General features: G+C 55.1%; 61 protein-coding genes, 6 tRNA genes and 3 rRNA genes (2 of these 70 only partly in view). 61 read left to right on the top strand and 9 right to left on the bottom strand.

The window, feature by feature from the left end; translation table 11 throughout:
• Together trpC and AO353_RS31185 are read left to right on the top strand one after the other, a co-directional pair.
• Window positions 1-828, top strand: partial view of an indole-3-glycerol phosphate synthase TrpC gene (gene trpC / locus AO353_RS07210; RefSeq protein ID WP_054594294.1) — the 3' portion only. The gene continues 9 nt to the left of window position 1, outside the view; only the last 828 of its 837 coding nucleotides appear in the window; the start codon falls outside the window, past its left edge; its stop codon occupies window positions 826-828.
• A gap of 67 nt (window positions 829-895) precedes the next feature.
• Window positions 896-1,597: a lipoate--protein ligase family protein gene (locus AO353_RS31185; protein WP_054598190.1), complete on the top strand. Its 702-nt coding sequence runs from the start codon at window positions 896-898 to the stop codon at window positions 1,595-1,597.
• On the opposite strand, the gene crp is transcribed toward AO353_RS31185, so the two are convergent.
• The gene (gene crp, locus AO353_RS07200; protein WP_054594293.1) at window positions 1,594-2,238 is read right to left on the bottom strand and encodes a cAMP-activated global transcriptional regulator CRP; all 645 of its coding nucleotides are present in this window, start codon (window positions 2,236-2,238) and stop codon (window positions 1,594-1,596) included. The genes AO353_RS31185 and crp overlap by 4 nt on opposite strands.
• A gap of 235 nt (window positions 2,239-2,473) precedes the next feature.
• Between crp and AO353_RS07195 the strand changes: the two genes are divergently transcribed.
• Together AO353_RS07195 and speD are read left to right on the top strand one after the other, a co-directional pair.
• The gene (locus AO353_RS07195; RefSeq protein ID WP_017138086.1) at window positions 2,474-2,896 is read left to right on the top strand and encodes an OsmC family protein; all 423 of its coding nucleotides are present in this window, start codon (window positions 2,474-2,476) and stop codon (window positions 2,894-2,896) included.
• Between the two features lie 238 nt (window positions 2,897-3,134).
• Entirely contained in the window at window positions 3,135-3,929 is a 795-nt protein-coding gene (gene speD / locus AO353_RS07190; protein WP_054594292.1) for an adenosylmethionine decarboxylase, read from the top strand.
• A gap of 73 nt (window positions 3,930-4,002) precedes the next feature.
• On the opposite strand, the gene coq7 is transcribed toward speD, so the two are convergent.
• The 6 genes from coq7 to hemJ all read right to left on the bottom strand — a co-directional run bounded on the left by coq7 (window position 4,003) and on the right by hemJ (window position 8,616).
• Window positions 4,003-4,650, bottom strand: a complete 648-nt coding sequence (gene coq7, locus AO353_RS07185; protein ID WP_054594291.1) for a 2-polyprenyl-3-methyl-6-methoxy-1,4-benzoquinone monooxygenase — start codon at window positions 4,648-4,650, stop codon at window positions 4,003-4,005.
• Window positions 4,651-4,902: 252 nt separating this feature from the next.
• On the bottom strand, window positions 4,903-5,241 hold the full coding sequence (locus AO353_RS07180) for a histidine triad nucleotide-binding protein (RefSeq protein ID WP_007906873.1): 339 nt from the start codon (window positions 5,239-5,241) through the stop codon (window positions 4,903-4,905).
• 87 nt (window positions 5,242-5,328) lie between these two features.
• The gene (locus AO353_RS07175; RefSeq protein ID WP_054594290.1) at window positions 5,329-6,117 is read right to left on the bottom strand and encodes an SDR family NAD(P)-dependent oxidoreductase; all 789 of its coding nucleotides are present in this window, start codon (window positions 6,115-6,117) and stop codon (window positions 5,329-5,331) included.
• Between the two features lie 62 nt (window positions 6,118-6,179).
• Complete coding sequence (locus tag AO353_RS07170) at window positions 6,180-7,100, bottom strand: DUF805 domain-containing protein (protein ID WP_054594289.1); 921 nt, start codon at window positions 7,098-7,100, stop codon at window positions 6,180-6,182.
• An 81-nt stretch (window positions 7,101-7,181) separates the two neighbouring features.
• Window positions 7,182-8,150, bottom strand: a complete 969-nt coding sequence (locus tag AO353_RS07165) for an NAD(P)H-dependent flavin oxidoreductase (protein WP_054594288.1) — start codon at window positions 8,148-8,150, stop codon at window positions 7,182-7,184.
• Window positions 8,151-8,184: 34 nt separating this feature from the next.
• Window positions 8,185-8,616: a protoporphyrinogen oxidase HemJ gene (gene hemJ / locus AO353_RS07160; protein ID WP_019693893.1), complete on the bottom strand. Its 432-nt coding sequence runs from the start codon at window positions 8,614-8,616 to the stop codon at window positions 8,185-8,187.
• Between the two features lie 135 nt (window positions 8,617-8,751).
• On the opposite strand from hemJ, the gene argC reads away from it, so the two are divergent.
• Together argC and erpA are read left to right on the top strand one after the other, a co-directional pair.
• Window positions 8,752-9,786: an N-acetyl-gamma-glutamyl-phosphate reductase gene (argC, locus tag AO353_RS07155; RefSeq protein WP_054594287.1), complete on the top strand. Its 1,035-nt coding sequence runs from the start codon at window positions 8,752-8,754 to the stop codon at window positions 9,784-9,786.
• Window positions 9,787-9,953: 167 nt separating this feature from the next.
• Window positions 9,954-10,304: an iron-sulfur cluster insertion protein ErpA gene (gene erpA / locus AO353_RS07150; protein WP_007906865.1), complete on the top strand. Its 351-nt coding sequence runs from the start codon at window positions 9,954-9,956 to the stop codon at window positions 10,302-10,304.
• A gap of 67 nt (window positions 10,305-10,371) precedes the next feature.
• On the opposite strand, the gene AO353_RS07145 is transcribed toward erpA, so the two are convergent.
• Complete coding sequence (locus tag AO353_RS07145) at window positions 10,372-11,463, bottom strand: anhydro-N-acetylmuramic acid kinase (protein ID WP_054594286.1); 1,092 nt, start codon at window positions 11,461-11,463, stop codon at window positions 10,372-10,374.
• Between the two features lie 3 nt (window positions 11,464-11,466).
• Window positions 11,467-12,885 (bottom strand): peptidoglycan DD-metalloendopeptidase family protein, encoded by a 1,419-nt coding sequence (locus tag AO353_RS07140; RefSeq protein ID WP_054594285.1) that lies wholly within the window; start codon window positions 12,883-12,885, stop codon window positions 11,467-11,469.
• Between the two features lie 209 nt (window positions 12,886-13,094).
• Here AO353_RS07140 and tyrS point away from each other — a divergent pair, with 209 nt between their 5' ends.
• The 55 genes from tyrS to AO353_RS06865 form a co-directional block, all read left to right on the top strand.
• The gene (tyrS, locus tag AO353_RS07135) at window positions 13,095-14,294 is read left to right on the top strand and encodes a tyrosine--tRNA ligase (protein ID WP_054594284.1); all 1,200 of its coding nucleotides are present in this window, start codon (window positions 13,095-13,097) and stop codon (window positions 14,292-14,294) included.
• A 552-nt stretch (window positions 14,295-14,846) separates the two neighbouring features.
• Window positions 14,847-16,383: ribosomal RNA gene (locus AO353_RS07130) — 16S ribosomal RNA — on the top strand.
• A gap of 82 nt (window positions 16,384-16,465) precedes the next feature.
• A tRNA-Ile gene (locus AO353_RS07125) sits at window positions 16,466-16,542 on the top strand.
• Window positions 16,543-16,576: 34 nt separating this feature from the next.
• A tRNA-Ala gene (locus AO353_RS07120) sits at window positions 16,577-16,652 on the top strand.
• A 234-nt stretch (window positions 16,653-16,886) separates the two neighbouring features.
• Window positions 16,887-19,778 (top strand): 23S ribosomal RNA (locus AO353_RS07115).
• Window positions 19,779-19,935: 157 nt separating this feature from the next.
• Window positions 19,936-20,051 (top strand): 5S ribosomal RNA (gene rrf, locus AO353_RS07110).
• Together the 16S, 23S and 5S rRNA genes with 2 tRNA genes alongside form the textbook arrangement of a ribosomal RNA operon.
• A gap of 140 nt (window positions 20,052-20,191) precedes the next feature.
• Complete coding sequence (birA, locus tag AO353_RS07105) at window positions 20,192-21,151, top strand: bifunctional biotin--[acetyl-CoA-carboxylase] ligase/biotin operon repressor BirA (RefSeq protein WP_054594283.1); 960 nt, start codon at window positions 20,192-20,194, stop codon at window positions 21,149-21,151.
• Window positions 21,141-21,890 (top strand): pantothenate kinase, encoded by a 750-nt coding sequence (locus AO353_RS07100; protein ID WP_054594282.1) that lies wholly within the window; start codon window positions 21,141-21,143, stop codon window positions 21,888-21,890. The genes birA and AO353_RS07100 overlap by 11 nt, the downstream gene beginning before the upstream one ends.
• 7 nt (window positions 21,891-21,897) lie before the next feature.
• Window positions 21,898-22,344, top strand: a complete 447-nt coding sequence (locus AO353_RS07095) for a hypothetical protein (RefSeq protein WP_054594281.1) — start codon at window positions 21,898-21,900, stop codon at window positions 22,342-22,344.
• A 142-nt stretch (window positions 22,345-22,486) separates the two neighbouring features.
• Window positions 22,487-22,571: transfer RNA gene (locus AO353_RS07090), tRNA-Tyr, on the top strand.
• 25 nt (window positions 22,572-22,596) lie between these two features.
• A tRNA-Gly gene (locus tag AO353_RS07085) sits at window positions 22,597-22,670 on the top strand.
• 26 nt (window positions 22,671-22,696) lie between these two features.
• Window positions 22,697-22,772: transfer RNA gene (locus tag AO353_RS07080), tRNA-Thr, on the top strand.
• 84 nt (window positions 22,773-22,856) lie between these two features.
• A complete protein-coding gene (gene tuf / locus AO353_RS07075; protein WP_054594280.1) occupies window positions 22,857-24,050 on the top strand; it encodes an elongation factor Tu in 1,194 nt (397 codons plus the stop codon).
• 53 nt (window positions 24,051-24,103) lie between these two features.
• Window positions 24,104-24,179, top strand: a tRNA-Trp gene (locus tag AO353_RS07070).
• 45 nt (window positions 24,180-24,224) lie between these two features.
• Window positions 24,225-24,593: a preprotein translocase subunit SecE gene (gene secE, locus AO353_RS07065; protein WP_019693884.1), complete on the top strand. Its 369-nt coding sequence runs from the start codon at window positions 24,225-24,227 to the stop codon at window positions 24,591-24,593.
• Between the two features lie 9 nt (window positions 24,594-24,602).
• Window positions 24,603-25,136 (top strand): transcription termination/antitermination protein NusG, encoded by a 534-nt coding sequence (gene nusG, locus AO353_RS07060; RefSeq protein ID WP_010443972.1) that lies wholly within the window; start codon window positions 24,603-24,605, stop codon window positions 25,134-25,136.
• Between the two features lie 117 nt (window positions 25,137-25,253).
• Window positions 25,254-25,685 carry a 50S ribosomal protein L11 gene (gene rplK / locus AO353_RS07055; RefSeq protein ID WP_008008888.1) on the top strand — a complete coding sequence of 144 codons (432 nt, stop codon included), beginning with the start codon at window positions 25,254-25,256 and terminating at the stop codon, window positions 25,683-25,685.
• Window positions 25,685-26,380 carry a 50S ribosomal protein L1 gene (gene rplA / locus AO353_RS07050; RefSeq protein WP_019693883.1) on the top strand — a complete coding sequence of 232 codons (696 nt, stop codon included), beginning with the start codon at window positions 25,685-25,687 and terminating at the stop codon, window positions 26,378-26,380. The genes rplK and rplA overlap by 1 nt, the downstream gene beginning before the upstream one ends.
• 198 nt (window positions 26,381-26,578) lie before the next feature.
• Complete coding sequence (gene rplJ, locus AO353_RS07045; protein WP_019693882.1) at window positions 26,579-27,079, top strand: 50S ribosomal protein L10; 501 nt, start codon at window positions 26,579-26,581, stop codon at window positions 27,077-27,079.
• Between the two features lie 75 nt (window positions 27,080-27,154).
• Window positions 27,155-27,520: a 50S ribosomal protein L7/L12 gene (gene rplL / locus AO353_RS07040; RefSeq protein WP_003206098.1), complete on the top strand. Its 366-nt coding sequence runs from the start codon at window positions 27,155-27,157 to the stop codon at window positions 27,518-27,520.
• Window positions 27,521-27,740: 220 nt separating this feature from the next.
• The gene (gene rpoB, locus AO353_RS07035) at window positions 27,741-31,814 is read left to right on the top strand and encodes a DNA-directed RNA polymerase subunit beta (RefSeq protein ID WP_054594279.1); all 4,074 of its coding nucleotides are present in this window, start codon (window positions 27,741-27,743) and stop codon (window positions 31,812-31,814) included.
• 63 nt (window positions 31,815-31,877) lie between these two features.
• Window positions 31,878-36,077, top strand: a complete 4,200-nt coding sequence (gene rpoC, locus AO353_RS07030; RefSeq protein WP_054594278.1) for a DNA-directed RNA polymerase subunit beta' — start codon at window positions 31,878-31,880, stop codon at window positions 36,075-36,077.
• 216 nt (window positions 36,078-36,293) lie between these two features.
• On the top strand, window positions 36,294-36,665 hold the full coding sequence (gene rpsL / locus AO353_RS07025) for a 30S ribosomal protein S12 (RefSeq protein WP_002555494.1): 372 nt from the start codon (window positions 36,294-36,296) through the stop codon (window positions 36,663-36,665).
• Between the two features lie 118 nt (window positions 36,666-36,783).
• A complete protein-coding gene (gene rpsG, locus AO353_RS07020) occupies window positions 36,784-37,254 on the top strand; it encodes a 30S ribosomal protein S7 (protein ID WP_002555493.1) in 471 nt (156 codons plus the stop codon).
• Window positions 37,255-37,284: 30 nt separating this feature from the next.
• Window positions 37,285-39,390 (top strand): elongation factor G, encoded by a 2,106-nt coding sequence (gene fusA, locus AO353_RS07015; protein WP_019693879.1) that lies wholly within the window; start codon window positions 37,285-37,287, stop codon window positions 39,388-39,390.
• 31 nt (window positions 39,391-39,421) lie between these two features.
• A complete protein-coding gene (gene tuf / locus AO353_RS07010; RefSeq protein ID WP_054594277.1) occupies window positions 39,422-40,615 on the top strand; it encodes an elongation factor Tu in 1,194 nt (397 codons plus the stop codon).
• Between the two features lie 157 nt (window positions 40,616-40,772).
• Complete coding sequence (gene rpsJ, locus AO353_RS07005; RefSeq protein WP_003186070.1) at window positions 40,773-41,084, top strand: 30S ribosomal protein S10; 312 nt, start codon at window positions 40,773-40,775, stop codon at window positions 41,082-41,084.
• Between the two features lie 80 nt (window positions 41,085-41,164).
• The gene (gene rplC, locus AO353_RS07000) at window positions 41,165-41,800 is read left to right on the top strand and encodes a 50S ribosomal protein L3 (RefSeq protein ID WP_003186059.1); all 636 of its coding nucleotides are present in this window, start codon (window positions 41,165-41,167) and stop codon (window positions 41,798-41,800) included.
• 12 nt (window positions 41,801-41,812) lie between these two features.
• Window positions 41,813-42,415, top strand: a complete 603-nt coding sequence (gene rplD, locus AO353_RS06995) for a 50S ribosomal protein L4 (protein WP_003186057.1) — start codon at window positions 41,813-41,815, stop codon at window positions 42,413-42,415.
• Complete coding sequence (gene rplW, locus AO353_RS06990) at window positions 42,412-42,711, top strand: 50S ribosomal protein L23 (protein ID WP_002555488.1); 300 nt, start codon at window positions 42,412-42,414, stop codon at window positions 42,709-42,711. The genes rplD and rplW overlap by 4 nt, the downstream gene beginning before the upstream one ends.
• A gap of 14 nt (window positions 42,712-42,725) precedes the next feature.
• Window positions 42,726-43,550, top strand: coding sequence for a 50S ribosomal protein L2 (gene rplB, locus AO353_RS06985; RefSeq protein WP_003186055.1), 825 nt, complete (start codon window positions 42,726-42,728; stop codon window positions 43,548-43,550).
• A 16-nt stretch (window positions 43,551-43,566) separates the two neighbouring features.
• Entirely contained in the window at window positions 43,567-43,842 is a 276-nt protein-coding gene (gene rpsS, locus AO353_RS06980; protein WP_002555486.1) for a 30S ribosomal protein S19, read from the top strand.
• An 11-nt stretch (window positions 43,843-43,853) separates the two neighbouring features.
• On the top strand, window positions 43,854-44,186 hold the full coding sequence (rplV, locus tag AO353_RS06975; protein ID WP_003103908.1) for a 50S ribosomal protein L22: 333 nt from the start codon (window positions 43,854-43,856) through the stop codon (window positions 44,184-44,186).
• A gap of 13 nt (window positions 44,187-44,199) precedes the next feature.
• On the top strand, window positions 44,200-44,886 hold the full coding sequence (gene rpsC / locus AO353_RS06970) for a 30S ribosomal protein S3 (RefSeq protein WP_003176422.1): 687 nt from the start codon (window positions 44,200-44,202) through the stop codon (window positions 44,884-44,886).
• Window positions 44,887-44,898: 12 nt separating this feature from the next.
• Window positions 44,899-45,312 carry a 50S ribosomal protein L16 gene (rplP, locus tag AO353_RS06965; RefSeq protein ID WP_003186052.1) on the top strand — a complete coding sequence of 138 codons (414 nt, stop codon included), beginning with the start codon at window positions 44,899-44,901 and terminating at the stop codon, window positions 45,310-45,312.
• The gene (gene rpmC, locus AO353_RS06960) at window positions 45,312-45,503 is read left to right on the top strand and encodes a 50S ribosomal protein L29 (protein WP_008030901.1); all 192 of its coding nucleotides are present in this window, start codon (window positions 45,312-45,314) and stop codon (window positions 45,501-45,503) included. Before rplP ends, rpmC begins: the two co-directional genes overlap by 1 nt.
• Before the next feature lie 2 nt (window positions 45,504-45,505).
• Window positions 45,506-45,772, top strand: coding sequence for a 30S ribosomal protein S17 (gene rpsQ / locus AO353_RS06955; RefSeq protein WP_003176419.1), 267 nt, complete (start codon window positions 45,506-45,508; stop codon window positions 45,770-45,772).
• Between the two features lie 23 nt (window positions 45,773-45,795).
• Window positions 45,796-46,164 carry a 50S ribosomal protein L14 gene (gene rplN, locus AO353_RS06950; RefSeq protein WP_002555479.1) on the top strand — a complete coding sequence of 123 codons (369 nt, stop codon included), beginning with the start codon at window positions 45,796-45,798 and terminating at the stop codon, window positions 46,162-46,164.
• Between the two features lie 11 nt (window positions 46,165-46,175).
• Entirely contained in the window at window positions 46,176-46,490 is a 315-nt protein-coding gene (gene rplX / locus AO353_RS06945) for a 50S ribosomal protein L24 (RefSeq protein WP_007896770.1), read from the top strand.
• 20 nt (window positions 46,491-46,510) lie between these two features.
• A complete protein-coding gene (gene rplE / locus AO353_RS06940; protein ID WP_003210069.1) occupies window positions 46,511-47,050 on the top strand; it encodes a 50S ribosomal protein L5 in 540 nt (179 codons plus the stop codon).
• A 13-nt stretch (window positions 47,051-47,063) separates the two neighbouring features.
• Complete coding sequence (gene rpsN, locus AO353_RS06935) at window positions 47,064-47,369, top strand: 30S ribosomal protein S14 (RefSeq protein ID WP_003176414.1); 306 nt, start codon at window positions 47,064-47,066, stop codon at window positions 47,367-47,369.
• A gap of 208 nt (window positions 47,370-47,577) precedes the next feature.
• A complete protein-coding gene (gene rpsH / locus AO353_RS06930) occupies window positions 47,578-47,970 on the top strand; it encodes a 30S ribosomal protein S8 (protein ID WP_003186040.1) in 393 nt (130 codons plus the stop codon).
• Window positions 47,971-47,982: 12 nt separating this feature from the next.
• Window positions 47,983-48,516, top strand: coding sequence for a 50S ribosomal protein L6 (gene rplF, locus AO353_RS06925; protein ID WP_007896774.1), 534 nt, complete (start codon window positions 47,983-47,985; stop codon window positions 48,514-48,516).
• Between the two features lie 10 nt (window positions 48,517-48,526).
• Entirely contained in the window at window positions 48,527-48,877 is a 351-nt protein-coding gene (gene rplR, locus AO353_RS06920) for a 50S ribosomal protein L18 (RefSeq protein ID WP_003186037.1), read from the top strand.
• Window positions 48,878-48,880: 3 nt separating this feature from the next.
• The gene (rpsE, locus tag AO353_RS06915; protein ID WP_003186035.1) at window positions 48,881-49,381 is read left to right on the top strand and encodes a 30S ribosomal protein S5; all 501 of its coding nucleotides are present in this window, start codon (window positions 48,881-48,883) and stop codon (window positions 49,379-49,381) included.
• 2 nt (window positions 49,382-49,383) lie between these two features.
• A complete protein-coding gene (rpmD, locus tag AO353_RS06910) occupies window positions 49,384-49,560 on the top strand; it encodes a 50S ribosomal protein L30 (protein ID WP_003186033.1) in 177 nt (58 codons plus the stop codon).
• Between the two features lie 3 nt (window positions 49,561-49,563).
• Window positions 49,564-50,001, top strand: a complete 438-nt coding sequence (gene rplO, locus AO353_RS06905; RefSeq protein ID WP_003228720.1) for a 50S ribosomal protein L15 — start codon at window positions 49,564-49,566, stop codon at window positions 49,999-50,001.
• Window positions 50,002-51,330, top strand: coding sequence for a preprotein translocase subunit SecY (gene secY, locus AO353_RS06900; protein ID WP_003228718.1), 1,329 nt, complete (start codon window positions 50,002-50,004; stop codon window positions 51,328-51,330). It begins immediately after the preceding gene.
• A gap of 24 nt (window positions 51,331-51,354) precedes the next feature.
• Window positions 51,355-51,471, top strand: coding sequence for a 50S ribosomal protein L36 (rpmJ, locus tag AO353_RS30470; RefSeq protein ID WP_002555468.1), 117 nt, complete (start codon window positions 51,355-51,357; stop codon window positions 51,469-51,471).
• Window positions 51,472-51,601: 130 nt separating this feature from the next.
• Complete coding sequence (rpsM, locus tag AO353_RS06890; protein WP_003186020.1) at window positions 51,602-51,958, top strand: 30S ribosomal protein S13; 357 nt, start codon at window positions 51,602-51,604, stop codon at window positions 51,956-51,958.
• 30 nt (window positions 51,959-51,988) lie between these two features.
• Window positions 51,989-52,378 (top strand): 30S ribosomal protein S11, encoded by a 390-nt coding sequence (gene rpsK / locus AO353_RS06885; RefSeq protein WP_002555466.1) that lies wholly within the window; start codon window positions 51,989-51,991, stop codon window positions 52,376-52,378.
• A gap of 18 nt (window positions 52,379-52,396) precedes the next feature.
• On the top strand, window positions 52,397-53,017 hold the full coding sequence (gene rpsD / locus AO353_RS06880; RefSeq protein ID WP_003210056.1) for a 30S ribosomal protein S4: 621 nt from the start codon (window positions 52,397-52,399) through the stop codon (window positions 53,015-53,017).
• Between the two features lie 22 nt (window positions 53,018-53,039).
• Entirely contained in the window at window positions 53,040-54,041 is a 1,002-nt protein-coding gene (locus tag AO353_RS06875; RefSeq protein WP_007924176.1) for a DNA-directed RNA polymerase subunit alpha, read from the top strand.
• A 42-nt stretch (window positions 54,042-54,083) separates the two neighbouring features.
• Entirely contained in the window at window positions 54,084-54,470 is a 387-nt protein-coding gene (gene rplQ / locus AO353_RS06870; protein ID WP_007924175.1) for a 50S ribosomal protein L17, read from the top strand.
• 238 nt (window positions 54,471-54,708) lie between these two features.
• Window positions 54,709-55,095 carry the 5' portion of a catalase gene (locus tag AO353_RS06865; RefSeq protein WP_054594276.1) on the top strand. It continues 1,062 nt past the right edge of the window, so 387 of the gene's 1,449 nt are visible here — the first part of the coding sequence; its start codon is at window positions 54,709-54,711; its stop codon lies beyond the right edge, outside the window.

Genomic DNA, 55,095 nt, shown 5'->3' with positions numbered 1-55,095 from the left:
CCGACGGTTCTAGAGAAAATTCTCGCCCGCAAAGTCGAGGAAGTGGCTGAGCGCAGCGCTCGCGTAACGCTCGCCGAGCTGGAAGCATTGGCGAGGGTGGCCGATGCTCCGCGTGGTTTTGCCAAGGCGCTGATCGCCCAGGCCAAGCTCAAACAACCGGCGGTGATTGCTGAAATCAAGAAGGCTTCGCCGAGCAAGGGCGTGATTCGCGAGAACTTCGTGCCGGCCGAAATCGCCAGGGACTACGAGAAGGGCGGGGCAACCTGCCTCTCGGTGCTGACCGATGTCGATTTCTTCCAGGGCGCCGACATTTATCTGCAGCAGGCGCGTGCGGCGTGCAAGCTGCCGGTGATCCGCAAGGACTTCATGATCGATCCTTATCAGATCGTCGAAGCCCGTGCGCTGGGCGCTGATTGCGTGCTGTTGATCGTTTCCGCGCTGGATGACGTGAAAATGGCCGAACTGGCAGCCGTCGCTAAAGGTGTTGGCCTCGACGTGCTGGTCGAAGTCCATGACGGTGATGAGCTGGAGCGGGCCTTGAAGGTTCTCGATACTCCGCTGGTCGGCGTGAACAATCGCAATCTGCACACCTTTGATGTCAGCCTGGAAACCACGCTCGATCTGCTGCCGCGCATCCCGCGCGATCGCCTGGTCATTACTGAAAGTGGCATCCTCAATCGCGCCGATGTCGAGCTGATGGAAATCAGCGAGGTGTATTCGTTCCTGGTCGGTGAAGCATTCATGCGCGCCGAGAACCCGGGCACTGAACTGCAACGCTTGTTCTTTCCAGAGCGTGGCGTGGCGGTCAGCAGTTCTACACTCGACTGAACCTGATTCAATGAAGAAGCCGGCGTTGCCGGCTTTTTTGTATCCACCGCAAAGGATTCGCACTGCCATGACTCACCCTATTGCCTTGACTGTCGAAGCCGGTCTGCGTGCCGAGCAGGATTTGTTGGCGACGGTCTGTGCCGGCGACCAGGAGTTTGGATTGCTGTTCTGGCAGCCGAGCGATCGAGCGCTGGTCATGCCCCGTCGCTTGAGCCGTCTGCCGGGGTTTGAGGCCGCTTGCCAAGCGTCGGCGGCACACGGTTGGCCGGTTTTGTTGCGTGAAACCGGCGGTGAACCGGTGCCACAGTCGGTTGCGACGGTCAATATCGCGCTGGTGTATGCACCGCCGCGCAGCGAAGGTGACCACGGTAGGATCGAAACCGCTTATCGGCGTCTGTGTGATCCGATTTGTGCGCTGCTGACGGAACTCGGTGGCAAGCCTTCATTGGGTGAAGTCGAGGGCGCTTTCTGTGATGGGCGTTTCAACGTCAATCTCGATGGCCGCAAAATGGTCGGCACCGCTCAGCGCTGGCGCCAGAGCAAGGGTGGTCAGCGTCCGGTGGGTTTGGTGCATGGTGCGCTGTTGCTGGACGACGAGCGGGAGTCGATGGTTGAGGCGGTGAACCGTTTTAACGAGGCGTGCAGTCTGGAGCAGCGGGTTCGCGCGCAGAGCCATATCGCCCTGCATGAACAATTCGCCGCCCCGGATGCCATCGCGCGGCTGGACACCTTGTATCGGCAAATGCTCGCCGAGGTGATGTCGGCTTAGCGGGTACCGAAGACCACCATGGTCTTGCCTTTGACGTTGACCAGATTGCGCTCTTCCAGATCCTTGAGCACGCGCCCGACCATTTCCCGCGAGCAACCGACGATCCGGCCGATTTCCTGACGGGTAACCTTGATCTGCATGCCGTCCGGGTGCGTCATGGCGTCAGGCTGTTTGCACAGCTCCAGCAAGCAGCGCGCAACCCGCCCGGTGACGTCGAAGAACGCCAGGTCGCCGACCTTGCGTGTGGTATTGCGCAGGCGCTGGGCAATCTGGCCACTGAGCACATAGAGAATGTCCGGGTCTTGCTGGGACAGCTCGCGGAACTTGCAGTAGCTGATCTCGGCCACTTCGCATTCGACCTTGGCGCGAACCCAGGCGCTGCGCTCCTGTTCCTGCCCGGCTTGTTCGAACAGACCCAGCTCGCCGAAGAAGTCCCCGGCATTGAGGTAGGCGATGATCATTTCCCGACCATCGTCGTCCTCGATGAGAATGGTGACCGAGCCCTTGATGATGAAAAACAGCGTATCCGAACGATCGCCCGCGCAAATGATATTGCTCTTGGCCTGATAGCGACGGCGCTGGCAATGCATCAATAACTTGTCGAGGTTCTTGATTTTGGGTGTTGGGGTAATAGCAACCATGGTTGTATCCCGAAAAGACTGCACGGTGTGTTGTGGTTTTTTATGAATTGCTGATGACGGCCGAAAAACAGCAGGCTAAGTGCCATGAAATTGGCGCCAGCTTAACAGACACATTCCGTCGTTATTCGATAATTTATCAATACTGTAAGTGTGTTGCTTGCGCTGATGCCAGTCGCTGTCAACCGAAGGCCCTGTGCTAAGCTGGCAACCCTTTTTTAACAGTGGAGTCTTGGCGATGAAGGCACGCATCCAATGGGCTGGCGAAGCCATGTTCCTCGGTGAGTCCGGTAGCGGTCACGTGGTGGTCATGGACGGTCCGCCTGATGCTGGCGGTCGGAACCTGGGTGTCCGTCCGATGGAAATGCTCCTGCTCGGTGTGGGCGGTTGCAGCAATTTCGACGTGGTCAGCATCCTGAAGAAGTCCCGCCAGGCCGTGGAGAGCTGCGAAGCCTTCCTCGAAGCCGAGCGTGCGACTGAAGATCCCAAGGTCTTTACCAAAATTCACATGCACTTCGTGGTCAAGGGCCGGGCACTGAAAGAAGCCCAGGTCAAACGCGCCATCGAACTGTCGGCGGAGAAGTATTGCTCGGCGTCGATCATGCTCGGTGCGGCCGGTGTCGCCATCACCCACGACTACGAAATCATCGAACTCGGTTGATTCGACATTCAACTATCATAAATGCAGTGCAGACTCTGGCGATCATTGGCCCAGGTCTGCATAATGCGCCACTTTTTTCAGGGCCGTGATCGGTCAGCCGACAGATCACACACCCGAACAGACAACCAAAATCGCCATCGCGAAGAGGTGTTAACCGTCCTACGCTGGTGCGTCGTTCGCATCTGACGGGCATGCTTGATCACGCGGCCGGGCCGCATACATAGAGAGTTTTTAAACGGTGAAAAGCAAACTCAAGCTCCATGGGTTCAATAACCTGACAAAGACCTTGAGCTTCAACATCTATGACATCTGCTATGCGGAAACTCCGCAAGACCAGCAGGCTTACGTTGAGTACATCAATAAAGAGTACAACGCCAAGCGCCTGACGCAGATCCTCACAGAAGTTGTCGATATCATTGGTGCCAATATCCTGAACATCGCCAGTCAGGACTATGAACCCCAGGGCGCCAGCGTCACGATTCTGATCTCTGAAGAGCCGGTGACCCCGACCGACAGTCAGATTGAAGAGTCGCCGGGCCCGTTGCCCGAAATCATCCTGGCCCACCTCGACAAGAGCCACATCACGGTGCACACCTACCCGGAAATCCATCCGGTGGACGGTATTGCAACTTTCCGTGTGGATATTGATGTGTCGACTTGTGGCGTCATTTCACCGCTTAAGGCGCTCAACTTCCTGATTCACCAGTTCGATTCGGATATCGTGACCGTGGATTACCGCGTGCGCGGCTTCACCCGTGACATCGAAGGCAAGAAGCACTTTATCGATCACGAGATCAACTCGATTCAGAACTACCTCTCCGAAGACACTCGCGACGCGTATCAGATGACCGACGTGAACGTGTACCAGGAAAACCTGTTTCACACCAAAATGCTGCTGAAAAACTTCGAACTGGATAACTACCTGTTCGGCGACGCCACCAGCAACCTGTCCTCTGAGCAACGTGCTCAGGTGACTGAGCGGGTGAAACACGAAATGCTCGAGATTTTCTACGCACGCAACATGTCGAGCTGATCTTTGAAATAAAGATCGGCAAAAGAAAGGGCGCTGAGATAGCGCCCTTTTTTGTGCTCGAAGGTTTTACGGGTCAGATCCGGTAGGTACTTTTGGTCATGACCTTGGCCATCAGGCTCATGCCGAATTTTATCGGTGCCGGGAAGCGGAAGCCTCCAGCGTCCAGCGCGCTTTCGGCGTGCTGCTCTTCATCGATGCGCATCTGCTCAAGAATGGCCCGGGACTTCTCGTCCTCGACTGGCAGTTGCTCAAGGTGCTCGTTCAAGTGTTTGCACACCTGATCTTCAGTCGCTGCGACGAACCCCAGGCTGACTTTGTCGCTGATCAGTCCGGCGACGGCGCCGATACCGAACGACATACCGTAGAACAGCGGATTGAGGATGCTGGTGTGGCTGCCCAGTTGGCGGATGCGCTGTTCGCACCAGACCAGATGATCGATTTCTTCTTCGGCTGCGTGTTCCATCGCCTCACGCACTTGCGGCAGCTTGGCAGTCAGGGCCTGGCCCTGATACAGCGCCTGGGCACAGACTTCACCGGTATGGTTGATGCGCATCAGGCCGGCGACGTGCCGGGTGTCTTCGTCGCTCATTTTCGCCTCTGGCTGCACGATGGCCGGCGACGGGCGGCAAGGCTGGCCACTGAAGGGCAGCAACGTGCGCATGGCGGTGTCGGCTTGCAACAGAAGACGGTCAATCGGCGAGTAGTGACGTTGGGTAGTCATGCTGACCTCCGGGAAGAATCTCGGCGGCCAGTTTACCGCAATCGGCCGGGTTAGGTTTGCGCTGGGTCATTGCAGAAGACCGCCTGGCATTTGCAGATACTGGCTTTATGGCGAGGGAGCTTGCTCCCGCTCGGCCGCGAAGCGGTCGTTAAGTCAGTCCGCGAGTTTCATTGGGGAGCAGCAGAAAGACGGGGGCTGCTGTGCAGCCCAGCGGGAGCAATCTCCCTCGCCACAACAAGCTCGGGAGACGGATCAGCCCGGTGGCCAGTGCATCTGGCGCTGACCCAGCACGTGCATATGAATGTGATAAACGGTCTGGCCGCCCAGTTCATTGCAGTTCATGACCACGCGAAAGCCTTCTTCGCAGCCCAGCTCCAGTGCCAGGCGCTGGGCGGTGAACAGAATGTGCCCGGCCAGCGCTTTATCGTCCTCGGTGAGGTCGTTGAGCGTGCGCACCGGCTTTTTCGGGACTACCAGGAAATGCACGGGTGCCTGCGGGGCGATGTCGTGGAAGGCCAGGACCTGGTCATCCTCGTAAATGATCTTGGCGGGTATTTCTCTGTTGATGATTTTGGTGAACAGAGTATCCACAGCTGTTTCTCCATTGTGTTGGTCCGGGCTGAGTGTACTCACGGGAGATGCCCGAGCCCAGCCTGTTAGCTTTACTTTTAGTGATGCTCAGCGCGGACAGTGCGTCTTGTTGATCATGCCTACGATGGTTCGGGTCAGCCAGCGCGAGCCGAAGCGCGGCAACAGCGCGAACCAGCGATTGAGGCGTCCGGGAATGATGATTGCGCGGTTCTTCTCCAGCGCACGCACTGTGTAGAGGGCCACTTCCTCGGGGCTCATCAGCATTTTGCTGTTGGCCAGTTTGTCGGTGTCCAGTTGCGCGGTGCGGAAAAACGCCGTGCGCGTCGGGCCGGGGCAGAGGACCGAGACCTTGACCGCGCACTTCTTCAGCTCGACCCGCAAGCCTTCGGAGAAGTGCAGTACATACGCCTTGCTGGCGTAATAGGTGCTCATCCATGGGCCGGGGTAGAAGGCGGCCATCGAGGCGACGTTCAGAATCTGCCCGCCGCCCTGCAAGGCCATGCTGTTACCAATGGCGTGGCACAGGCGGGTCAGGGCGAGGATATTCACTTCGATCAAGTCTTGTTCGGTCATCCAGTCCTGAGCGAGAAACGGGCCGCAGGTACCGATGCCGGCGCAATTGACCAGCAGGTCGATCTGTCGGTCACCCTCTTCGAGTTCCAGCAGAAAACCGGACAAGCGCAGCGGTTCACCCAGGTCGCAGGCGCGGAACAGCACCTCGACGCCAAAGCGCTGGGTCAGTTCGATGGCAATACTTTCCAGCTGATCACGTTGACGGGCCACCAGAATCAGGCTGCGGCCGCGTCGCGCCAACGCTTCGGCCATGGCCATGCCGATACCGCTGGAGGCGCCAGTGATCAGAGCGTAACGGGTCATGCAATTCTCCATCGCAACGGCTCGCGGCCTGTGGACAGAGATGTCACAGGAACCGAGCGCGTTTATTCTTTCTCATAGTCTACAGGGGGCTGAGCTGCTTTCGCCGCATCGTCTGCCTCAACCGCATCGGCCGGCTCACTGCTTCCATAACTGCTGGTCGAGGTGCTTTCGTACTCTTCGGTCAGGGTGCTGAGGCCACCGGCAAGCGCGCCGACAAAAAACACTGCGATCACCACCAGCCACAGCCCGCACAGCACTTTGACAGCCGTGCTGTTGGGGGGCTGCGGCGCGCCATAGCGATTCGCCCCGACGTTTCCTGGTAGCGCCGCGAGTGCAAATGGAAACAGGCTGCCGATAAAGGGCACCAGATTCAGAAACCACAACCAGCCGGACCAACCAAGATCGTGCAGGCGTTGCACGCTGATGGTGATGTTTATGTAGAGGTACGCCACGAACGCAACGACACAAACAATTGTGCTCAGCACTATTTGATTGCCGCTCAGCAGGCTGAGTCCAAAAACGCCAGCGATAGCGCCCATGATCAGTAGCGCCACCAATGACCACGCGAGATAACGCAGGCGCCCGATTCGACCCTGCACGCTAAACACCTTGAGTTCCGAAAACTCTGGCAACGCTTCACCAACGGGCGCGCGAGGAGGGCTATAGGGAGATTCGTTGTTACCGAGTGTGGGCGCCGTGTAAGCGGCGGACGACGAATCGTGAACGTCGGTCAGATTGAGCTTGATCGACGGCTCGGTTTCAATGCGTGCATCTATGCCGGTTTTCGACAGGGCATTCAGATAGGTTTGTGCGTCTGCGTGGGACAGGTCGTGCTTGAGCGCGACAGGCTTTCCGCTGAACAGGCGTTCGATGGCCGCGACGTCGCTTTTGAACAGTTGGGCGAGATTGAGTTTCGCGGTGGTGATGTCGACGCCCGGAAGCAGGGCTCCGTCAAAGACGATCTTGAAACGGTGTTCGCTCATGTCGGGGCATCCTTGTCGCGAGTCAGGGGGCTGTGCTCGGCAGTTTAGGCCAGTCAGAATCGGCTGGCCAAACCTTGTGCGTTAGCGCGGCCAGCGTTTGGGTAGTTGAGCTGCGAATTCCTGCGCCTTTCGGTACTCGGCGTCCAGTCTTGCGACCAGTTGATCGACGCTTGGCAGGTCGTCGATTTCACCCACGCCCTGGCCAGCTGACCAGACGGTTTTCCAGGCTTTGGCTTCATCGCTCAAGGGTTTGAGTTTGGCGCCGAAGTTGACTTCACCCTTGCCTTGCAGTGCATCTATGTCAAAACCGGCGTTTATCAGGCTTTGGCGCATGAAGCTTGCCGGCACCCCGGACACCGCTGGCGTATGGACAATGTCGGCGGCCCTGGAAGTCAGCAGCATCTCTTTATAGGCTTCCGGGGCATGGCTTTCGGTTGTGCCGATAAAGCGAGTGCCGAAGTACGCCAGATCCGCACCGAGCAGTTGCGCGGCGAGAATCTCGTGGCCATGGTTCAGGCAGCCGGCCAGCAGCAGGGTTTTGTCGAAGAACTGGCGAATCTCGGCAATCAGCGAAAACGGGCTCCAGGTCCCGGCATGGCCACCGGCGCCTGCCGCTACGGCGATCAAGCCATCGACGCCGGCCTCGGCAGCTTTTTCCGCATGGCGTCGAGTCGTCACGTCGTGGAAAACCAGGCCACCATAGCCGTGCACCGCATCGACCAGCTCTTTCACTGCGCCAAGACTGGTGATGACGATCGGAACCTTGTGTTCGATGCAGATTGCCAGGTCCGCTTGCAGGCGCGGATTGCTGTTGTGAACGATCAGATTCACCGCATACGGCGCAGGATTTTCCAATAGCGCCAGACCCGCTTCAATTTCCTCCAGCCAGGCTTTGAAGCCGCTGCTTTCACGCTGGTTCAGCGCTGGAAAGCTGCCGACCACACCATTGCGGCAGCAGGCGAGTACCAGCTGTGGATTGGAAATCAGGAACATCGGTGCTGCCACGACAGGCAGACGCAAACGTTGTTCGAGCAAAGCGGGCAGCGACATTGGAAGTACCCCGATAAGTTGCGGCTAATTATGATTAGAACGGCCGTACGACGACCAGAATTACAATAGCCAGCAATATCAGAACTGGCACTTCATTGAACCAGCGATAAAAGACATGGCTGCGGGTGTTTTCGCCACGGGCAAAACGTTTTACCTGTGCACCGCACATGTGGTGATAGCCGATCAGGATCACTACCAGGGTCAATTTGGCATGCATCCAGGCACCTTGTCCGAAGTAGGCGCTGGGGTTGAGACTGATCAGCCAGATCCCGAAAGCCAGTGTGGCGATCATCGCCGGGCCCATGATCCCGCGGTACAGTTTGCGCTCCATGATGCTGAAGCGCTCCTTGCTGATGCTGTCTTCACTTTGAGCGTGGTAGACAAACAGGCGTGGCAGGTAAAACAGGCCGGCAAACCAGCAGACCATGCTGACGATATGAAGCGCTTTGAGCCACAGATAAAGCATTTTTAGTTATTCCCAGGTTCACGGTAGCCCGAATAGTAGAGGCTTGGGCCTCCGTACGTCACCTTGACGGTTGTCGCAGGGCGGTGCGCGCCCTATTATCGACGGCTTTCCAGTGGGTTCGTTGAGGGCAGGTTTATGGTCAAGGTCGGTATCGTCGGCGGCACGGGTTACACCGGTGTCGAATTGCTGCGTCTGTTGGCGCAACATCCGCAAGCTGAAGTGGTAGTGATCACTTCCCGATCCGAGGCAGGCCTGGCCGTTGCCGACATGTACCCGAACCTGCGAGGCCACTACGACGGCCTGGCGTTCAGCGTTCCGGACATCAAAACCCTCGGTGCCTGCGATGTGGTGTTCTTCGCCACTCCACACGGTGTAGCGCATGCGCTGGCCGGTGAATTACTGGCGGCCGGGACCAAGGTCATCGACCTGTCGGCAGACTTCCGTCTGCAGGACGCGGACGAATGGGCCAAGTGGTATGGCCAGCCGCACGGTGCGCCAGAGTTGCTGGAAGAAGCGGTCTACGGCTTGCCGGAAGTCAATCGCGAGCAGATCAGGCAAGCTCGTCTGATCGCGGTGCCGGGTTGCTATCCAACCGCCACGCAACTGGGCTTCCTGCCGTTGCTCGAAGCAGGTCTTGCCGATACTTCGCGCCTAATTGCTGACTGCAAGTCGGGTGTCAGCGGTGCAGGTCGTGGTGCAAGCGTTGGTTCGCTGTACTCCGAAACCTCCGAGAGCATGAAAGCCTACGCCGTTAAAGGGCATCGTCACTTGCCGGAGATTCGCCAGGGGCTGCGTCGCGCAGCGGGCAAGGACGTCGGCCTGACTTTCGTGCCGCACCTGACGCCGATGATTCGCGGTATTCACTCCACGCTCTATGCAACCGTGGTCGACCGCTCCATAGACTTGCAGGCGTTGTTTGAAAAACGCTATGCGAACGAACCGTTCGTCGATGTCATGCCGGCTGGCAGTCATCCGGAAACCCGTAGCGTGCGGGGTGCCAACGTTTGCCGTATTGCGGTTCATCGTCCGCAGGATGGCGATCTGGTGGTGGTGCTGTCGGTGATCGACAATTTGGTCAAGGGCGCGTCGGGTCAGGCGGTGCAGAACCTGAACATCCTGTTTGGTCTGGACGAGCGCTTGGGTCTGTCCCATGCAGGCATGCTGCCCTAAGCTTTTCCCCGCTCAACAAAAAGGCCCGTTTAACGGGCCTTTTTGTATTCCGGGCTGACCATTGTGTTGATTGATATACCGTAACAATAGTTGACCGATTTTCTGGGAGAAGCGGATAATGCGCGTCATCACGCATTATGGCGGTGTAACACCGGGAGATAGTCAGCATGAGCGTCGAATCCTTCACCCCCACGGCTTTGCAATTCACCCACGGTGCCGCGCACAAGGTGAAGAGCCTGGTCGATGAAGAGGGTAATGATCGCTTGAAGCTGCGCGTATTCGTTACGGGCGGCGGTTGTTCAGGGTTTCAGTACGGCTTCACATTCGATGAAGAAGTGGCCGATGACGACACCATCGTCGAGCGCGAAGGCGTTAGCCTGGTCGTCGATCCGATGAGCTTCCAATACCTGGCAGGTGCCGAGGTGGATTATCAGGAAGGTCTGGAAGGTTCGCGTTTCGTGATCAAGAACCCGAATGCCACCACGACCTGTGGTTGCGGCTCTTCGTTTTCGATCTGATCGCACCTCAGCGCATCACCAAACGCCGCATGGCCTCACGGCCTTGCGGCGTTTTGCTGTCTGGTGCTCAGACGGGGTAGATGGCGCCGAGGACGCGTAATCCGCGAGCGCCAGTGACGCTTGGACGATTGGCCGGGATACTTTCGAGGCAGCAATGGGCCAACCAGGCAAAGGCCATGGCTTCGACCCAGTCCGGGTCTACGCCGTAGTTTGCAGTGCTGCTGACCTTGGCGCCTGGCAGCAGGCTGGCGAGCCGTGCCATCAATGTTGCGTTATGGGCGCCGCCACCACAGACCAGCAGCTCTTGCGTATCGGCTTGTGCGGCTTGTAGCGATTCGACGATGGTCAGCGCCGTCAGCTCAAGCAGCGTGGCTTGCACGTCTTGTGCAGCAAATGCGGGCAGGCGCGCCAGGTGTTGTGTCAGCCATTGCAGGTTGAATACTTCGCGGCCGGTGCTTTTGGGGCCCTTGGTCAGGAAGAACGGATCACCGAGCAGGGCCTTCAGCAGCACGGGCTCTACGCTGCCGCTTGCAGCCCACTGGCCGTCACGGTCGAAGGTCTCGCCGCGTTGTTGGTGAATCCAGGCGTCCAGCAGGACATTGCCTGGGCCGCAGTCAAAGCCCGAGACGGGTTTGCCGGTCTCGATCAGGCTGAGATTGCTGAAACCGCCAACATTCAAGACTGCACGGTTGCCGCTACGCTGTTCAAACAAGGCTTCATGGAAGGCTGGAACCAGCGGCGCGCCTTGCCCGCCTGCAGCCACGTCGCGGCTACGAAAGTCGCTGACGACAGTGATTCCGGTCAGTTCAGTCAACAGGGCAGGGTTGCCGATCTGCACGGTGAAGCCGCGTGCGGGCTCGTGGCGAATAGTCTGGCCGTGGCTGCCAATCGCTCGGATGTCATCAGGTTTCAGGTGTTGATCTGCAAGCAGGGTATTGATGCCCTGAGCGGCCAGTTTTACCCAGTTTTGCTGGGCAATGGCGCTGCGGGCTATCTCGTCAGGTCCGCTGGCGCACAAGCCAAGCAGCTCGGTGCGCAGGGATTCGGGCATGGGAATGTAGTGCGTGGCGATCAGTTTGATCGCCGGTGCTTGCTCGATCAGCGCAATGTCCAGGCCATCAAGGCTGGTACCGGACATCACACCTATATAGAGCGCCATGGCTTAGCGTTTGCTCGAAGCTAGCAGGGTGGCTTTTTCTTGCTCCATGCGCGCCATCAGCGGCTGGCTTTGTTGCAGGAAGCGTGCGCGCTCGGACTTGGCGATCGGATCGGCCATTGGCAGTTTCTGACCCAGCGGGTCGACGTGAACGCCGTTGACCTGGAACTCGTAGTGCAAGTGCGGGCCGGTCGAGAGTCCGGTAGTGCCGATATAGCCAATCACTTGGCCTTGCTTGACGTTGCCGCCAGTCTTGACGCCTTTGGCGAAGCCTTGCATGTGTCCGTACAGCGTGCGGTAGGTGTTGCCGTGCTGAATGATAACGGTGTTGCCGTAACCACCGCGGCGACCGGCCAGCAGCACTTTGCCGTCACCGGCAGCCTTGATCGGCGTGCCACGAGGCGCTGCGTAGTCGACGCCTTTGTGCGCGCGAATTTTGTTCAGAATTGGATGCTTGCGACCCATGGAGAAACGCGAGCTAATACGGGCGAAGTCCACCGGCGTACGAATGAACGCCTTGCGCATGCTATTGCCTTCGGCCGTGTAGTAGCTGCTGTTGCCTTGCTTGTTGGTGTAACGCACGGCGGTGTACGTCTTGCCACGGTTGGTGAAACGGGCGGAAAGAATAGGGCCATTGCCGACAGCTTTGCCGTTGACGACTTTCTGTTCGTAGATCACGTCGAACTCGTCACCCTGGCGAATATCCTGGGCGAAGTCGACGTCGTAGCCAAACACGCTGGCCATGTCCATGGTGAGGCTGTGGGACAGCCCGGCACGCGCCGCGGATTGCGAAAGCGAGCTGTTGATCACGCCGTGAACATAGGCGGAGCGCACGGTTGGCTTGGCTGTAATGCGGTTAAAGGTATAGCCCCTGGCGTTTTTGCTCAGGCTGATGCTTTCAGCGTCATTGATCTTGCTGTGCAGATTGGTCAACTGGCCGTCGCGACCCAGTTCGAATTCGAGTTTCTGGCCGTGTTTGAGCTGGGTGAACTGCTTGGCTTGCTTGTCGCTGGCCAATACGTCGTGCACCGAAGCGGCTGGAAGCCCGACTTTCTCGAACAATGTGGAGAGCGTGTCGCCTTTGGCAACGATCACTTCCCGGTGGCCTGGCGCTTTCTTCTCTTCAACGGCTGGTGCAGGGGCTGCTTTAGCCGTTTCCTTGCTATCGTCGGTACTGTCTTCGATCTGGGCGAATGGAGATTCGACCGGCTCGTTTGTGGCTTGGACTGCGTCAGCAGCGTCTTGATCTTGTGTCAGTTGTTCTGCGGGACGTTCCAGTTCAAGACTCAGGGTTGTCTTTTTGGCTTCAACGTCACTGGAAGGGAATACCAGGAGCGCCAGGCTGAGGAGGGCAGCAATGCCACTTGCCGCGAGCAGGTGGGTCTTCGGATAAAGCGGCGGCGCTTTAGACGGTTCTGTGGTCATAGGTAATTTGACTTTGGAAAAGATGAATTGGAAAAGATGAATGACATGATGAAGATGAAATAACTGTATAAAATATAACCAAATCATCTCTTAAGCAAGTCGCGAATGCTCTGTTCGCGGATTGGCGTCCGTGCGCCGGGCAAAACTTGTATTTGGTGCGCGATCTTGTATGGTTGGTTCCCTTTGAATCTGAGCCTTGCGGGTCTGTTATGAAGTCGGTTGAAGAGCAGCTAGCGCTGATCAAACGTGGTGCGGAAGAACTGTTGGTCGAGTCCGAGCTGATCGAGAAGCTCAAGCGCGGCCAGCCGCTGCGTATTAAGGCTGGCTTCGATCCGACTGCGCCGGATTTGCACCTGGGGCACACAGTGCTCATTAATAAGCTGCGCCAGTTCCAGGATCTGGGTCACCAGGTGATCTTCCTTATAGGTGACTTCACCGGGATGATCGGTGATCCGAGTGGCAAGAGTGCTACCCGTCCTCCGTTGACGCGTGAGCAGGTTCTCGAAAATGCCGAGACCTATAAGACTCAGGTGTTCAAGATTCTTGATCCGGCGAAAACCGAGGTGGCTTTCAACTCCACCTGGATGGATCAGATGGGGCCCGCGGATTTCATTCGTCTGACCTCGCAATACACTGTGGCGCGGATGCTTGAGCGCGACGACTTCGACAAGCGCTATTCGACCAATCAACCAATCGCTATCCACGAGTTCCTGTATCCGCTGGTTCAGGGGTATGACTCGGTCGCGTTGCGCGCGGACGTCGAGCTGGGCGGCACCGATCAGAAGTTCAACCTGCTGATGGGGCGTGAGCTGCAGCGCAGTTATGGTCAGGAGGCTCAATGCATTCTGACCATGCCATTGCTCGAAGGGTTGGATGGCGTGAAAAAGATGTCCAAGTCATTGGGCAACTACGTCGGTATCCAGGAAGCGCCAGGTGTCATGTACGGCAAGCTGGTTTCGATTCCGGACGTGCTGATGTGGCGTTACTTCGAGCTGCTCAGCTTTCGCTCCATGGAGGAGATTGATGCGTTGCGTGCAGATGTTGAAGCTGGCGCCAATCCGCGGGATATCAAGATCAAGCTGGCCGAAGAGATTGTTGCGCGCTTCCATGGTGAAGAGGCGGCGGCGAACGCTCACCGTGGCGCGGGTAACCGTATGAAGGAAGGTGAGTTGCCGGATGACTTGCCAGAGATTGAGCTGACTGCGACTGAGGATATGCCGATTGCGGCTGTGCTTAATAAAGCAGGGCTGGTGAAGAACTCGGCAGTCGCACGTGATCTGCTCGGTTCGGGCGGTGTGCGTATAGATGGCGAAGTGGTTGATCGCACCTTTATATATGCACTGGGCGCTACCCATGTTTGCCAGGCCGGAAAGAAGGCATTTGCGCGTATTACGCTTAAATCCGAGTAAGACTGAAATTAGGGGTTGACGGCGAATTATATCTGTCTATAATTCGCCCCACTTCCGGCGCAGTCGAAACGGAAAACTCTTTGGTAAACAAAGAGTTACGCAGTTTTCGACAGCGGTTACGCTTCAGTTCATCGAAGCCTGAAGGAGTTGAAAGAGCGGTGTTGTTTGGCTCTTTTAACGGTTCGATCATCTCGGTCGAAAGCGGAGAAAAAGAGGTGTTGACAGCAGCGAGTAACGCTGTAGAATTCGCCTCCCGCTAACGAGAGATCGGAAGCGCAAGTGGTTGAAGTTGCAAAGGAAACTTTGAAAACTTCTGAAAATAACCGCTTGACAGCAACAGAGGCTGCTGTAGAATGCGCGCCTCGGTTGAGACGAAAGATCTTAACCAACCGCTCTTTAACAACTGAATCAAGCAATTCGTGTGGGTGCTTGTGCAGTCAGACTGATAGTCAACAAGATTATCAGCATCACAAGTTACTCCGCGAGAAATCAAAGATGTAACCAACGATTGCTGAGCCAAGTTTAGGGTTTCTTAAAAACCCAAAGATGTTTGAACTGAAGAGTTTGATCATGGCTCAGATTGAACGCTGGCGGCAGGCCTAACACATGCAAGTCGAGCGGTAGAGAGAAGCTTGCTTCTCTTGAGAGCGGCGGACGGGTGAGTAATGCCTAGGAATCTGCCTGGTAGTGGGGGATAACGTTCGGAAACGAACGCTAATACCGCATACGTCCTACGGGAGAAAGCAGGGGACCTTCGGGCCTTGCGCTATCAGATGAGCCTAGGTCGGATTAGCTAGTTGGTGGGGTAATGGCTCACCAAGGCGACGATCCGTAACTGGTCTGAGAGGATGATCAGTCACACTGGAACTGAGACACGGTCCAGACTCCTACGGGAGGCAGCAGTGGGGAATATTGGACAATGGGCGAAAGCCTGATCCAGCCATGCCGCGTGTGTGAAGAAGGTCTTCGGATTGTAAAGCACTTTAAGTTGGGAGGAAGGGCCATTACCTAATACGTGATGGTTTTGACGTTACCGACAGAATAAGCACCGGCTAACTCTGTGCCAGCAGCCGCGGTAATACAGAGGGTGCAAGCGTTAATCGGAATTACTGGGCGTAAAGCGCGCGTAGGTGGTTCGTTAAGTTGGATGTGAAATCCCCGGGCTCAACCTGGGAACTGCATTCAAAACTGTCGAGCTAGAGTATGGTAGAGGGTGGTGGAATTTCCTGTGTAGCGGTGAAATGCGTAGATATAGGAAGGAACACCAGTGGCGAAGGCGACCACCTGGACTGATACTGACACTGAGGTGCGAAAGCGTGGGGAGCAAACAGGATTAGATACCCTGGTAGTCCACGCCGTAAACGATGTCAACTAGCCGTTGGGAGCCTTGAGCTCTTAGTGGCGCAGCTAACGCATTAAGTTGACCGCCTGGGGAGTACGGCCGCAAGGTTAAAACTCAAATGAATTGACGGGGGCCCGCACAAGCGGTGGAGCATGTGGTTTAATTCGAAGCAACGCGAAGAACCTTACCAGGCCTTGACATCCAATGAACTTTCCAGAGATGGATTGGTGCCTTCGGGAACATTGAGACAGGTGCTGCATGGCTGTCGTCAGCTCGTGTCGTGAGATGTTGGGTTAAGTCCCGTAACGAGCGCAACCCTTGTCCTTAGTTACCAGCACGTTATGGTGGGCACTCTAAGGAGACTGCCGGTGACAAACCGGAGGAAGGTGGGGATGACGTCAAGTCATCATGGCCCTTACGGCCTGGGCTACACACGTGCTACAATGGTCGGTACAGAGGGTTGCCAAGCCGCGAGGTGGAGCTAATCCCACAAAACCGATCGTAGTCCGGATCGCAGTCTGCAACTCGACTGCGTGAAGTCGGAATCGCTAGTAATCGCGAATCAGAATGTCGCGGTGAATACGTTCCCGGGCCTTGTACACACCGCCCGTCACACCATGGGAGTGGGTTGCACCAGAAGTAGCTAGTCTAACCTTCGGGAGGACGGTTACCACGGTGTGATTCATGACTGGGGTGAAGTCGTAACAAGGTAGCCGTAGGGGAACCTGCGGCTGGATCACCTCCTTAATCGACGACATCAGCTGCTGCATAAGCTCCCACACGAATTGCTTGATTCATTGAAGAAGACGATAAGAAGCAGCCCGAAATTGGGTCTGTAGCTCAGTTGGTTAGAGCGCACCCCTGATAAGGGTGAGGTCGGCAGTTCGAATCTGCCCAGACCCACCAATTTTGCTTGTGTGGGAAACGCCTGTAGAAATACGGGGCCATAGCTCAGCTGGGAGAGCGCCTGCCTTGCACGCAGGAGGTCAACGGTTCGATCCCGTTTGGCTCCACCACTACTGCTTCTGTTGCATGAAAGCTTAGAAATGAGCATTCCATTGTTAAGATGGTGAATGTTGATTTCTAGTCTTTGATTAGATCGTTCTTTAAAAATTTGGGTATGTGATAGAAAGATAGACTGAACGTTACTTTCACTGGTAACGGATCAGGCTAAGGTAAAATTTGTGAGTAATTGCGAATTTTCGGCGAATGTCGTCTTCACAGTATAACCAGATTGCTTGGGGTTATATGGTCAAGTGAAGAAGCGCATACGGTGGATGCCTTGGCAGTCAGAGGCGATGAAAGACGTGGTAGCCTGCGAAAAGCTTCGGGGAGTCGGCAAACAGACTGTGATCCGGAGATGTCTGAATGGGGGAACCCACCTAACATAAGTTAGGTATCTTAAGCTGAATACATAGGCTTAAGAAGCGAACCAGGGGAACTGAAACATCTAAGTACCCTGAGGAAAAGAAATCAACCGAGATTCCCTTAGTAGTGGCGAGCGAACGGGGACTAGCCCTTAAGTGGCTTTGAGATTAGCGGAACGCTCTGGAAAGTGCGGCCATAGTGGGTGATAGCCCTGTACGCGAAAATCTCTTAGTCATGAAATCGAGTAGGACGGAGCACGAGAAACTTTGTCTGAATATGGGGGGACCATCCTCCAAGGCTAAATACTACTGACTGACCGATAGTGAACTAGTACCGTGAGGGAAAGGCGAAAAGAACCCCGGAGAGGGGAGTGAAATAGATCCTGAAACCGTATGCGTACAAGCAGTGGGAGCCCACTTTGTTGGGTGACTGCGTACCTTTTGTATAATGGGTCAGCGACTTATTTTCAGTGGCGAGCTTAACCGAATAGGGGAGGCGTAGCGAAAGCGAGTCTTAATAGGGCGTCTAGTCGCTGGGAATAGACCCGAAACCGGGCGATCTATCCATGGGCAGGTTGAAGGTTGGGTAACACTAACTGGAGGACCGAACCGACTACCGTTGAAAAGTTAGCGGATGACCTGTGGATCGGAGTGAAAGGCTAATCAAGCTCGGAGATAGCTGGTTCTCCTCGAAAGCTATTTAGGTAGCGCCTCATGTATCACTGTAGGGGGTAGAGCACTGTTTCGGCTAGGGGGTCATCCCGACTTACCAAACCGATGCAAACTCCGAATACCTACAAGTGCCGAGCATGGGAGACACACGGCGGGTGCTAACGTCCGTCGTGAAAAGGGAAACAACCCAGACCGTCAGCTAAGGTCCCAAAGTTATGGTTAAGTGGGAAACGATGTGGGAAGGCTTAGACAGCTAGGAGGTTGGCTTAGAAGCAGCCACCCTTTAAAGAAAGCGTAATAGCTCACTAGTCGAGTCGGCCTGCGCGGAAGATGTAACGGGGCTCAAACCATACACCGAAGCTACGGGTATCACTTAGGTGATGCGGTAGAGGAGCGTTCTGTAAGCCTGTGAAGGTGAGTTGAGAAGCTTGCTGGAGGTATCAGAAGTGCGAATGCTGACATGAGTAACGACAATGGGTGTGAAAAACACCCACGCCGAAAGACCAAGGTTTCCTGCGCAACGTTAATCGACGCAGGGTTAGTCGGTCCCTAAGGCGAGGCTGAAAAGCGTAGTCGATGGAAAACAGGTTAATATTCCTGTACTTCTGGTTATTGCGATGGAGGGACGGAGAAGGCTAGGCCAGCTTGGCGTTGGTTGTCCAAGTTTAAGGTGGTAGGCTGGAATCTTAGGTAAATCCGGGATTCTAAGGCCGAGAGCTGATGACGAGTGTTCTTTTAGAACACGAAGTGGTTGATGCCATGCTTCCAAGAAAAGCTTCTAAGCTTCAGGTAACCAGGAACCGTACCCCAAACCGACACAGGTGGTTGGGTAGAGAATACCAAGGCGCTTGAGAGAACTCGGGTGAAGGAACTAGGCAAAATGGCACCGTAACTTCGGGAGAAGGTGCGCCGGTGAGGGTGAAGGACTTGCTCCGTAAGCCCATGCCGGTCGAAGATACCAGGCCGCTGCGACTGTTTATTAAAAACACAGCACTCTGCAAACACGAAAGTGGACGTATAGGGTGTGACGCCTGCCCGGTGCCGGAAGGTTAATTGATGGGGTTAGCTAACGCGAAGCTCTTGATCGAAGCCCCGGTAAACGGCGGCCGTAACTATAACGGTCCTAAGGTAGCGAAATTCCTTGTCGGGTAAGTTCCGACCTGCACGAATGGCGTAACGATGGCGGCGCTGTCTCCACCCGAGACTCAGTGAAATTGAAATCGCTGTGAAGATGCAGTGTATCCGCGGCTAGACGGAAAGACCCCGTGAACCTTTACTATAGCTTTGCACTGGACTTTGAATTTGCTTGTGTAGGATAGGTGGGAGGCTTTGAAGCGTGGACGCCAGTTCGCGTGGAGCCAACCTTGAAATACCACCCTGGCAACTTTGAGGTTCTAACTCAGGTCCGTTATCCGGATCGAGGACAGTGTATGGTGGGTAGTTTGACTGGGGCGGTCTCCTCCTAAAGAGTAACGGAGGAGTACGAAGGTGCGCTCAGACCGGTCGGAAATCGGTCGTAGAGTATAAAGGCAAAAGCGCGCTTGACTGCGAGACAGACACGTCGAGCAGGTACGAAAGTAGGTCTTAGTGATCCGGTGGTTCTGTATGGAAGGGCCATCGCTCAACGGATAAAAGGTACTCCGGGGATAACAGGCTGATACCGCCCAAGAGTTCATATCGACGGCGGTGTTTGGCACCTCGATGTCGGCTCATCACATCCTGGGGCTGAAGCCGGTCCCAAGGGTATGGCTGTTCGCCATTTAAAGTGGTACGCGAGCTGGGTTTAGAACGTCGTGAGACAGTTCGGTCCCTATCTGCCGTGGACGTTTGAGATTTGAGAGGGGCTGCTCCTAGTACGAGAGGACCGGAGTGGACGAACCTCTGGTGTTCCGGTTGTCACGCCAGTGGCATTGCCGGGTAGCTATGTTCGGAATAGATAACCGCTGAAAGCATCTAAGCGGGAAACTAGCCTCAAGATGAGATCTCACTGGGACCTTGAGTCCCCTGAAGGGCCGTCGAAGACTACGACGTTGATAGGTTGGGTGTGTAAGCGCTGTGAGGCGTTGAGCTAACCAATACTAATTGCCCGTGAGGCTTGACCATATAACACCCAAGCAATTTGCGAACTCGAAAGAGGCCAGATTGCGGTGTGTGAAGACGAAACGAACCGAAAGTTCGAGCTGCTCACAAACACCGAGATCTATCACATACCCAATTTGCTGAAGCGAGACCAACTGGTCACGACTCAGTACCCGAATTTCTTGACGACCATAGAGCATTGGAACCACCTGATCCCATCCCGAACTCAGCAGTGAAACGATGCATCGCCGATGGTAGTGTGGGGTTTCCCCATGTGAGAGTAGGTCATCGTCAAGATTAAATTCCGAAACCCCAATTGCGAAAGCAGTTGGGGTTTTGTTTTGCCTGCGAGAAAGTTGATTCCGGAATCTTACGATTTCTATGCAACGGCTCGGGGCATGGCTATCATGCGGGCCTCATTGTGAGGCGATACTTGCATGCTGACGTTGTTAAAGCTCCTGAAGGACGGTCGTTTCCACTCCGGCCAAGCGCTGGGCGCCGCTCTAGGTATTAGTCGCAGCGCTGTGTGGAAGCAACTCCAGCACCTTGAGGCTGAGTTGGGTCTTTCTATTCACAAGGTGCGTGGTCGTGGTTATCAATTGAGTGCGCCGTTGACTCTGCTCAGCTCCGCGAAGATCGCTGAGCATTCGCCTGCTTGCGATTGGCCCGTACTGGTCTTTGATTCGATTGATTCCACTAACGCTGAAGCTTTGCGCTCTATAGAACGCGGTATGGCTGCGCCATTTCTTGTGCTTGCAGAGCGACAAACTGCCGGTCGCGGCCGACGCGGCCGCAAGTGGGTGAGCCCGTTTGCCGAAAATATCTACTATAGCCTCGTGCTGCGAATCGATGGTGGCATGCGCCAGCTTGAGGGGCTTAGCCTGGTCGTCGGCCTTGCCGTGATGCAAACACTGCGCGATCTGGGCATTGCCGGCGCTGGTTTGAAGTGGCCTAACGATGTCCTGGTGGGTGAGAAGAAAATCGCTGGCATATTGTTGGAGTTGGTTGGGGATCCTGCAGATGTGTGTCATGTCGTTCTGGGTGTAGGAATCAATGTAAATATGCAGATCGCTGATGAGGTCGATCAGCAGTGGACCTCTATGCGTCTCGAAGCAGGTAGGGCGTTCGATCGTAATCTTCTAGTGGCGCATTTGGGGATTGTTCTCCAGGGGTACCTGAGTCGTCATCAGTCGGCGGGGTTTTCAGCGCTTCGGGCCGAGTGGGAGCAAAGCCACCTATGGCAGGGGCGTGCGGTTTCGCTGATTGCTGGAGTGAGTCGGATTGATGGTGAGGTGATAGGGATTGATGGTCAGGGTGCATTGCGTTTGAACGTGGGTGGCGTAGAAAAAGTGTTTAGTGGTGGTGAGCTAAGTCTGAGGTTGCGCAATGATTCTTGAGCTCGACTGCGGGAATAGCTTTATCAAATGGCGTGTGTTACACGCAGATGCGGCGCGGTTGGTTGCTGAGGGGGTTGTCGACTCGGACCTGGCTTTGTTGGAAAGTTTGCGCGGCTGCGATGGTTTGAATCTCAAGCATTGTCGGCTGGTAAGCGTAAGAACCAATGAAGAGACCGCTGCGCTAGTTTCCTTGCTGGTCGAGGCCTTCGGTGTAACGGTGTCCTGTGCGGCGCCGGCTCGTGAAATGTCTGGAGTCCGCAACGGTTACGAGGATTATAAGCGGCTGGGGCTTGATCGCTGGCTTGCGATGCTTGGCGCATTTCATCTTGCCTCGGGGGCTTGTCTGGTTCTCGATTTTGGTACTGCGCTTACCGCAGATTTTATTGCGGCCGATGGCGAGCACCTGGGAGGGTTCATTTGTCCCGGAATGCCCTTGATGCGTAACCAGTTGCGCACCCATACCCGACGGATTCGCTATGACGATATCGCGGCATCCAGGGCGCTCGAGAGCTTTGAGCCAGGGCGAAATACGGTGGAGGCCGTCGAGCGTGGCTGTTCATTGATGTTGAGAGGGTTCGTCCTGACGCAGCTAGAGTTGGCACGCAGCTATTGGGGGCAGGAGTTCTCGGTGTTCCTCACTGGTGGTGATGCAGGCCTGGTTTCTGGAGTTGTGCCAGAAGCGCGGGTAGTACCAGATCTCGTATTTGTGGGTTTGGCCATGGCGTGCCCATTGTCCTGAGGTTTTTATGCGTTGGTTGTTTCTGTTGTTGATGGTCCTGAATGTCTTTTATTACGTTTGGCATCAGCAGGAGGCGCCCTTGCGTGCGAAGGACGTCACTCCGTTGAGTTTGTATAAAGGTTCGCAGCAGGACATTCGCCTGTTGAGTGAAACGCCTGATGCAGTAGCTGCGCGTGACAAGGGTAAATTTGCGCAGGCGGATAACAGTTGTCTTTATCTGGGTGGTTTTGCTCGTCAGGAAACGGCGAAGACGCTTGAACAGCGATTGGCCGCTCTCGACATCAAGGTTCAGCAGCTATCGGTTTCTCTTCCTGATTCTGTTGGATATTGGATGCGTGTAGCTCCAGAGAGCCGGCGTTTGGCTGATGATTCCGTGCTGCAGAACCTTGCTAAAGAATTCAATGAGTTAAAACATAAAATAATGCCGTGCGAGGGGGTTGCAACTGCTGAATAGGTTGCATAGAATGGCGCCCGCTTCGCAGTGAAGACCTTTAGCGGTCAACAGTGTGAAGCGAGGTCAACGCAGCTAACCTCAGGTTTTTAATGAGAAAATGCTTGACAGAAGGCTGGCATGATGTAGAATGCCGGCTCGCTTAGGAGGGGTTCCCGAGCGGCCAAAGGGATCAGACTGTAAATCTGACGTCTACGACTTCGAAGGTTCGAATCCTTCCCCCTCCACCATTTTTAGCGTGAGCTGCAAGCTTACGCGGGTATAGTTTAGTGGTAGAACCTCAGCCTTCCAAGCTGATGATGCGGGTTCGATTCCCGCTACCCGCTCCAAGTTTGCAGGTTGTGCAAAGTGTTTCGCTCTTGTAGCTCAGTTGGTAGAGCACACCCTTGGTAAGGGTGAGGTCAGCGGTTCAAATCCGCTCAAGAGCTCCATATAACAAGGCAGATATGAAAATATCTGCCTTTGTTTTAATGGCTAGTGTGACTTGCTTAATTCTTCTCCTAGGGGTGATTTCGATGGCTAAGGAAAAGTTCGAACGTAATAAGCCGCACGTCAACGTAGGTACCATTGGTCACGTCGACCACGGTAAAACTACTCTGACTGCTGCTCTGACTCGTGTCTGTTCCGAAGTTTTCGGTTCGGCTAAGGTTGACTTCGACAAGATCGATAGCGCCCCAGAAGAAAAAGCTCGTGGCATCACCATTAACACTGCTCACGTTGAGTATGATTCGGCCGTGCGTCACTACGCACACGTTGACTGCCCGGGTCACGCTGACTACGTGAAGAACATGATTACCGGTGCTGCTCAAATGGATGGCGCTATCCTGGTTTGCTCGGCTGCTGATGGTCCGATGCCGCAAACTCGTGAGCACATCCTGTTGTCCCGTCAGGTAGGCGTTCCGTACATCGTGGTTTTCCTGAACAAGGCTGACCTGGTGGATGACGCTGAGCTGCTGGAGCTGGTTGAGATGGAAGTGCGCGATCTGCTGAGCACTTACGACTTCCCGGGCGACGACACTCCAATCATCATTGGTTCTGCGCGTATGGCGTTGGAAGGTAATGATGAAAACGGGATGGGTACCACTGCTGTCAAGAAGTTGGTTGAGACTCTGGATAGCTATATTCCAGAGCCTGAGCGTGCTATCGACAAGCCGTTCCTGATGCCAATCGAAGATGTATTCTCGATTTCGGGTCGCGGTACTGTTGTGACTGGTCGTATCGAGCGTGGTATCGTTCGCGTTCAGGATGCACTGGAAATCGTTGGTCTGCGTGATACCACCACTACTACCTGTACTGGTGTTGAAATGTTCCGCAAGCTGCTCGATGAAGGTCGTGCTGGCGAGAACTGCGGTGTTCTGCTGCGTGGTACCAAGCGTGATGACGTTGAGCGTGGTCAGGTGCTGGTTAAGCCGGGTTCGGTTAAGCCGCACACCAAGTTCACTGCAGAAGTTTACGTTCTGAGCAAGGAAGAAGGCGGTCGTCATACTCCGTTCTTCAAAGGCTACCGTCCACAGTTCTACTTCCGTACTACTGACGTGACTGGTAACTGCGAGCTGCCAGAAGGCGTTGAAATGGTAATGCCAGGTGACAACATTCAGATGACTGTTACCCTGATCAAAACCATCGCAATGGAAGATGGCCTGCGTTTCGCTATCCGTGAAGGCGGTCGTACCGTCGGCGCTGGTGTCGTAGCCAAAGTCATCGAGTAAGTTGTTGTAATGTCTTTTTTAGGCCGGCATAATGGTCGGCCTAATTTTGTTTTAGGTCAGTAGCTCAATTGGCAGAGCGACGGTCTCCAAAACCGTAGGTTGGGGGTTCGATTCCCTCCTGACCTGCCAGATTCACTCAGTGTGTCTGGCTTTCTTTTCACAGGATCTTCATAGATGACTCCTAAAGCTGAAGCTCAAGGCTCTCGCTTCGATCTGCTCAAGTGGCTTGTAGTAGTCGCTTTGGTGGTTGTTGGCGTTGTCGGCAATCAGTATTACCATGCTGCGCCGATCCTGTACCGTGTACTCGCTTTGCTTGTTATTGCTGCTGTAGCTGCCTTTGTAGGCCTGCAGACCGTCAAGGGCAAGTCTTTCTTTGTACTGGTTAAGGAAGCTCGCACCGAGATTCGTAAAGTCGTGTGGCCAACTCGCCAAGAAACCACGCAGACCACCCTGATTGTGGTGGCTGTTGTTCTGGTTATGGCGTTGCTGTTGTGGGGGCTTGATTCCCTGCTCGGCTGGCTTGTTTCCTTGATTGTTGGCTAAGGGTGTCCCGTGGCTAAGCGTTGGTACGTTGTGCATGCTTACTCGGGTTACGAGAAGCATGTCATGCGCTCGTTGATCGAGCGCGTAAAGCTGGCTGGCATGGAAGATGGCTTCGGCGAAATTCTGGTTCCCACTGAAGAAGTGGTTGAAATGCGTAATGGCCAGAAGCGCAAAAGCGAGCGTAAATTCTTCCCAGGTTACGTGCTGGTTCAGATGGATATGAATGAGGGTACTTGGCACTTGGTCAAGGACACTCCTCGGGTGATGGGCTTCATCGGTGGTACCGCTGATAAACCTGCACCTATTACTGACAAAGAAGCAGAAGCAATTCTGCGTCGTGTTGCTGATGGTAGCGACAAGCCGAAGCCCAAGACTCTGTTCGAGCCGGGCGAAGTGGTTCGTGTTACCGACGGTCCGTTCGCTGATTTTAATGGCACGGTCGAAGAAGTTAACTACGAAAAGAGCCGGATCCAAGTCGCAGTGCTCATTTTCGGTCGCTCTACTCCGGTAGAGCTAGAGTTCAGCCAGGTCGAAAAGGTCTAGCCGAACAAGCATCCCAACCCCGCAGCCCTAGGCTGTGGGGTTTTGTCGTCACTGGGATAAACGCGCAAGTAACCGGGGAGCCTCTCGAGGCGTTCGAACCCGTAATTGGAGTGCCTCATGGCCAAGAAGATTACCGCTTACATCAAGCTGCAAGTGAAGGCCGCTCAGGCTAACCCAAGCCCACCTGTTGGTCCTGCTCTGGGTCAGCACGGCGTGAACATCATGGAATTCTGCAAGGCTTTCAACGCCCGTACTCAGGGTATTGAGCCAGGTCTGCCGACTCCAGTGATCATCACTGTCTACAGCGACCGTAGCTTCACTTTCGAAACTAAAAGCACCCCGGCTTCGGTTCTGCTGAAGAAGGCTGCTGGTTTGACTAGCGGTTCCGCTCGTCCAAACACCGTTAAGGTTGGCACTGTAACTCGTGCTCAGCTGGAAGAAATCGCGAAAACCAAAAACGCGGATCTGACTGCAGCTGATATGGAAGCAGCCGTGCGTACTATCGCCGGTTCTGCTCGTAGCATGGGCCTTAACGTGGAGGGTGTGTAATGGCTAAGCTGACCAAGCGCCAAAAGGCTATCGCCGGCAAAATCGAAGCGGGCAAGGCCTACAACTTTGTAGACGCCGCTGCTCTGCTGGCTGAGCTGTCGACTGTCAAGTTCAGCGAGTCGTTCGACGTTGCTGTGAACCTGGGTGTTGACCCGCGTAAATCTGACCAGGTTGTTCGTAGCGCTACTGTGCTGCCACACGGCACTGGCAAGACCGTTCGCGTTGCTGTGTTCACCCAGGGCCCAGCAGCTGAAGCTGCTCTGGCCGCCGGCGCTGATCGCGTAGGTATGGACGACCTGGCTGCCGAAATGAAAGGCGGCGACCTGAACTATGACGTAGTTATTGCTTCCCCGGATGCAATGCGCGTTGTAGGTCAGTTGGGTCAGATCCTCGGTCCACGTGGCCTGATGCCTAACCCTAAAGTCGGCACCGTAACTCCAGACGTAGCTACCGCGGTTAAAAACGCAAAAGCTGGTCAGGTTCGTTATCGCACCGACAAAAACGGCATCATCCACACATCCGTTGGCAAAGTCGGCTTTGATGCCGTCAAGCTGAAGGAAAACGTTGAAGCCCTGATCGCTGATCTGAAGCGTATCAAGCCAGCTTCCTCGAAAGGTATTTACGTCAAGCGCGTTACCCTGAGCACAACTATGGGCCCAGGTCTGGTCATCGACCAGGGTTCGCTCGACGCGTAAGACACAGATTGGCGCGAGTAATTGCGCCAATTGAAAAATTGGGGTCCCTGCCTGGCGGGGGCTATCCAAGACCGTAGGCGACGCAAGTCTTAAACCTCAAGCCTACGCAGATGGTGCTCCCGGTTCCTTACCGAATCAGACACCAAAACGACATCCGGCCTCGGCTGGATGAAACGGTAACAAGCAGGAGTTAAACCCGTGGCAATTAAACTCGAAGACAAGAAGGCCATCGTCGCTGAAGTCAACGAGGCTGCCAAAGCTGCTCTGTCCGCTGTCGTGGCTGATGCCCGTGGCGTAACAGTAGGCGCTATGACCGGACTCCGTAAAGAGGCTCGTGAAGCCGGCGTTTACGTACGTGTTGTACGTAACACCCTGCTCAAGCGCGCTGTTGCTGACACTGAATACAGTGTTCTCAACGACGTGTTCACTGGCCCGACCTTGATTGCATTCTCCAAAGAACATCCGGGCGCTGCTGCTCGTATCTTCAAGGAATTCGCAAAAGGTCAGGACAAGTTCGAGATCAAGGCAGCTGCGTTCGAGGGCAAGTTCCTCGCAGCTAACCAAATCGACGTACTGGCAACTCTGCCGACCCGTGACGAAGCAATTTCTCAGCTGATGAGCGTGATTCAAGGCGCTACCAGCAAATTGGCTCGTACTCTGGCGGCAATTCGCGACCAGAAAGAAGCTGCTGCAGCCTAAGGCTCGTCATCTTCTCGCGTTTTTTGTTTATTTCGATGGTCGCGTAGGCCGTCCCCCAATTCAGGAATTAGAGTCATGTCTATCTCTCAAAACGATATCCTTGAAGCCGTTGGCAACATGTCCGTAATGGAAGTTGTTGAACTGATCAAAGCTTTCGAAGAAAAATTCGGCGTTACCGCTGCTGCTGCATCGGCTGGTCCAGCTGTTGCTGCTGCCGTTGCTGAAGAGCAAACCGAATTCAACGTCATGCTGACCGAAGCTGGCGAGAAGAAAGTTAACGTGATCAAGGCTGTACGTGAACTGACCGGTCTGGGCCTGAAAGAAGCCAAGGCTGTAGTTGACGGCGCTCCTGCCATGGTTCTGGAAGCTGTTGCCAAAGACGCAGCTGACAAAGCCAAAGCAGTTCTGGAAGAAGCAGGCGCTAAAGTCGAGCTGAAGTAAGCTTCGACTTTGCGTCTCCAGCCCGAGCGTTAAGCGAAAGGCTGATGGCTGGTGGCTCTTGCCACCGGCCTTTTTCCGTTATTGGCAGCCGACTGGGTCGGTGCTGATAACGAGCTGTAACCACCCGATGCGGTGGCGCAAACCATGGGGTTTGCACGATTTTCTGGCTGCTCCCGTCGGGAGGGGCCAAACAAGCAGGTGACCAAGCTGGGGAACGCTGATGGCTTACTCATATACTGAGAAAAAACGTATCCGCAAGGACTTTAGCAAGTTGCCGGACGTCATGGATGTGCCGTACCTCCTGGCCATCCAGCTGGATTCGTATCGTGAATTCTTGCAAGCGGGAGCGACTAAAGATCAGTTCCGCGACGTGGGCCTGCATGCGGCCTTCAAATCCGTTTTCCCGATCATCAGCTACTCCGGCAATGCTGCGCTGGAGTACGTCGGTTATCGCCTGGGCGAACCGGCATTTGATGTCAAAGAATGCGTATTGCGCGGTGTGACTTACGCCGTACCTTTGCGGGTAAAAGTGCGCCTGATCATTTTCGACAAAGAATCGTCGAACAAAGCGATCAAGGACATTAAAGAGCAAGAAGTCTACATGGGTGAAATCCCCCTGATGACTGAGAACGGTACCTTCGTAATCAACGGTACCGAGCGTGTAATCGTTTCCCAGCTGCACCGTTCCCCGGGCGTGTTCTTCGACCACGACCGTGGCAAGACGCACAGCTCCGGCAAACTGCTGTACTCCGCGCGGATCATTCCTTACCGCGGTTCGTGGCTGGACTTCGAGTTCGACCCGAAAGACTGCGTATTCGTGCGTATCGACCGTCGTCGCAAGCTGCCTGCATCGGTACTGCTGCGCGCGCTCGGCTATACCACTGAAGAAGTGCTGGACGCGTTCTACACCACCAACGTCTTCCACGTGCAAGGTGAAAACCTCAGCCTGGAACTGGTGCCTCAGCGCCTGCGTGGTGAAATTGCTGTCCTGGATATCCTGGATGACAAAGGCAAGGTTATTGTCGAGCAAGGTCGCCGTATCACCGCTCGCCACATCAACCAGCTGGAAAAGGCCGGGATCAAAGAGCTGCAAGTGCCTCTGGACTACGTCCTGGGTCGCACTACCGCCAAGGTCATCGTGCATCCGGCAACCGGCGAAATCCTGGCAGAGTGCAACACCGAGCTGAACACCGAGATCCTGGCGAAAATCGCCAAGGCTCAGGTCGTTCGCATCGAGACTCTGTACACCAACGATATCGACTGCGGTCCGTTCGTCTCCGACACGCTGAAGATCGACTCCACCAGCAACCAATTGGAAGCGCTGGTCGAGATCTATCGCATGATGCGTCCTGGCGAGCCGCCAACCAAAGACGCTGCCGAGACTCTGTTCAACAACCTGTTCTTCAGCCCTGAGCGCTATGACCTGTCTGCGGTCGGCCGGATGAAGTTCAACCGTCGTATCGGTCGTACCGAGATCGAAGGTTCGGGCGTGTTGTGCAAAGAAGACATCGTCGCGGTACTGAAGACTCTGGTCGACATCCGTAACGGTAAAGGCATCGTCGATGACATCGACCACCTGGGTAACCGTCGTGTTCGCTGCGTAGGCGAAATGGCCGAGAACCAGTTCCGCGTTGGCCTGGTACGTGTTGAGCGTGCGGTCAAAGAGCGTCTGTCGATGGCCGAAAGCGAAGGCCTGATGCCGCAAGACCTGATCAACGCCAAGCCAGTGGCTGCTGCGGTGAAAGAGTTCTTCGGTTCGAGCCAGCTGTCCCAGTTCATGGACCAGAACAACCCGCTGTCCGAGATCACCCACAAGCGTCGTGTCTCTGCACTCGGCCCTGGCGGTCTGACGCGTGAGCGTGCCGGCTTTGAAGTTCGTGACGTACACCCGACTCACTACGGTCGTGTATGCCCGATTGAAACACCGGAAGGTCCGAACATCGGTCTGATCAACTCCCTGGCCGCCTATGCGCGCACCAATCAGTACGGCTTCCTCGAGAGCCCGTACCGCGTGGTGAAAGACGCTCTGGTCACCGACGAGATCGTGTTCCTGTCCGCCATCGAAGAAGCTGATCACGTGATCGCTCAGGCTTCGGCCACGATGAACGACAAAAAAGTCCTGATCGACGAGCTGGTAGCTGTTCGTCACTTGAACGAGTTCACCGTCAAGGCGCCGGAAGACGTCACCTTGATGGACGTATCGCCGAAGCAGGTAGTTTCGGTTGCTGCGTCGCTGATCCCGTTCCTCGAGCACGATGACGCCAACCGTGCGTTGATGGGTTCGAACATGCAGCGTCAAGCTGTACCAACCCTGCGCGCTGACAAGCCGCTGGTAGGTACCGGCATGGAGCGTAACGTGGCTCGCGACTCCGGCGTTTGCGTCGTGGCTCGTCGTGGCGGCGTGATCGATTCCGTTGATGCCAGCCGTATCGTGGTTCGTGTTGCTGATGATGAAGTTGAAACCGGCGAAGCTGGTGTCGATATCTACAACCTGACCAAATACACCCGCTCCAACCAGAACACCTGCATCAACCAGCGTCCGCTGGTGAGCAAGGGTGATCGGGTTCAGCGTAGCGACATCATGGCTGACGGTCCGTCCACCGACATGGGTGAGCTGGCTCTGGGTCAGAACATGCGCATCGCGTTCATGGCATGGAACGGCTTCAACTTCGAAGACTCCATCTGCTTGTCCGAGCGTGTGGTTCAGGAAGACCGTTTCACCACGATCCACATTCAGGAACTGACCTGTGTGGCGCGTGACACCAAGCTTGGGCCAGAGGAAATCACTGCAGACATCCCGAACGTGGGTGAAGCTGCACTGAACAAGCTGGACGAAGCCGGTATCGTTTACGTAGGTGCTGAAGTTGGCGCAGGCGACATTCTGGTTGGTAAGGTCACTCCGAAAGGCGAGACCCAACTGACTCCGGAAGAGAAGCTGTTGCGTGCAATCTTCGGTGAAAAAGCCAGCGACGTTAAAGACACTTCCCTGCGTGTACCTACCGGTACCAAAGGTACTGTCATCGACGTACAGGTCTTCACCCGTGACGGCGTAGAGCGTGATGCTCGTGCTCTGTCGATCGAGAAGACTCAACTCGACGAGATCCGCAAGGACCTGAACGAAGAGTTCCGTATCGTTGAAGGCGCTACTTTCGAACGTCTGCGTTCCGCTCTGGTCGGCCATAAAGCCGAAGGCGGCGCCGGTCTGAAGAAAGGTCAGGAAATCACCGACGAAGTTCTCGACGGTCTTGAGCACGGCCAGTGGTTCAAACTGCGCATGGCTGAAGATGCTCTGAACGAGCAGCTCGAGAAGGCTCAGGCCTACATCGTTGATCGCCGCCGTCTGCTGGACGACAAGTTCGAAGACAAGAAGCGCAAACTGCAGCAGGGCGATGACCTGGCTCCAGGCGTGCTGAAAATCGTCAAGGTTTACCTGGCAATCCGTCGCCGCATCCAGCCGGGCGACAAGATGGCCGGTCGTCACGGTAACAAGGGTGTGGTCTCCGTGATCATGCCGGTTGAAGACATGCCGCACGATGCCAATGGCACCCCGGTCGACGTTGTCCTCAACCCGTTGGGCGTACCTTCGCGTATGAACGTTGGTCAGATCCTTGAAACCCACCTGGGCCTCGCGGCCAAAGGTCTGGGCGAGAAGATCAACCGTATGATCGAAGAGCAGCGCAAGGTTGCTGACCTTCGCAAGTTCCTGCACGAGATCTACAACGAGATCGGCGGCCGCAACGAAGAGCTGGACACCTTCTCCGACCAGGAAATCCTGGATCTGGCGAAGAACCTGCGCGGTGGCGTACCGATGGCCACTCCGGTGTTCGACGGTGCCAAGGAAAGCGAAATCAAGGCCATGCTGAAACTGGCAGACCTGCCGGAAAGCGGCCAGATGCAGCTGACTGACGGCCGTACCGGCAACAAGTTCGAGCGCCCGGTTACCGTTGGCTACATGTACATGCTGAAGCTGAACCACTTGGTAGACGACAAGATGCACGCTCGTTCTACCGGTTCGTACAGCCTGGTTACCCAGCAGCCGCTGGGTGGTAAGGCGCAGTTCGGTGGTCAGCGTTTCGGGGAGATGGAGGTCTGGGCACTGGAAGCATACGGTGCTGCTTACACTCTGCAAGAAATGCTCACAGTGAAGTCGGACGATGTGAACGGCCGGACCAAGATGTACAAAAACATCGTGGACGGCGATCACCGTATGGAGCCGGGCATGCCCGAGTCCTTCAACGTGTTGATCAAGGAAATTCGTTCCCTCGGCATCGATATCGATCTGGAAACCGAATAACACGTGACGCGAATGAGAGCGGGGCAGGATTGCCCGCTCTCTGCTCCGCCAGGAGGAAAGGCCTTGAAAGACCTACTGAATTTGCTGAAAAACCAGGGTCAAGTCGAAGAGTTCGACGCCATCCGTATCGGATTGGCATCGCCTGAGATGATCCGTTCGTGGTCGTTCGGTGAAGTTAAAAAGCCGGAAACCATCAACTACCGTACGTTCAAACCTGAGCGTGACGGCCTGTTCTGCGCCAAGATCTTTGGCCCGGTAAAGGATTACGAGTGCCTGTGCGGTAAGTACAAGCGCTTGAAGCACCGTGGTGTGATCTGCGAGAAGTGCGGTGTTGAAGTCGCGCTGGCAAAAGTTCGTCGTGAGCGCATGGCGCACATCGAACTGGCCTCGCCAGTTGCTCACATCTGGTTCCTGAAATCGCTGCCGTCGCGTATCGGCTTGCTGATGGACATGACCCTGCGTGATATCGAACGCGTTCTCTACTTCGAGAGCTATGTCGTTATCGATCCAGGCATGACCACCCTTGAAAAAGGTCAGCTGCTCAACGACGAGCAGTACTTCGAAGCGCTGGAAGAGTTCGGCGACGATTTCGATGCCCGCATGGGTGCCGAAGCTGTCCGTGAACTGCTGCACGCTATCGATCTGGAGCACGAGATTGGCCGTCTGCGTGAAGAAATTCCGCAAACCAACTCCGAAACCAAAATCAAGAAGCTGTCCAAGCGTCTGAAGTTGATGGAAGCCTTCCAGGGTTCCGGCAACTTGCCAGAGTGGATGGTGCTGACCGTTCTGCCGGTTCTGCCGCCAGATCTGCGTCCACTGGTCCCGTTGGATGGCGGTCGTTTCGCGACTTCCGACCTCAACGACCTGTATCGTCGAGTGATCAACCGTAACAACCGCTTGAAGCGCCTGCTTGATCTGTCCGCTCCGGACATCATCGTGCGCAACGAAAAGCGTATGTTGCAGGAAGCTGTCGACGCCTTGCTCGATAACGGTCGTCGTGGCCGCGCTATCACCGGTTCCAACAAGCGTCCTCTGAAATCCCTGGCTGACATGATCAAGGGTAAACAAGGTCGTTTCCGTCAGAACTTGCTCGGTAAGCGTGTTGACTACTCCGGTCGTTCGGTAATTACCGTAGGTCCGACCCTGCGTCTGCATCAGTGCGGTCTGCCGAAGAAAATGGCTCTCGAGCTGTTCAAGCCGTTCATTTTCGGCAAGCTGGAAATGCGTGGTCTCGCTACCACCATCAAAGCTGCCAAGAAGATGGTTGAGCGCGAGCTGCCGGAAGTTTGGGACGTTCTCGCTGAAGTTATCCGCGAACACCCAGTGCTTCTCAACCGTGCACCGACCCTTCACCGTCTGGGTATCCAGGCATTTGAACCGGTTCTGATCGAAGGTAAGGCTATCCAGCTGCACCCGCTGGTCTGCGCCGCGTACAACGCCGACTTCGACGGCGACCAAATGGCCGTGCACGTACCGCTGACGCTGGAAGCCCAGTTGGAAGCGCGCGCGTTGATGATGTCGACCAACAACATTCTGTCGCCAGCCAACGGTGAGCCAATCATCGTTCCGTCGCAGGACGTTGTATTGGGTCTGTACTACATGACTCGTGAAGCGATCAACGCCAAAGGCGAAGGTCGTGTATTCGCGGATCTGCAAGAAGTTGACCGTGTGTTCCGTGCCGGCGAAGCCGCACTGCACGCCAAGGTTAAAGTGCGGATCAACGAAACCGTCAACGACCGTGACGGCGGCAGCGTGACCAACACCCGTATCGTCGACACCACTGTCGGCCGTGCGCTGTTGTTCCAGGTTGTGCCAAAAGGTCTGTCGTACGACGTCGTCAACCTGCCGATGAAGAAAAAGGCGATCTCCAAGCTGATCAACCAGTGCTACCGCGTGGTTGGTTTGAAAGAGACCGTGATCTTCGCTGACCAGTTGATGTACACCGGTTTTGCCTATTCGACCATTTCCGGCGTTTCCATCGGTGTTAACGACTTCGTTATCCCGGATGAAAAAGCCCGCATCATCGGTGCAGCCACCGACGAAGTGAAAGAGATCGAAAGTCAGTACGCCTCCGGCCTGGTAACCCAGGGCGAGAAGTACAACAAAGTGATCGACCTTTGGTCCAAGGCGAACGACGAAGTTTCCAAGGCGATGATGGCCAACCTCTCGAAAGAGAAAGTCATCGACCGTCATGGCGTCGAAGTCGAGCAAGAGTCCTTCAACTCGATGTACATGATGGCCGACTCGGGTGCACGGGGTTCTGCTGCGCAGATCCGTCAGCTCGCCGGTATGCGTGGCCTGATGGCCAAGCCGGACGGTTCCATCATCGAAACGCCGATTACTGCGAACTTCCGTGAAGGTTTGAGCGTACTTCAGTACTTCATCTCCACTCACGGTGCTCGTAAAGGTCTGGCGGATACCGCGTTGAAAACTGCGAACTCCGGTTACCTGACTCGTCGTCTGGTAGACGTGGCTCAGGATCTGGTTGTAACCGAGATCGATTGCGGCACCGAACACGGTCTGCTGATGACTCCGCACATTGAAGGCGGTGACGTTGTAGAGCCGTTGGGTGAGCGCGTATTGGGTCGTGTTATCGCCCGTGACGTATTCAAGCCAGGTACCGAGGAAATCATCGTTCCTGCCGGCACTCTGGTAGACGAGAAGTGGGTTGAATTCATCGAGCTGAACAGCATCGACGAAGTGATCGTGCGTTCGCCGATCAGCTGCGAAACCCGTTATGGCATTTGCGCCAAGTGCTACGGCCGTGATCTGGCTCGTGGTCACCAAGTGAACATCGGTGAGGCTGTCGGCGTAATCGCTGCCCAGTCGATCGGTGAGCCGGGTACCCAGCTGACAATGCGTACGTTCCACATCGGTGGTGCGGCAAGCCGGACCTCTGCAGCCGATAGCGTTCAGGTGAAGAATGGCGGTACCGTCCGTCTGCACAACCTGAAACACGTTGAGCGAGTGGATGGTTGCCTGGTTGCTGTGTCCCGTTCCGGTGAGCTGGCAATCGCTGATGACTACGGTCGTGAGCGCGAGCGTTACAAGCTGCCGTACGGTGCTGTGATCTCGGTTAAAGAAGGTGACAAGGTCGACGCTGGCGCAATCGTGGCCAAGTGGGATCCGCACACTCACCCAATCGTTACCGAAATGAAAGGTACCGTGACCTACGTGGGCATGGAAGAAGGCATCACGATCAAGCGTCAGACTGACGAATTGACCGGTATGACCAACATTGAGGTACTCGATGCCAAAGACCGTCCAGCTGCCGGCAAAGATATCCGTCCTGCTGTGAAGATGGTTGATGACAACGGCAAGGATCTGTTGCTGCCGGGTACTGACGTAATCGCTCAGTACTTCCTGCCTGCCAACGCCCTGGTCGGTGTGGCGGACGGTGCGAAAATCGCGATCGGTGATGTTATCGCTCGTATTCCGCAAGAGACTTCGAAGACCCGTGACATCACCGGTGGTCTGCCGCGTGTTGCCGACTTGTTCGAAGCCCGTCGTCCGAAAGAAGCCTCGATTCTGGCTGAAGTCAGCGGCACCATCGCGTTCGGTAAAGAGACCAAGGGCAAGCGCCGTCTGGTCATTACCCCGAACGACGGTAGCGATCCGTATGAAGAGTTGATTCCGAAGTGGCGTCACCTGAACGTCTTCGAAGGCGAACAGGTAAACCGCGGCGAAGTTATCTCCGACGGCCCGAGCGATCCACACGACATCCTGCGTTTGCTGGGTGTGAGCGCGCTGGCCAAGTACATTGTTAACGAGATCCAGGACGTTTACCGTCTGCAAGGCGTGAAGATCAACGATAAGCACATCGAGACCATCCTGCGTCAGATGCTGCGTAAAGTTGAAATCGCTGAATCTGGCGATTCCACTTTCATCAAGGGCGACCAGATGGAATTGACTCACGTACTGGTAGAGAACGAGCGTTTGGCTGCAGACGACAAATTCGTCTCCAAGTTCACTCGCGTTCTGCTGGGTATCACCAAGGCGTCGTTGTCCACCGAATCGTTCATCTCGGCGGCCTCTTTCCAAGAGACCACTCGTGTACTGACCGAAGCGGCGGTAACCGGCAAGCGCGATTACCTGCGCGGCCTGAAAGAAAACGTGGTCGTGGGTCGTTTGATCCCGGCAGGTACCGGTCTGGCTTATCACAGCGAGCGCAAACGCCGCCGTGATGCTGACAAACCGTTGCGCGTAAGCGCCAGTGAAGTGGAAGCTGCACTGACCGAAGCGCTGAACTCGAGCGGTAACTGAGTTCTGCGATAAATAAGAGTGGGGCCCTGGCGCCCCCGTTCATCGAATCGAGACAATTTGTCGAGGTTGGATGAGCGGGGAGGTCGGGGCCTTGCCTTGACTGGGGACAAGATCCTCTTTAGACTCTTGTACCCCTAAATTTGGCGGGAATTCGTTCCTGCCATTTTGCTTTTCTTGCAAGACAATAGCGTCGCAAGACAACAGTGGAGCTAGTAGATGGCAACTATCAACCAGCTGGTACGTCAGCCGCGTAAGCGTATCGTCGAGAAATCCGACGTGCCTGCGCTGCAGAACTGCCCGCAACGTCGTGGCGTATGCACCCGTGTGTATACCACCACGCCGAAAAAACCTAACTCGGCACTGCGTAAAGTATGCCGTGTGCGTCTGACCAACGGTTTCGAGGTTTCCTCGTACATCGGCGGTGAAGGCCACAACCTGCAAGAGCACAGCGTGGTACTGATCCGCGGCGGTCGTGTAAAAGACTTGCCAGGTGTTCGTTACCACACCGTACGCGGTTCTTTGGATACTTCCGGCGTTAAAGGTCGTAACCAGGGTCGTTCGAAGTACGGTACCAAGAAGCCTAAGTAGTAGCGGCTTTTTGTAAACACTGAATTATCTATTTTCTGAGTCGATAAGAGTAAGGTCGGAGGCGTCCCGAAAGGGCACCGATTCCGAGCGAACCTGAAGACCGTTTGAGGGCTTATCCATGCCAAGAAGACGCGTAGCAGCCAAGCGCGAAGTGCTTGACGATCCAAAATACGGAAGCCAAATCCTGGCCAAGTTCATGAACCACGTGATGGAAAGCGGTAAGAAAGCCGTTGCCGAGCGTATCGTTTATGGCGCGCTGGAAAAGGTTAAAGAACGCAAGAACAGCGATCCCCTGGAAATCTTCGAGAAAGCTCTCGACGCCATCGCTCCGCTGGTCGAAGTGAAGTCGCGCCGTGTAGGCGGTGCTACTTACCAGGTTCCGGTCGAAGTTCGTCCGTCCCGTCGTAACGCTCTGGCAATGCGCTGGTTGGTAGACTTCGCCCGTAAGCGTGGCGAGAAGTCTATGGCTCTGCGTTTGGCTGGCGAACTGTTGGACGCTGCTGAAGGTAAAGGTGCTGCTGTTAAGAAGCGTGAAGACGTGCACCGTATGGCTGAAGCTAACAAAGCTTTCTCGCACTACCGCTTCTAATTTTAGCTTCACTAATTTTGCGAGGGCTTTATGGCTCGTACTACTCCGATTAGCCGCTACCGTAACATCGGTATCGTTGCTCACGTGGATGCTGGTAAAACCACTACCACTGAGCGCGTCCTTTTTTACACCGGCAAAAGTCACAAGATGGGCGAGGTGCATGACGGCGCCGCGACCACGGACTGGATGGTGCAGGAGCAGGAGCGTGGTATTACCATTACTTCTGCTGCTATCACCGCCTTCTGGCAGGGTTCTGCGAAGCAGCACAAGGACCAATACCGTTTCAACGTCATTGACACCCCGGGCCACGTAGACTTCACCATTGAAGTTGAGCGTTCCCTGCGTGTACTCGACGGCGCGGTCGTTGTGTTCTGTGGTACTTCGGGTGTTGAGCCTCAGTCCGAAACCGTATGGCGTCAAGCCAACAAGTACGGTGTTCCACGTATTGTTTACGTGAACAAGATGGACCGTGCTGGTGCGAACTTCCTGCGCGTGATCGCTCAGATCAAACAGCGTCTGGGTCACACTCCAGTGCCAATCCAGTTGGCTATCGGTTCCGAAGACAACTTCCAGGGTCAGATCGATCTGATGACCATGGAAGCGGTTTACTGGAATGATGCTGACAAGGGCATGACGCCTCGTCGCGAAGCTATCCCTGCTGAACTGCAGGAGCTGGCTGAAGAGTGGCGTAGCAATATGGTTGAAGCTGCGGCTGAAGCCAGCGAAGAACTGATGAACAAGTACCTCGAAGGGGAAGAGCTCTCCATTGAGGAAATCAAGGCCGCTCTGCGTCAGCGTACTATCGCTGGTGAGATCGTTCTGGCTGTTTGTGGTTCTTCCTTCAAGAACAAGGGTGTTCCCCTGGTTCTCGACGCCGTTATCGACTACCTGCCTGCTCCTACCGATATTCCTGCCATCAAGGGTACTGACCCGGATGACGAGGAAAAGCAGATGGAGCGTCATGCGAGCGACGACGAGCCGTTCTCGGCTCTGGCGTTCAAGATCGCTACCGACCCATTCGTGGGTACCTTGACCTTCGTCCGTGTTTACTCGGGCGTGTTGGCTTCCGGCGACGGCGTGATCAACTCGGTTAAAGGCAAGAAAGAGCGCGTGGGTCGTATGGTGCAAATGCACGCAAACGCCCGTGAAGAAATCAAGGAAGTACGCGCTGGCGACATCGCGGCCTTGATCGGCATGAAGGACGTCACCACTGGTGAAACCTTGTGCAACGCTGACAAGCCAATCATCCTGGTTCGCATGGACTTCCCGGAGCCGGTTATTTCGGTTGCCGTTGAGCCTAAGACCAAGGATGACCAGGAAAAAATGGGTATCGCTCTGGGCAAACTGGCTCAGGAAGACCCGTCTTTCCGCGTTAAAACCGATGAAGAGACTGGTCAAACGATCATCTCCGGCATGGGCGAGCTGCACCTGGACATCCTGGTTGACCGGATGCGCCGTGAGTTCAACGTCGAAGCCAACATTGGTAAGCCTCAGGTTTCCTATCGTGAGCGCATCACGAAGAGCTGCGAAATCGAAGGCAAGTTCGTTCGTCAGTCCGGCGGTCGTGGCCAGTTCGGTCATTGCTGGATCCGTTTTGCTCCTGCTGACGAAGGTCAGGAAGGTCTGCAATTCCTGAACGAAGTAGTGGGTGGTGTGGTTCCTAAGGAATACATCCCGGCTATCCAGAAGGGCATCGAAGAGCAGATGAAGAACGGCGTTGTTGCCGGCTATCCGCTGATCGGCCTGAAGGCTACCGTGTTTGATGGTTCCTACCACGACGTCGACTCCAACGAGATGGCGTTCAAGGTGGCTGCTTCCATGGCGACCAAGCAACTGGCCCAGAAGGGCGGTGGTGAATTGCTTGAGCCGATCATGGCGGTAGAGGTTGTTACGCCTGAAGACTATATGGGTGACGTGATGGGCGACCTTAACCGTCGTCGCGGCATGATCTTGGGTATGGAAGACACGGTCTCCGGCAAAGTAATTCGTGCTGAAGTTCCGTTGGGTGAGATGTTCGGTTATGCGACCGACGTCCGTTCCATGTCTCAGGGTCGCGCAAGCTACTCTATGGAATTCAAAAAATACAATACAGCTCCGTCGCATATCGTCGAAACTGTAACCAAAAAACAAGGCTGATTCAGCCCCTTTAGGCTAGGAGTTAATTGTCGTGGCTAAAGAAAAATTTGATCGTTCCCTACCGCACGTCAACGTTGGCACCATCGGTCACGTTGACCACGGTAAAACCACTCTGACTGCTGCTCTGACTCGCGTCTGCTCCGAAGTTTTCGGTTCGGCTCGTGTTGACTTCGACAAGATCGACAGCGCACCAGAAGAGAAAGCTCGCGGTATCACCATCAACACCGCACACGTTGAGTACAACTCGAAGATCCGTCACTACGCTCACGTTGACTGCCCAGGTCACGCTGACTACGTGAAGAACATGATCACCGGTGCTGCTCAAATGGACGGCGCTATCCTGGTTTGCTCGGCCGCTGATGGTCCGATGCCACAAACCCGTGAGCACATCCTGCTGTCCCGTCAGGTAGGCGTTCCGTACATCGTGGTTTTCCTGAACAAGGCTGACCTGGTAGACGACGCTGAGCTGCTGGAACTGGTTGAGATGGAAGTGCGCGATCTGCTGAGCACTTACGACTTCCCGGGTGACGACACTCCAATCATCATCGGCTCTGCCCGTATGGCGCTGGAAGGTCTGGACGATAACGAGATGGGCACCACTGCCGTCAAGAAGCTGGTTGAGACTCTGGACAGCTACATCCCAGAGCCTGAGCGTGCTATCGACAAGCCGTTCCTGATGCCAATCGAAGACGTATTCTCGATCTCGGGTCGCGGTACTGTTGTGACTGGTCGTATCGAGCGCGGTATCGTTCGCGTTCAGGATCCACTGGAAATCGTTGGTCTGCGTGACACTACCGTCACCACCTGCACCGGTGTTGAAATGTTCCGCAAGCTGCTCGACGAAGGTCGTGCTGGCGAGAACTGCGGCGTGCTGCTGCGTGGCACCAAGCGTGACGACGTTGAGCGTGGCCAGGTTCTGGTTAAGCCAGGTTCGGTTAAGCCGCACACCAAGTTCACTGCAGAAGTTTATGTTCTGAGCAAGGAAGAAGGCGGTCGTCACACTCCGTTCTTCAAAGGCTACCGTCCACAGTTCTACTTCCGTACTACTGACGTGACTGGTAACTGCGAGCTGCCAGAAGGCGTTGAAATGGTAATGCCAGGTGACAACATTCAGATGACTGTTACCCTGATCAAAACCATCGCAATGGAAGATGGTCTGCGTTTCGCTATCCGTGAAGGCGGTCGTACCGTCGGCGCTGGCGTCGTAGCCAAAATCATCGAGTAAGCTCTTCGTTGAGTTAGCTTCGATGCTTTGAAGAAGCCCCCGCTCAGCGGGGGCTTTTTTATTGGGTTGACACCTATCTGGGGCGTCTATAGAATTGCGCCTCCTTTTAACGGGCGTATTGCGCCCGCTGGGAATAGCAGCCGGAGTCTGAAATCCAATGCAAAATCAGCAAATCCGTATCAGGTTGAAGGCTTTTGACCATCGCCTGATCGACCAATCCACCCAGGAAATCGTGGAAACCGCGAAACGTACTGGTGCTCAAGTGCGTGGTCCAATTCCACTGCCTACCCGTAAAGAGCGGTTCACCGTTCTGGTTTCCCCGCACGTCAACAAAGACGCGCGTGACCAGTACGAGATCCGTACTCATAAGCGCGTTCTGGACATCGTCCAGCCAACGGATAAAACCGTTGATGCACTTATGAAGCTTGATCTTGCGGCCGGTGTGGAAGTGCAGATCAGCCTCGGCTAAGACTCGGTCTTAGTCGTGTAACGCTCTGAAATGGGCGGCCATAGCGGGTGAAAGCCCCGTACACTCATGAGGTTTACAACATGACTATTGGTGTAGTCGGTCGTAAATGCGGTATGACCCGTATTTTCACCGAAGAAGGTGTCTCCATTCCGGTCACGGTCATTGAGATCGAGCCGAATCGCGTCACCCAGTTCAAAACTGAAGAGACCGATGGCTATCGTGCAGTGCAAGTCACTGTCGGCGAGCGTCGTGCTTCGCGTGTAACAGCTGCTCAGGCTGGCCACTTCGCTAAAGCGAACGTTGCCGCTGGTCGTACCGTAATGGAATTCCGCCTTGAAGAAGGCGAATACCAGGCCGGCGATCTGATCAACGCTGAAATCTTCGCCGCTGGTCAACTGGTTGATGTAACCGGTCAGTCCAAGGGTAAAGGCTTCCAGGGTACGATCAAGCGTTGGAATTTCCGCGGGCAAGATAACACCCACGGTAACTCCGTATCCCACCGCGTCCCAGGCTCTATCGGCCAGTGCCAGACTCCTGGTCGTGTATTCAAGGGCAAAAAAATGTCCGGTCATATGGGCGCTGAGCGCGTGACCGTGCAGTCCCTGGAAGTAGTGCGCGTGGACGCTGAACGCAATCTGTTGTTGGTCAAGGGCGCTGTTCCTGGCGCTACTGGCGGCAACCTGGTTGTACGTCCAGCAGCCAAGGCTCGCGGTTAAGGGGAAGCTGACATGCAATTAAATGTAAATGACGCTCAAGCGATCGAAGTTTCCGAACTGACATTTGGCGGCGAGTTCAACGAGACGCTGGTTCACCAAGCAGTCGTGGCCTACATGGCTGGCGGCCGTCAAGGTAGCAAGCAGCAAAAGACCCGTTCCGACGTTTCTGGTGGCGGTAAGCGCCCATGGCGTCAGAAAGGTACTGGCCGTGCTCGTGCTGGTACTATCCGTAGCCCAATCTGGCGCGGCGGCGGTACCACTTTCGCAGCTCGTCCACAGGATCACTCCCAAAAGCTGAACAAGAAGATGTATCGCGCAGCAATGCGTTCCATCCTTGCTGAGCTGGTGCGTACTGATCGTCTGGTCGTGGTTCAGGACTTCGCTGTTGAGGCACCGAAAACCAAAGATCTGCTGAACAAGCTGAATGGCATGGGTCTGACTGATGTCCTGATCGTGTCCGATGCTGTTGATCAGAACCTGTACCTGGCTGCTCGTAACCTGCCACACGTTGATGTACGTGACGTGCAAGGTTCCGATCCAGTTAGTCTGATCGCATACGACAAGGTGTTGATCACCGTGTCGGCCGTGAAGAAATTCGAGGAGCTGCTGGGATGAACCAGGAACGCGTATTTAAAGTTCTGCTTGGCCCGCACGTTTCCGAGAAGGCTACGGTTCTGGCAGACAAGAAAGGCCAGTTCGTTTTCAAGGTTGCTACTGACGCAACCAAGCTGGAAATCAAGAAGGCCGTCGAAAGCCTGTTCAGCGTGAAAGTAGAGCGTGTTACTACCCTGAATGTTCTGGGTAAGAGCAAGCGCACTGCTCGCGGTCTGGGCAAGCGTAATGACTGGAAGAAGGCAGTTATCTCCCTTCAGCCAGGCCAAGATCTCGATTTCAGCAGCAGTGCTGAGTAAGGAAGGGGTGCATCATGGCAATCGTTAAATGCAAACCGACTTCCCCTGGCCGCCGTTTTGTGGTCAAGGTGGTCAACCAGGAGCTGCATAAAGGCGCTCCTCACGCACCGCTGCTCGAGAAAAAATCGAAGTCTGGTGGTCGTAACAACAATGGCCGTATTACCACTCGTCACATCGGTGGTGGTCATAAGCAGCATTATCGTCTGGTCGACTTCCGTCGTAACGACAAAGATGGCATCGCTGCCACTGTCGAGCGTATCGAATACGATCCAAACCGTACTGCTCACATTGCTCTGCTGCTGTACGCAGATGGCGAGCGTCGCTACATCATCGCCCCTAAAGGCGTGAGCGCTGGCGACCAGCTGATCGCAGGTGCTCTGGCACCGATCAAGCCGGGCAACGCTCTGCAACTGCGTAACATTCCAGTTGGTAGCACCGTACACGGCATCGAATTGAAGCCAGGTAAAGGCGCGCAAATCGCTCGTTCCGCTGGTGCTTCGGCTCAGCTGATCGCTCGTGAAGGTGTCTACGTGACCCTGCGTCTGCGTTCTGGTGAGATGCGTAAAGTGCTGGCTGAATGCCGTGCGACCCTGGGCGAAGTCTCGAACTCCGAGCACAGCCTGCGTTCGCTGGGTAAAGCTGGTGCCAAACGCTGGCGTGGCGTTCGCCCAACCGTTCGTGGTGTTGCCATGAACCCGGTTGACCACCCACATGGTGGTGGTGAAGGTCGTACCTCTGGTGGTCGTCATCCGGTATCGCCATGGGGCTTCCCGACTAAGGGCGCGAAGACTCGTGGTAATAAGCGTACCGACAAAATGATCGTCCGTCGTCGCAAGTAAATAGAGGGATACGACAGTGCCACGTTCTCTGAAAAAAGGTCCTTTTATCGATCTTCACCTACTGAAGAAGATCGAAGTGGCGGCGGAAAAGAACGATCGCAAACCAGTTAAGACCTGGTCGCGCCGTTCCATGATCCTGCCACAAATGGTCGGTCTGACCATCGCAGTACACAACGGTCGTCAACACGTCCCAGTTCTCGTTAACGAAGACATGGTCGGCCACAAACTGGGCGAGTTCGCCGGTACCCGCACATATCGTGGGCACGTGGCTGACAAGAAAGCCAAGCGTTAAGGGGTTAGGAAATGGAAGTAGCCGCTAAGTTGTCGGGCGCTCGAATCTCCGCCCAGAAAGCCCGCTTGGTCGCCGACCAGATCCGCGGGAAGAAGGTGGGCGAAGCGCTCAACCTGTTGGCTTTCAGCAGTAAGAAAGCCGCCGAGATCATGAAGAAAGTGCTGGAGTCGGCCGTAGCCAACGCCGAGCATAACGAAGGCGCAGACGTTGATGACCTTAAAGTCAGCACCGTTTTCGTCAACGAAGGGCGTTCGCTGAAGCGCATCATGCCGCGTGCCAAAGGCCGTGCTGATCGCATCGTCAAGCGGTCTTGCCATATCACTGTCAAGGTTGCTGACAAGTAACGGAGTCGAAGAGATGGGTCAGAAAGTACATCCCATTGGCATTCGCCTGGGAATCGTCAAGGAGCACACCTCCGTCTGGTACGCAGACGGTCGGACTTATGCGGACTATTTGTTCGCTGATCTGAAGGTGCGTGAGTATCTCCAAGACAAACTAAAAAGCGCGTCCGTAAGCCGTATCGATATCCATCGTCCGGCCCAAACTGCACGTATCACCATCCACACCGCTCGTCCAGGTATCGTTATCGGGAAGAAAGGTGAAGATGTTGAGAAACTGCGTCAGGACCTGACCAAGCAAATGGGTGTGCCTGTGCACATCAATATCGAAGAGATCCGCAAGCCGGAACTCGACGGTATGCTGGTTGCGCAGAGCGTAGCTCAGCAGCTGGAGCGTCGCGTAATGTTCCGTCGCGCTATGAAGCGCGCTGTTCAGAACGCCATGCGCATTGGTGCCAAAGGCATCAAAATCCAAGTGAGCGGTCGTCTCGGCGGTGCTGAAATCGCACGTACTGAATGGTATCGCGAAGGTCGTGTGCCACTGCACACCCTGCGTGCCGACATCGACTATGCCAACTACGAAGCTCACACCACCTACGGTGTGATCGGTGTAAAGGTTTGGATCTTCAAAGGCGAAGTAATTGGTGGTCGCCAAGAAGAGCTGAAACCACAAGCACCAGCGCCTCGTAAAAAAGCTGCTAAGTAAGGGGTACGCCAAATGTTGCAACCAAAGCGTACGAAGTTCCGCAAGCAGATGACTGGCCACAACCGTGGTCTGGCATTGCGCGGTAGCAAAGTCAGCTTCGGCGAGTTCGCGCTGAAGTCTGTTGCTCGTGGTCGTCTCACCGCTCGTCAGATCGAGTCAGCGCGTCGTGCTCTGACCCGTCACGTAAAACGTGGCGGCAAGATCTGGATCCGTGTATTCCCGGACAAGCCTGTCACCAAGAAGCCACTCGAAGTTCGGATGGGTAAAGGTAAGGGTAACGTGGAGTACTGGGTTGCCCAGATTCAGCCAGGCAAAGTCCTGTATGAAATCGAGGGCGTTTCTGAAGAGCTGGCGCGTGAGGCTTTCGCCCTGGCTGCTGCAAAGCTGCCGCTCGCCACCTCCTTTGTTAAACGGACGGTGATGTGATGAAAGCGAATGAACTTCGTGAAAAAGACGCGCCACAGCTAAACGAGCAACTGCTCGGCCTGTTGCGCGACCAGTTCAATCTGCGTATGCAGAAAGCAACTGGCCAGTTGGGGCAGTCTCACCTGCTCCGGCAAGTTAAGCGTGACATCGCTCGCGTGAAGACTGTGCTCAAACAGCAGGCAGGTAAGTAATCATGGCTGAAGCCGAAAAAACCGTCCGTACGCTGACTGGCCGTGTTGTCAGCGACAAAATGGACAAGACCATCACCGTTCTGATCGAGCGTCGCGTAAAGCACCCGATCTACGGTAAATACGTTAAGCGTTCGACTAAGCTGCACGCGCACGACGAAACCAATCAGTGCCACATCGGCGACAAAGTCACTATTCGTGAAACTCGTCCTTTGGCCAAGACCAAGTCTTGGGCGCTGGTTGATGTTCTCGAACGCGCTGTGGAAGTCTAAGGACTAGGGGTCGGAGAAATTATATGATTCAGACTCAATCCATGCTCGATGTGGCCGATAACAGCGGCGCTCGCCGTGTTATGTGCATCAAGGTGCTGGGTGGCTCCCATCGTCGTTACGCTGGTATCGGTGACATCATCAAAGTTACCGTCAAGGAAGCAATTCCTCGCGGTAAAGTGAAAAAAGGCCAAGTGATGACTGCTGTTGTAGTCCGCACTCGTCACGGCGTACGTCGTGCTGATGGCTCCATTATCCGCTTTGATGGCAACGCTGCTGTTCTTCTGAACAACAAGCAAGAGCCGATCGGCACCCGTATCTTTGGGCCAGTGACCCGTGAACTTCGTACTGAGAAGTTCATGAAGATCGTCTCGCTCGCCCCAGAAGTGCTGTAAGGAGATCCGACATGCAAAAGATTCGTCGTGACGACGAGATCATCGTGATCGCCGGCAAAGACAAAGGTAAGCGCGGTAAGGTGCTTAAGGTTCTCGCTGACGACCGTCTGGTCGTTGGTGGTCTGAACCTGGTTAAGCGTCATACCAAGCCTAACCCGATGTCGGGCGTACAAGGCGGTATCGTCGAAAAAGAAGCGCCACTGCACGCTTCCAACGTCGCCATTTTCAACGGCGAAACCAACAAGGCTGACCGCGTTGGTTTCAAAGTAGAAGACGGCAAGAAAATTCGTGTCTTCAAGTCGACCCAAAAAGCGGTTGATGCTTGAACACTGCTAGGTAGAAGACCATGGCACGACTAAAAGAGATTTACCGGAAGGAAATCGCACCGAAACTTAAGGAAGAACTTAAGCTTTCGAACGTGATGGAAGTTCCGCGCGTTACCAAAATCACCCTGAACATGGGTCTGGGCGAAGCGATCGGCGACAAAAAAGTCATCGAGCACGCTGTTGCTGACCTGGAAAAGATCACCGGCCAGAAAGTCGTTGTGACCTACGCTCGGAAATCCATCGCTGGCTTTAAAGTCCGTGAAGGTTGGCCGATCGGCGTCAAAGTGACCCTGCGCCGTGAGCGTATGTACGAGTTCCTGGATCGTCTGCTGTCGATCTCCCTGCCTCGGGTTCGCGACTTCCGCGGCCTGAATGCCAAGTCCTTCGATGGTCGTGGTAACTACAGCATGGGCGTAAAAGAGCAGATCATTTTCCCGGAAATCGATTACGACAAGATCGATGCTCTCCGCGGTCTGGACATTACCCTGACCACCACTGCCAAGAACGATGATGAAGGTCGCGCACTGCTGCGTGCTTTCAAATTCCCGTTCCGCAACTGATTGGAGTAGGAAAATGGCCAAGATGAGCATGAAAAACCGCGAGCTGAAGCGTCAGCTCACGGTTGCCAAGTACGCCAAGAAGCGTGCAGCACTGAAAGCTATCATCGTTGATCTGAACGCAAGTCCAGAAGCGCGTTGGGAAGCTACAGTAGCTCTGCAGAAGCAGCCACGTGATGCAAGCGCTTCGCGCATGCGTAACCGCTGCCGCCTGACCGGTCGTCCACACGGCGTTTACCGCAAGTTCGGCCTTGGCCGTAACAAACTGCGTGAAGCGGCAATGCGTGGTGACGTACCTGGTCTGGTTAAAGCCAGCTGGTAAGCACTATCAAAGTCTCGGCGCTCGGGATCGCAAGATCCTGACCGCCGGCGACCTTGAACTTGAATCAAGCCCCTATTGGGGCTTGATTCATTTGTGGGGTGTGTCTAGAATACCCGGCTCGCCTGAGCCCGTGCTTTTTTCGTGCGGAGTTTCTCGGCGAAGGTAGTAGCCGCAAGGCTTATTTTTTTGTATTAGGAGCGTCTAGCCCATGAGTATGCAGGACCCGTTAGCGGACATGCTAACTCGAATCCGTAATGCCCAGATGGCTGAAAAGTCCGTCGTAAGCATGCCGTCTTCCACGTTGAAGGTGGCTGTAGCTAAAGTCCTGAAGGACGAAGGTTACATCGCGGGTTATCAGATCAGCAGCGAAATCAAGCCACTGCTGTCCATCGAGCTGAAGTACTTCGAAGGCCGTCCGGTCATCGAGGAAGTGAAGCGCGTTAGCCGTCCAGGCCTGCGTCAGTACAAGTCCGTCGATGATCTGCCAAAAGTTCGTGGCGGTCTCGGTGTGTCTATCGTCTCCACCAACAAAGGTGTGATGACGGATCGTGCTGCGCGCGCTGCCGGTGTCGGCGGCGAAGTTCTTTGCACTGTGTTCTAAGGGGGGATAAGCATGTCTCGCGTCGCTAAGAACCCCGTTAAGCTGCCAGCCGGTGTCGAAGTAAAATTCGCAGGCCAACAGCTTTCGGTGAAGGGTGCCAAGGGTACTCTTGAACTGAACATCCATTCGTCCGTTGAGATCGTTGAAGAAGCTGGTGAGCTGCGTTTCGCTGCTCGCAATGGCGATCAACAAACTCGCGCAATGGCCGGTACCACTCGTGCGTTGGTAAACAACATGGTCCAAGGCGTAAGCCAAGGCTTCGAGCGCAAGCTCCAGCTGGTCGGTGTTGGTTACAAAGCGCAAGCAAAAGGCACAGTGCTGAACCTGGCTCTTGGCTTCTCGCACCCAGTGGATTACGAACTGCCGGAAGGCATCACCGCTGAGACTCCTAGCCAAACCGACATCCTGATCCGGGGTATCGATAAGCAGCTGGTAGGTCAAGTGGCCGCCGAGATCCGCGACTTCCGTCCACCAGAGCCGTACAAAGGCAAAGGTGTGCGCTACGCGGACGAAGTCGTCCGTCGTAAAGAAGCCAAGAAGAAGTAGGGCATAGCAAATGACCGACAAAAAAGTTACTCGACTGCGTCGCGCTCGCAAAGCACGCCTGAAAATGCACGAACTCGAAGTCGTGCGTCTCTGCGTGTTCCGTTCGTCGCAGCACATCTACGCCCAGGTCATTTCGGCCGACGGCAACAAAGTCCTGGCAAGTGCCTCGACTTTGGATAAAGAACTGCGTGATGGCGCCACTGGCAACATCGACGCGGCCACTAAGGTTGGCCAGCTGGTCGCTACGCGTGCTAAAGCCGCTGGCGTCTCGCAGGTGGCTTTCGACCGCTCTGGCTTCAAGTACCACGGCCGCGTCAAGGCGCTGGCTGATGCTGCTCGTGAAGCTGGGCTGGAGTTCTAAGTTATGTCAAATAACGACCAAAAGCGCGACGAAGGCTACATCGAGAAGCTGGTTCAAGTTAACCGCGTAGCCAAAACCGTTAAAGGCGGCCGTATCTTCACTTTCACCGCGTTGACCGTGGTTGGTGATGGTAAAGGGCGCGTTGGCTTCGGCCGTGGCAAGTCGCGTGAAGTGCCTGCTGCGATCCAGAAGGCAATGGAAGCTGCTCGCCGCAACATGATCCAAGTTGATCTGAACGGCACCACTCTGCAGTACGCAATGAAGTCCGCCCATGGCGCTTCGAAGGTGTACATGCAGCCTGCTTCTGAAGGTACCGGTATCATCGCTGGCGGCGCTATGCGTGCTGTCCTCGAAGTTGCTGGCGTTCAGAACGTTCTGGCCAAGTGCTACGGCTCGACTAACCCGGTAAACGTGGTTCACGCCACTTTCAAAGGTTTGAAAGCTATGCAGTCTCCTGAATCCATTGCCGCCAAGCGTGGCAAAAGCGTCAAGGAGATCTTCTGATCATGGCTACCGTTAAAGTAACGCTGATCAAAAGCATGACCGGCCGCATCCCTAACCACAAACTGTGCGTTAAGGGTCTGGGTCTGCGTCGCATCGGTCACACTGTAGAAGTACTGGATACTCCCGAGAATCGCGGGATGATCAACAAGGCTTACTACATGCTGCGTGTCGAGGGTTAATCGATGAAACTCAATGATCTGAGTCCAGCGCCGGGTTCCCGTCGCGAAAAGCATCGTCCGGGCCGTGGTATCGGTAGTGGTTTGGGTAAGACTGGTGGCCGTGGTCACAAAGGTCAAACCTCCCGCTCCGGTGGCACCATTGCTCCAGGCTTTGAAGGCGGTCAACAGCCGCTGCATCGTCGCCTGCCGAAGTTCGGTTTCGTTTCCCTGAAAGCCATGGACCGCGCAGAAGTGCGTTTGTCCGAGCTGGCTAAAGTGGAAGGCGACATCGTCACCGTGCAGTCCCTGAAAGATGCCAACGTAATTAACGTCAACGTTCAGCGTGTGAAAATCATGCTGTCCGGCGAAGTTACTCGCGCTGTCACCATCGGAAAGGGAATCGGCGCCACCAAAGGTGCGCGTGCGGCTATCGAAGCAGCTGGCGGCAAGTTCGAGGAATAAATGGCTAAGCAAGGTGCTCTCTCTGCGCTCGGCAAAGGCGGTATGTCTGAACTCTGGGCTCGTCTGCGTTTTCTGTTCCTGGCGATTATCGTCTACCGAATAGGCGCACACATCCCGGTTCCAGGTATCAACCCGGACCGACTCGCAGACCTGTTTCGACAGAATGAGGGGACCATTCTTAGCTTGTTCAACATGTTTTCCGGCGGCGCGCTGGAGCGGATGAGCATCTTTGCGCTGGGGATCATGCCGTACATTTCGGCATCGATCATCATGCAACTGATGACAGCCGTCAGCCCGCAGCTGGAGCAGTTGAAGAAGGAAGGTGAAGCTGGCCGTCGCAAGATCAGCCAGTACACCCGCTACGGCACTGTCGTCCTCGCTCTCGTTCAGGCTATTGGCATGTCCATTGGCCTGGCGGGGCAGGGCGTTGCGTTCACTGGTGACTTTGGCTTCCATTTCGTCGCGGTATCCACGTTTGTGGCTGGTGCGATGTTCATGATGTGGCTGGGTGAGCAGATTACTGAGCGTGGTGTTGGCAACGGTATCTCGATGTTGATTTTTTCGGGTATCGTCGCCGGTCTTCCGAGAGCAATCGGGCAGTCTTTCGAGTCTGCGCGTCAGGGTGATATCAACATCTTCGCCTTGGTTGCCATCGGTTTGCTGGCAGTAGCGATTATCGGTTTCGTGGTGTTCATTGAGCGTGGTCAGCGTCGTATTGCTGTTCACTACGCCAAGCGTCAGCAGGGCCGCAAGGTGTTTGCTGCGCAGACTAGCCACTTGCCGCTGAAAGTGAACATGGCCGGTGTTATTCCGGCTATTTTCGCGAGCAGCATTTTGCTGTTCCCGGCTTCGTTGGGTGCCTGGTTTGGTCAGTCTGAAGGTATGGGCTGGTTGCAGGACATCTCGCAGTCGATCGCTCCTGGTCAGCCGTTGAATATTCTGCTGTTTAGTGCAGGGATTATTTTCTTCTGCTTCTTCTATACGGCGTTGATGTTCAATCCGAAAGACGTAGCGGAAAACCTGAAGAAGTCCGGTGCCTTTATTCCGGGTATCCGTCCAGGTGAGCAGTCTGCGCGCTATATTGATGGCGTTCTGACTCGCTTGACCATGTTCGGTGCTCTTTATATGACGGCCGTGTGCCTGTTGCCCCAGTTCCTGGTGGTTGCAGCAAACGTTCCGTTCTACCTTGGCGGGACCTCGTTGCTGATCGTGGTCGTGGTTGTGATGGACTTCATGTCCCAAGTACAATCGCACCTCGTTTCGCACCAGTACGAATCCCTGATGAAGAAAGCCAACCTGAAGGGTTACGGCAGCGGCATGCTGCGCTGACCCATAAGGTTCGAGGAGTTGGTGATGAAAGTTCGTGCATCGGTGAAAAAGCTGTGCCGTAACTGCAAGATTATTCGCCGCGAAGGTGTTGTTCGAGTAATTTGCAGCGCGGAACCGCGTCACAAACAGCGCCAAGGCTGAGTGTGATTGTGCTTCAAGCCCAGCAGCTAGTGCGCTGCTGGGTTGATTATTTGTTATTACAGCGATATTATCTCGCGCCCTATTTCTTGGCTTCCGGGGCGTAGGTAGCTGTCAATTGGAGTCCCACTGAATGGCCCGTATTGCAGGCGTCAACATTCCAGATAACAAGCATACTGTTATCTCGCTGACCTACATCTATGGTGTTGGTCGCACAACTGCACAGAAGATCTGTGCAGTGACTGGGGTAAACCCAGCCGCAAAGATCAAGGATCTGAGCGACGAGCAGATTGAACAGCTGCGTGGCGAAGTGGCGAAGTTCACCACTGAAGGTGACCTGCGTCGCGAAATCAACATGAAAATCAAGCGCTTGATGGACCTCGGTTGCTATCGCGGTCTGCGTCATCGTCGTGGTCTGCCAGTACGCGGTCAGCGTACCAAGACCAACGCGCGTACCCGTAAAGGTCCGCGTAAGCCGATCCGCAAGTAATCGCCCCAGCGAATCGACAGGAATTTAATCATGGCAAAACCTGCTGCTCGTCCTCGTAAAAAAGTCAAAAAGACAGTGGTTGATGGCATCGCCCACATCCACGCGTCTTTTAACAACACAATCGTGACCATCACCGACCGTCAAGGTAACGCTCTTTCCTGGGCTACCTCCGGTGGTTCGGGTTTCCGCGGTTCCCGCAAGTCCACCCCGTTTGCTGCTCAAGTAGCTGCTGAACGTGCTGGTCAAGCTGCGCTGGAATATGGCCTGAAAAACCTCGACGTTAACGTCAAAGGTCCAGGTCCAGGTCGTGAGTCCGCTGTCCGTGCTTTGAACGGCTGTGGCTATAAGATCGCCAGCATCACCGACGTGACGCCAATCCCGCACAACGGGTGCCGTCCGCCGAAGAAGCGCCGCGTGTAATCCAGGAGATTGTAAAGAATGGCTCGTTACATTGGTCCAAAATGCAAACTCGCTCGTCGCGAAGGCACCGATCTCTTCCTGAAGAGCGGCGTGCGCGCGATCGAATCGAAGTGCAACATTGAAGCAGCACCTGGTATCCACGGCCAACGCCGCGGTCGCCAGTCCGATTACGGCACCCAACTGCGTGAAAAGCAGAAGGTCCGTCGTATCTACGGCGTTCTCGAGCGTCAATTCAGCGGCTACTACAAAGAAGCTGCTGGCAAGAAAGGCGCAACTGGCGAAAACCTGTTGCAGCTGCTCGAATGCCGTCTGGACAACGTTGTATACCGTATGGGCTTTGGTTCGACTCGTGCCGAATCCCGTCAGCTGGTATCGCACAAATCCGTCAGCGTTAACGGTCAGACCGTAAACGTTCCGTCCTACCAGGTTCGTGCTGGTGACGTAGTCGCGATTCGCGAGAAAGCAAAGAACCAACTTCGCATTGTCCAAGCTCTCGATCTGTGTGCCCAACGTGGCCGCGTAGAATGGGTAGAAGTAGACACTGAGAAGAAGTCGGGCGTTTTCAAGAACGTTCCTGCTCGCAGTGATCTGTCCGCCGACATCAACGAAAGCCTGATTGTCGAGCTCTACTCCAAGTAAGGGCTAGAAAATAGGTGCATCCATGCAGATTTCGGTAAATGAGTTCCTGACACCCCGCCATATTGATGTGCAGGTTGTCAGTCCAACCCGCGCCAAGATCACTCTCGAGCCTCTCGAGCGTGGTTTTGGCCACACCCTGGGCAACGCGCTGCGCCGCATCCTGTTGTCCTCAATGCCCGGCTGTGCAGTAGTCGAGGCCGAGATTGACGGTGTGCTCCACGAGTACAGCGCCATCGAAGGTGTACAGGAAGACGTAATTGAAATCCTGTTGAACCTTAAAGGTCTGGCTATCAAGCTGCACGGCCGTGACGAAGTTACGCTGACCTTGTCGAAGAAGGGTTCGGGGGTGGTTACCGCTGCCGATATTCAGCTGGATCATGATGTCGAGATCGTTAATCCCGATCACGTAATCGCTAACCTGGCGTCTAACGGCGCCCTGAACATGAAGCTAGTAGTAGCTCGTGGTCGTGGTTATGAACCGGCCGACTCGCGTCAGAGCGATGAAGACGAAAGCCGCAGCATCGGTCGCTTGCAGCTTGACTCTTCGTTCAGCCCGGTTCGCCGTATCGCATACGTGGTGGAAAACGCCCGTGTCGAGCAGCGTACTAACCTGGACAAGCTGGTTATTGATCTGGAAACCAACGGTACTCTGGATCCTGAAGAGGCTATCCGCCGCGCTGCAACCATTCTGCAACAGCAGTTGGCTGCGTTCGTCGACCTCAAAGGTGACAGCGAACCAGTGGTAATCGAGCAAGAAGACGAGATCGATCCGATCCTGCTTCGCCCGGTTGACGATCTGGAACTGACTGTACGTTCGGCTAACTGCCTTAAGGCGGAAAACATTTACTACATCGGCGACCTGATTCAGCGTACCGAAGTAGAACTGTTGAAGACTCCGAACCTTGGCAAGAAATCCTTGACTGAAATCAAGGACGTTCTGGCCTCCCGCGGTCTGTCCCTCGGCATGCGCCTCGACAACTGGCCGCCTGCAAGTCTTAAGAAGGACGACAAGGCGACTGCCTGATCGTCGTAATCACCGAACGTTGTGTTTGGTAAGGAATGAACCATGCGTCATCGTAAAAGTGGTCGTCACCTGAGCCGCACCAGCTCGCACCGCAAGGCCATGTTTCAAAACATGGCGGTGTCGCTGTTCGAGCACGAGCTGATCAAAACTACACTGCCAAAAGCTAAAGAACTGCGTCGCGTTGCTGAGCCGCTGATCACTTTGGCCAAGACAGACAGCCTGGCTAACCGCCGTCTGGCTTTCGACCGTACTCGTTCGAAAGCTATCGTTGGTAAGCTCTTCAACGACCTGGGCAAGCGTTACGCTACCCGTGAGGGTGGCTACCTGCGCATCCTCAAGTGCGGTTTCCGCGCTGGCGACAACGCGCCTATGGCGTACGTCGAGTTGGTTGATCGTGCTGTCGGCGGTGAAGCTGTATCCGCTGAGTAAGACGTCAGTCTGAAACGAAAAACCGGGCCTAGTGCCCGGTTTTTTGTGCCTGTAAGAAATGCGCTCTACGTACAAGCTTCATACCTTTTCCTGTCTGCACTATATGCGTGGGTTGGTCATTAGTATTTTTCTATCGATGTCTGCGGATTAATGAATTTGTGACTGTCATATGGATGATTAATACTCCCCTCCAGGCCGATTAGCCGGCAGTTCCAAGACTGACACAGGAAGAGATCGCATGAGCCAGAATAAAACGCTTACCACCGCCAGTGGCGCGCCCGTCGCCGACAACCAAAATTCCCGTTCCGCTGGCCCTCGTGGCCCGCTGCTGCTCGACGACTTTCACCTGATCGAGAAGCTTGCCCACTTCAACCGTGAAAACATCCCGGAGCGCCGCGTACACGCCAAAGGCTCGGGTGCTTACGGTACGTTCACCGTTACCCACGATATTACCCAATACACCAGTGCCAAGCTGTTTGAGTCCGTTGGCAAGCAAACCCCGACCTTTCTGCGTTTCTCCACAGTGGGCGGCGAGCGCGGCTCAGCAGATACCGAGCGCGATCCGCGTGGTTTTGCGCTGAAGTTCTACACCGAGGAAGGCAACTGGGACATCGTTGGCAACAAC

The sequence above is a fragment of the Pseudomonas fluorescens genome (genome assembly GCF_001307155.1).
GTDB lineage: Bacteria > Pseudomonadota > Gammaproteobacteria > Pseudomonadales > Pseudomonadaceae > Aquipseudomonas > Aquipseudomonas helvetica.
This window is presented reverse-complemented; position numbering and strand designations above follow the sequence as displayed.

Excerpts from the sequence above, each read along its gene's own strand:
- AO353_RS31185 (WP_054598190.1), top strand. The coding sequence starts at position 896 with ATGACTCACCCTATTGCCTTGACTGTCGAAGCCGGTCTGCGTGCCGAG.
- crp (WP_054594293.1), bottom strand. The coding sequence starts at position 2,238 with ATGGTTGCTATTACCCCAACACCCAAAATCAAGAACCTCGACAAGTTA.
- AO353_RS07195 (WP_017138086.1), top strand. The coding sequence starts at position 2,474 with ATGAAGGCACGCATCCAATGGGCTGGCGAAGCCATGTTCCTCGGTGAG.
- coq7 (WP_054594291.1), bottom strand. The coding sequence starts at position 4,650 with ATGACTACCCAACGTCACTACTCGCCGATTGACCGTCTTCTGTTGCAA.
- AO353_RS07175 (WP_054594290.1), bottom strand. The coding sequence starts at position 6,117 with ATGACCCGTTACGCTCTGATCACTGGCGCCTCCAGCGGTATCGGCATG.
- AO353_RS07170 (WP_054594289.1), bottom strand. The coding sequence starts at position 7,100 with ATGAGCGAACACCGTTTCAAGATCGTCTTTGACGGAGCCCTGCTTCCG.
- AO353_RS07165 (WP_054594288.1), bottom strand. The coding sequence starts at position 8,150 with ATGTCGCTGCCCGCTTTGCTCGAACAACGTTTGCGTCTGCCTGTCGTG.
- hemJ (WP_019693893.1), bottom strand. The coding sequence starts at position 8,616 with ATGCTTTATCTGTGGCTCAAAGCGCTTCATATCGTCAGCATGGTCTGC.
- argC (WP_054594287.1), top strand. The coding sequence starts at position 8,752 with ATGGTCAAGGTCGGTATCGTCGGCGGCACGGGTTACACCGGTGTCGAA.
- erpA (WP_007906865.1), top strand. The coding sequence starts at position 9,954 with ATGAGCGTCGAATCCTTCACCCCCACGGCTTTGCAATTCACCCACGGT.
- AO353_RS07145 (WP_054594286.1), bottom strand. The coding sequence starts at position 11,463 with ATGGCGCTCTATATAGGTGTGATGTCCGGTACCAGCCTTGATGGCCTG.
- AO353_RS07140 (WP_054594285.1), bottom strand. The coding sequence starts at position 12,885 with ATGACCACAGAACCGTCTAAAGCGCCGCCGCTTTATCCGAAGACCCAC.
- tyrS (WP_054594284.1), top strand. The coding sequence starts at position 13,095 with ATGAAGTCGGTTGAAGAGCAGCTAGCGCTGATCAAACGTGGTGCGGAA.
- birA (WP_054594283.1), top strand. The coding sequence starts at position 20,192 with ATGCTGACGTTGTTAAAGCTCCTGAAGGACGGTCGTTTCCACTCCGGC.
- AO353_RS07100 (WP_054594282.1), top strand. The coding sequence starts at position 21,141 with ATGATTCTTGAGCTCGACTGCGGGAATAGCTTTATCAAATGGCGTGTG.
- AO353_RS07095 (WP_054594281.1), top strand. The coding sequence starts at position 21,898 with ATGCGTTGGTTGTTTCTGTTGTTGATGGTCCTGAATGTCTTTTATTAC.
- tuf (WP_054594280.1), top strand. The coding sequence starts at position 22,857 with ATGGCTAAGGAAAAGTTCGAACGTAATAAGCCGCACGTCAACGTAGGT.
- secE (WP_019693884.1), top strand. The coding sequence starts at position 24,225 with ATGACTCCTAAAGCTGAAGCTCAAGGCTCTCGCTTCGATCTGCTCAAG.
- rplK (WP_008008888.1), top strand. The coding sequence starts at position 25,254 with ATGGCCAAGAAGATTACCGCTTACATCAAGCTGCAAGTGAAGGCCGCT.
- rplA (WP_019693883.1), top strand. The coding sequence starts at position 25,685 with ATGGCTAAGCTGACCAAGCGCCAAAAGGCTATCGCCGGCAAAATCGAA.
- rplL (WP_003206098.1), top strand. The coding sequence starts at position 27,155 with ATGTCTATCTCTCAAAACGATATCCTTGAAGCCGTTGGCAACATGTCC.
- rpoB (WP_054594279.1), top strand. The coding sequence starts at position 27,741 with ATGGCTTACTCATATACTGAGAAAAAACGTATCCGCAAGGACTTTAGC.
- rpsL (WP_002555494.1), top strand. The coding sequence starts at position 36,294 with ATGGCAACTATCAACCAGCTGGTACGTCAGCCGCGTAAGCGTATCGTC.
- rpsG (WP_002555493.1), top strand. The coding sequence starts at position 36,784 with ATGCCAAGAAGACGCGTAGCAGCCAAGCGCGAAGTGCTTGACGATCCA.
- fusA (WP_019693879.1), top strand. The coding sequence starts at position 37,285 with ATGGCTCGTACTACTCCGATTAGCCGCTACCGTAACATCGGTATCGTT.
- rpsJ (WP_003186070.1), top strand. The coding sequence starts at position 40,773 with ATGCAAAATCAGCAAATCCGTATCAGGTTGAAGGCTTTTGACCATCGC.
- rplC (WP_003186059.1), top strand. The coding sequence starts at position 41,165 with ATGACTATTGGTGTAGTCGGTCGTAAATGCGGTATGACCCGTATTTTC.
- rplD (WP_003186057.1), top strand. The coding sequence starts at position 41,813 with ATGCAATTAAATGTAAATGACGCTCAAGCGATCGAAGTTTCCGAACTG.
- rplW (WP_002555488.1), top strand. The coding sequence starts at position 42,412 with ATGAACCAGGAACGCGTATTTAAAGTTCTGCTTGGCCCGCACGTTTCC.
- rplB (WP_003186055.1), top strand. The coding sequence starts at position 42,726 with ATGGCAATCGTTAAATGCAAACCGACTTCCCCTGGCCGCCGTTTTGTG.
- rplV (WP_003103908.1), top strand. The coding sequence starts at position 43,854 with ATGGAAGTAGCCGCTAAGTTGTCGGGCGCTCGAATCTCCGCCCAGAAA.
- rpsC (WP_003176422.1), top strand. The coding sequence starts at position 44,200 with ATGGGTCAGAAAGTACATCCCATTGGCATTCGCCTGGGAATCGTCAAG.
- rplP (WP_003186052.1), top strand. The coding sequence starts at position 44,899 with ATGTTGCAACCAAAGCGTACGAAGTTCCGCAAGCAGATGACTGGCCAC.
- rpmC (WP_008030901.1), top strand. The coding sequence starts at position 45,312 with ATGAAAGCGAATGAACTTCGTGAAAAAGACGCGCCACAGCTAAACGAG.
- rpsQ (WP_003176419.1), top strand. The coding sequence starts at position 45,506 with ATGGCTGAAGCCGAAAAAACCGTCCGTACGCTGACTGGCCGTGTTGTC.
- rplN (WP_002555479.1), top strand. The coding sequence starts at position 45,796 with ATGATTCAGACTCAATCCATGCTCGATGTGGCCGATAACAGCGGCGCT.
- rplX (WP_007896770.1), top strand. The coding sequence starts at position 46,176 with ATGCAAAAGATTCGTCGTGACGACGAGATCATCGTGATCGCCGGCAAA.
- rplE (WP_003210069.1), top strand. The coding sequence starts at position 46,511 with ATGGCACGACTAAAAGAGATTTACCGGAAGGAAATCGCACCGAAACTT.
- rpsN (WP_003176414.1), top strand. The coding sequence starts at position 47,064 with ATGGCCAAGATGAGCATGAAAAACCGCGAGCTGAAGCGTCAGCTCACG.
- rpsH (WP_003186040.1), top strand. The coding sequence starts at position 47,578 with ATGAGTATGCAGGACCCGTTAGCGGACATGCTAACTCGAATCCGTAAT.
- rplF (WP_007896774.1), top strand. The coding sequence starts at position 47,983 with ATGTCTCGCGTCGCTAAGAACCCCGTTAAGCTGCCAGCCGGTGTCGAA.
- rplR (WP_003186037.1), top strand. The coding sequence starts at position 48,527 with ATGACCGACAAAAAAGTTACTCGACTGCGTCGCGCTCGCAAAGCACGC.
- rpsE (WP_003186035.1), top strand. The coding sequence starts at position 48,881 with ATGTCAAATAACGACCAAAAGCGCGACGAAGGCTACATCGAGAAGCTG.
- rpmD (WP_003186033.1), top strand. The coding sequence starts at position 49,384 with ATGGCTACCGTTAAAGTAACGCTGATCAAAAGCATGACCGGCCGCATC.
- rplO (WP_003228720.1), top strand. The coding sequence starts at position 49,564 with ATGAAACTCAATGATCTGAGTCCAGCGCCGGGTTCCCGTCGCGAAAAG.
- secY (WP_003228718.1), top strand. The coding sequence starts at position 50,002 with ATGGCTAAGCAAGGTGCTCTCTCTGCGCTCGGCAAAGGCGGTATGTCT.
- rpmJ (WP_002555468.1), top strand. The coding sequence starts at position 51,355 with ATGAAAGTTCGTGCATCGGTGAAAAAGCTGTGCCGTAACTGCAAGATT.
- rpsM (WP_003186020.1), top strand. The coding sequence starts at position 51,602 with ATGGCCCGTATTGCAGGCGTCAACATTCCAGATAACAAGCATACTGTT.
- rpsK (WP_002555466.1), top strand. The coding sequence starts at position 51,989 with ATGGCAAAACCTGCTGCTCGTCCTCGTAAAAAAGTCAAAAAGACAGTG.
- rpsD (WP_003210056.1), top strand. The coding sequence starts at position 52,397 with ATGGCTCGTTACATTGGTCCAAAATGCAAACTCGCTCGTCGCGAAGGC.
- AO353_RS06875 (WP_007924176.1), top strand. The coding sequence starts at position 53,040 with ATGCAGATTTCGGTAAATGAGTTCCTGACACCCCGCCATATTGATGTG.
- rplQ (WP_007924175.1), top strand. The coding sequence starts at position 54,084 with ATGCGTCATCGTAAAAGTGGTCGTCACCTGAGCCGCACCAGCTCGCAC.